This window comes from Paraburkholderia sp. 31.1 (assembly GCF_014397645.1).
Taxonomy (GTDB): domain Bacteria; phylum Pseudomonadota; class Gammaproteobacteria; order Burkholderiales; family Burkholderiaceae; genus Paraburkholderia; species Paraburkholderia tuberum.
Window position 1 is genome coordinate 1 of the sequence record NZ_VZQN01000023.1, and the last position, 56,245, is coordinate 56,245.

The following is a 56,245-nucleotide window of genomic DNA, read 5'->3' on the forward strand; positions in this document are numbered from 1 at the left end:
CTCCGGCGGCAGCAACCGCGCCACCGCTCTGTCCTTGAATGTCTTTCCGTAACGCGCCAACTTGTTCTCTCTTTATCGCCCCCAGATTCCAATTTTATCCAGGCGACAACCATTGTGACGCGGGGGGGTCGCGCACCAGCGCTTCGCGTACCCGATGCAGCGCTGAGATCGTCTGCTGCACCTCATTGCGCGGACTGACGAACCGCATGCTGGGACGTGACGCGGCCTCGCAGATCGCTTGCGCGTCGGCGAAGTCATTCTTGTTGCCTTGCACGAAAGGTTTGACGAACTGCGGGGATATCAGCTTCGGGTGGTGCCCAAGTTCCTGGAGGCGACGGGCGACCCAGTGAGCGCCGGCACAGGCTTCCATGACCACCGTGCAGCTCGGAACACGGGCAAGCAGTGTGAACATCTGGTTGCGCGTCAGCTTCTTGCGCAACACCATGTGGCCCGATGCGGACTGTGCGTGCAGGTGAAAGCAATGCTTGCCAAGATCGATTCCAATCAACGAGATGGTGTCCATGACGATCTCCCATAAGGAAACAGCCCGATCAGCGTAAGCCGATCGGGCTGTTTCGGTCAGGCTGACCATCTCATTAAAGCCGGTGAGCACTTCCCGAATTGCTGGACGAACGACGGCCAGCACCTCGAGTTTGAACGATGCGCAGAAGAACTATGAGAGCTTTGCACTCACGTCTAACGGTGGACTGCATTATGTCGATGGCAGCCTTTCGCTCAGCGCGAATTCGGCGGGCGCGCTATCGGTCAGCTCGAGTAGCACGTTTTTCACCATCGACTCCAGCATCGCTCAAAGCCCCTCCACGGGCACTCAGTCGCTGATTGCCGGGACGGCCGCGCTCTCGTCGGCGCTCAAGCTCCCCACGTTGACCAATGGACGCCAGATCGTCAATGGCGCTGTGTATGTCGGCGCAGTTCCCGCGCAGGCGCGGGTCAGCTACGTGGGACCCAACGTGCAGGAAGACTATCTGGCGGCGGACGGTAGTACCGTGATCCGCACCTTGCTCGGCACCAGCTACACCGTCGTTTCGCTGAGCGGTCTGATATCCGCGACGCCGTCCGAACTCTTCACGAATAGCGCGTTGCTCGGCAACGGTATCGACGCTGGAAAGTTTCTTTCCCTACTCCTGCACGACGGATGACAAGACCTATCAGCTATCCGCGATGGCCAGATCGTCGCGTTGCAGGGCGTTCGCGCATGGTTGGCCAACAGCGTGCTCGGGGGTAGCACGACCGACTATCGCGTGTATTACCAGAACAACGGCCGCATCTACGCGAGTTACATGATCAGGAGCGGCACGACGATGCAGATAGCACACCGCTCGGAGGCGGTACGCCGCAAGAGCACTACTGCTTCCTGAACACCGCTGCCGTGCAGTCAATCAAATCCGCGCTCGATTTCTGATCGATTCGGAGGAACGTCTGCGGCACGCAGTCGGATCGACCGCTCCGCTCACCTTGATGACGACGATCGACAAGGCTGGCGAAGAGAGGAACAGAAAAAGAAAAGCCCCGACAAGTCGGGGCTTTCGCTTTACATCAAAGACTGGAGGCGCGAGCCGGAGTCGAACCGGCCTAAACGGCTTTGCAGGCCGCTGCATAACCGCTTTGCTATCGCGCCACAAGCGGACTGGAACCTGGACACGGGTTCGCAGATTTATCTGGTGATAACCAGAAGAACCGAAGCTCTGGAAGTTCAGAACGAGCGGCCTTCCAAACAAAAAGGGAAGCGCTGCTTCCCCTGATGTATGGAGCGGGAGACGAGGCTCGAACTCGCGACCTCAACCTTGGCAAGGTTGCGCTCTACCAACTGAGCTACTCCCGCATTGAACTGCTTCACCGCGCTGCCTTTTTTACTTCGCCAAACAACGCGATGCTTCGAATACTGGAGCGGGAAACGAGGCTCGAACTCGCGACCTCAACCTTGGCAAGGTTGCGCTCTACCAACTGAGCTATTCCCGCGTTGTGCTGCATTTACTGCTACTGCTTGACTGCGTCTCCGGTGTTTCGCGTTGCGTGCATCGGAGAAACGAAATTATGGAGAATCGACTGAAACGTGTCAACCCCTTTGCCCGTCTGTGTTAAAGAAAATATTTCTCTCGTAGTAGTGCGGGGTTCGAACACACTTTTGCGCCCCCGCGCTCTTCTATTCACACCGTCACGCAATGCCGCCGCGCTCGCGAATCTGCGGCCACGCGAGCTTCATGTAGTACAGCATCGACCAGATCGTCAGGAACGCAGCCAGATAGATCAGCCACAGGCCCCACACGCGCGTGTCGACCGTCACGCCGCCACCGAGCGGCAGCGGGCCATAGAACAGCAGCATCGGAATCGCGACCATCTGGCAAGCGGTCTTGAACTTGCCGAGCGAGTTCACCGCGACGCTCTTCGACGCACCGATCTGCGCCATCCATTCGCGCAGGGCCGAGATCGCGATTTCACGTCCGACGATCACGAGCGCGATCGCGGAATCGATCCGCGTGAGTTGCACGAGCACGAGCAGCGCCGCGGTCACCATCAGCTTGTCGGCGACCGGATCGAGAAACGCGCCGAATGCCGAGGTCTGATTCCATTTGCGGGCCAGAAAGCCGTCGAACCAGTCGGTGAGTGCCGCCAGGATGAAGATCGTCGCGGCCGCGAGATTGCGGTGCGCGGGGCTCATCATCATGTCGGGCAAATAGAACACACCGACGACGAGCGGAATCAGCACGATCCGCAGCCAGGTCAGGAATATCGGGAAATTAAACGGCATGGGGCAGGCGCAGCGTCTGACGAGTGAGTTGCAATTGTGCCGTGTCACAGGGCCTGCCACAAGCAAGCGCGCCCAGGCATGGCCGCGCGGGGGCGGCAAGCGAGCCGCCCCCGGCGCGTGGTTCGCAGCCAGCGCATCCGCAGCGCGACGCCGCGGGTCCGACGAACCGTCGTTCCGATCACAGCCCCGCGTGGCCCGCCAATTCAATGCAGTTGCCGGTAGATCTGCTCGGCGAGCGCCTGCGAAATGCCTTCGACGCTCGCGAGATCCTCTACACTCGCGGCCACCACGCCGCGCAAGCCGCCAAAGCGCGCCAGCAGGCGCTGACGCCGCTTCGCCCCTACGCCTTCGAGTTCTTCGAGCCGCGAGGTCTGGCGCGTCTTGCCGCGTTTGGCGCGCATGCCAGTGATCGCGAAACGATGCGCTTCGTCGCGGATCTGCGCGACCAGCATCAGCGCGGCGCTTTCCTTGCCGAGTTCGAGCGGCGTGCGGCCGTCCGCGAAAATCAGCGTCTCGAGACCGACCTTGCGCCCCTCGCCCTTTGCGACGCCGACGAGCATGCCAGTATCGAGCCCCAACTCCGTGAACACCTGCCGCGCGATCTCCACCTGCCCCTTGCCGCCGTCGATCAGCACGATGGTCGGCAGCACGCCGCCGGCCGCGGCCGGCTCGGCGGCATCGGCGGCGAGCGCGGGATCGGCGGCCGCGTCACTTTGCGATTCGGCGGCTTCGTCGCTCGCATTCGCGGCGGCCTGCGCGACCATCTTTTCGTAGCGGCGCGTGAGCACCTGGCGCATCGCCGCGTAATCGTCACCGGGCGTGATGCCGGTGATGTTGTAGCGGCGATACTCGGACGACTGCATCTTGTGGTGGTGATAGACGACGCAGGACGCCTGCGTCGCCTCGCCCATCGTGTGACTGATGTCGAAGCATTCGATGCGCAGATGCGCGAGGTCGTCGCACTCCATGCCGAGCGTGTCGGTCAACGCGCGCGTGCGCGCCTGCTGCGAGCCCTGCTCGGAGAGCAGGCGCGCGAGCGCGAGCCGCGCGTTCTGCTCGGCCATCGCGAGCCACGCGCGCCGCTGTCCTTGCGGTTGACGCAGTACGGTCACCTTGTGGCCCGCCTGCTCGATCAGCACGTCGACGAGTTCGCGCGCCGGCGCGTGGCTGACCACCAGCACCGGCGGCACGCGATTGCCGAGGTAATGCTGCGCGATGAACGCTTCGAGCACTTCGGATTCGATGCCGCCTGGCGCGCGGCCGTTGCGGCGCTTCGCCGCGGGGCCGGACCCTGCGTTCCCGTCGGTGCCTTCGTCCGCGCCTTCGTCGCTGACGGCGTCCGGGGTCGCTTCGGCAGCCTCGTCGATCGCGTCTTCTTCACTACCATCGACGTCCTCGTCTTCCGACGGCATGTCCTGAGCGATCGCGAGCGCATCGGCCGGGGCGCTCGCCGCCGCGGCCGCTGGCGCGACCGCTCGCGCATCCGCCGATGCATCGTCCTGATCGCCGTCTTCTTCGAGCCCGCCTTCCTCCGCCGTCAACGCGCTCTCCACGTGCGTGGGAAAGTACGCCTTGTCGCCGAGATGTCGTCCGCCGCGCACCATCGCGAGATTCACGCACACGCGGCCGCCCAGCGCGACTACCGCGAGAATGTCGACGTCGCTGTCGCTGCCGACTTCGATTGCCTGCTGATGCAGCACCGTCGACAGCGAACTCATCTGGTTGCGCACCGCCGCGGCCTGCTCGAACTTCAGCTCGCTCGCGAACGCATGCATCTTCTGCTCGAGCTCCTTCATCACCTCGCCCTGACGGCCGAGCAGAAAGCGCGACGCGTTGGCGACGTCGCGCGCGTAATCCTCCTCGCTGATGTTCGCGACGCACGGCGCCGTGCAACGGCCGATCTGATGCAGCAGACACGGCCGCGTGCGGTTGTTGAACACCGAGTCTTCGCAGGTGCGCAGCTGGAACACGCGCTGCAGGATCTGAATGCTCTCGCGCACCGCCCACGCGCTCGGGAACGGGCCGAAGTACTGGTTCTTGCGATCGACCGAGCCGCGGTAATAGGCCATGCGCGGAAACTTGTGGCCGGTCAGCTTCAGATAGGGATACGACTTGTCGTCGCGAAACAGGATGTTGTAACGCGGCGTGAGCGCCTTGATCAGGTTGTTTTCGAGCAGCAGCGCCTCGGCCTCGGAACGCGTGACCGTGGTCTCGATGCGCGCGATGCGCGTGACCATCATCGCGATACGCGGCGACAGCTGCGTCTTCGTGAAGTAGCTCGATACGCGCTTCTTCAGATCGCGCGCCTTGCCGACGTAGAGCACCGCGCCACTCGTGTCGTAATAGCGGTAGACGCCGGGCAGATGCGGCAGTTGGGCGAGCACTGTTTTCGGCTCGAAGGTGTCGGGGGCGTCGCTGGCTTCGGGTTCGGTCATGCGGGATCGATTGGGGTGGGACTGTCTCGCGCTGCCTCGCCGCTTGCACCGATTGCACCGATTGCGCCGCCGGGGGCCCGGCATCGTGCGCCGGGGGTCATGTCGCGTGTCGCCGATGCGGCCCGCATGGCGGACAAAGGGCGCGCGCGATCGCGAGCGAGGCTTTAGAATCGCCAGTTTAGAACATTCCGCGTTCGTTCGAACCCGCTCCGTCCGCCGGAGTCACCGAGCCAGCCGAGCCGCCATGTCCTCCGTCGCGCCCGATTCCGGATCACCCGCCGCCCCTGCCAACCCGATCGCCTGCGATATCTTCTGCGCGGTGATCGACAACTTCGGCGACATCGGCGTGTGCTGGCGCCTTGCGCGCCAACTCGCGCGCGAGCACGGCTGGCAGGTGCGCGTGTTCGTCGACGATCTGCATGCGTTCAGGAGGCTGTGCCCGTCGCTCGAGCTGGAGCGTGCGCGGCAGACGCTCGACGGCATCGTCGTCGAGCATTGGCACGAGCCGTCCCATGTTGGCGATACGCTCGAAGTCGCCGACGTCGTGATCGAGGCGTTCGCCTGCGAACTGCCGCCCGTCTATATCGCGGCGATGGCAGAGCGAGCGTGCGTGCCGCTGTGGTTCAACCTCGAATATCTGAGCGCCGAGGACTGGATCGCCGATTTTCATCTGCGGCCGTCGCCGCATCCGCGCTACGCACTCAGCAAGACCTTCTTTTTCCCCGGACTCGGCCCCGGCACCGGTGGCGTCCTGAAGGAGCGCGATCTCGACGCGGCGCGCGCCGCGTTCGAAGCATCGCCCGCCGCGCGCACCGACTGGTGGCGCAACGTCACGGGCCACGCGCCGCCGCCCGCCGACGCGACGGTCGTGTCGCTGTTCGCCTACGAAAACCCGGCCGTCGACAGCCTGCTCGAACAATGGCGCGACAACGCAAGCCCGATCGTGCTGCTGGTGCCCGAAGGACGCATTTCCGGCGCGCTGGCGCGCTTTTTCGGCCTACCGTCGTTTGCAGCGGGCACCCATGCGACGCTCGGCAACCTCAGCGCGCATGCGCTCGCGTTCACCGAACAGCCTGGCTACGACGCACTGCTATGGGCGAGCGACGTCAATTTCGTACGCGGCGAGGACTCGTTCGTGCGCGCGCAGTGGGCCGCCAAGCCGTTCGTCTGGCACATCTACCCGCAGGCCGACGACGCCCATCTGCCAAAGCTCGACGCCGCACTTGCGCACTACACCCGCACGCTCCCAGCTGACGCGCGCGCCGCGCTCGAGCGCTTCTGGCACGCGTGGAACGGCGCTGGTCAGCCGGACTGGGCGGAATTCCAGCGCCACTATCCGGCCCTGAAACGGCGCGCCGCTGGCTGGGCGGTCGAACTCGCGCAAGTCGGCGATCTCGCCGGAAATCTGACCTCGTTCGCAAAAACTCAGTTAAAATAAGCGGTTATCCAACGGCCGACGACGCAAGCGCGGCCCGATTAGACAACTACCCCATGGTCAGCCTGTCTGACCGGTCCCCTCGAAAAACACAGCACGCGTCCCAATCTTCCGGTCGGGCACGCGAATGTCAAAAAAGGGACGTATGTTTGGGCGTGTTGCAGATCGGCGCCACTCGTGTACACGCCCGAACAGGGTAAAAATCAGGTAACGGACAGGTGGAACGCCGAGGCATCACGCCCCCGGGTTTTCACCGCGAGCCGATCCCGTTTCACGCATCCGGGCTGCGCGGCCGCTTCACGCGGCGCGCGGCAGGCGGTGGGCGAAACGCCGAAGCCGCTTGCGCCGTATGCCGTTGAGCAACAGTTAAGCTATTTATCTCGTACAGGACAGTTTTATGAAGACCGCACAGGAACTCCGCACCGGCAACGTCGTGATGATCGGCGCAGACGCAATGGTCGTGCAAAAGGCCGAATACAACAAATCGGGCCGTAACTCCGCCGTCGTCAAGATGAAGTTCAAGAACCTGCTGACCGGCGCAGGCATGGAAACCGTGTACAAGGCGGACGACAAGTTCGACGTCGTCGTGCTCGAGCGCAAGGAAGTGACGTACTCGTACTTCGCCGACCCGATGTACGTGTTCATGGACGCCGACTACAACCAGTACGAAGTCGAAGCCGAAATGATGGGCGACGCGATGCACTACCTCGAAGACGGCATGGCTTGCGAAGTCGTGTTCTACAACGAGAAGGCGATCTCGGTCGAACTGCCGACCACGCTGGTTCGCGAAATCATCTACACGGAACCGGCCGTCAAGGGCGATACGTCGTCGGGCAAGGTGCTGAAGAACGCCAAGCTGAACACCGGCTTCGAACTGCAAGTGCCGCTCTTCTGCAACATCGGCGACAAGATCGAAATCGACACGCGTACGCACGAATACCGCAGCCGCGCCTAAGCGCCCGCCTGCGTCACCCCGCCAGCGCCGGCGCCCTGCCGGCCTGCACAAAAAGCGCTCAATTTTTTGGGCGCTTTTTCTTTTCTGCCGCGCCGTGTATGGTTTAGGAAAACTTTACCGGCAAATTTCTCAAAATTACCATCGCGACATCCGGATTTCGCGTTGGGCGCGCGGCAAGGCCTCGATCGATTTCATCCACACCCTTTGGCACGATCTCTGCTAGGTGGAGAGAGTTACGCGAGTACGCTCATTTTCCACTCTTGGGGAGGCACCATGAACAACGACATCGCTGAAGGTAAATGGAGACAGATGATCGGCAAGGCGAAGACCGCATGGGGCGAACTGACGGACGACGAGTTGACCAAGGCCGAAGGCCGGGCCGACAAGCTCGCTGGTCTGATTCAGGAACGCTATGGCAAAACCCGTGAACAGGCGGAACTCGAAGTGCGCCGGTTTTTCGATAGCAACCGGGATTTCTGACAGGACCAGTGAAGGAACTACAGGCGCCGGCCCGCGCGACTCAAGGCGCAGTGCCGGCGGCTGTCGTTTTTTCACCGCCCAAGGACCGTTGGTTTAGCCCTGTCATCGAGCCCTCAGAGCCCGGAGTGCGCGCCATCAGCGTTGGCGGCGCACCGGGCATTCAACCCATTCATAAAATTGCGCTCGCCATGCCACACGCCCTGATTGTTGAAGACGATCCCAACAGCCTGTCCGGTCTGTCGGCAATCCTCGCCGCCGACGGCTTTTCAGTCGACACCGCGACCACGCTCGCCGAGGCCCGCGGCGCATTGACGCGCTTCATCCCCGACGTCGTGCTCGTCGACCTGAATCTGCCGGACGGCAGCGGCCTCGATCTGTTGCAGCATCTGCCCGCGCATCCGCCGGGCGGCGCGCTTCCGGTGATCGTGATGACCGGCAATGCGACCGTCGAGAGTGCGATCGAGGGCTTGCGGCACGGTATCTGGGACTATCTGCTGAAGCCGGTCAACATTCCGCGCCTGCGCAGCCTGCTCGCGCGCATTCCGCGGCCTTATGAGCTGACCGAGGAGGTCCAGGCGCTGCGCGCGGCGCTGCGTCAGCTTGGACGCTTCGGCTCGATGCTCGGTCGCAGCGGCGCCATTCAGCACGTGTACGACACGATCGAGCGTCTCGCGCCGACAGAAGCCGCGGTGCTGATCTCCGGCGAGGCTGGCACCGGCAAGCAGATCGCCGCGCGCACGCTGCACGACATGAGCCGCCGCCGCAAAGGCCCGTTCGTCACGTTCGATTGCCGCGGCGCGACCGCGGGCGGGCTCAATCGCTCGCTCGACAGCATGCTGCTCGGTCACGAACGCGGAGCGTTCGGCGGCGCCGAGCAGCGCGAGCCGGGCCTCTTCGAACAGGCGAGCGGCGGCACGTTGTTCATCAACGAAATCACCGAGCTGCCGCGCACGCAGCAGGAAGCGCTGTTGCGCGCGCTCGATTCGCAGACCTTCATGCGCGTGGGCGGTACCAGCCAGATCGTGACCGACTTCCGGCTCATCGCGTCGACGCGGAAGTCGCCGCGCGCGGCGGTCGCGGACGGCTCGCTGCATCAGGACCTCTCGCTGCGCCTCGAAGCCGCCGCGGTCATGCTGCCACCGCTGCGCGAGCGTGGTGAAGATCCGCTGCTGATCGCGCAGGCAGCCGTCGACGAACTGAATGTGGAAGCGACCGCGCGCGGTACGGCCGAGGTCGCGAAGCAGGCGGCGCCGAATTTCCTGCGCGAATGCCTCGCGTACGAATGGCCAGGCAACGTGCGCGAACTGCAGGAGCGCGTGCGGCGCGCTTATCAGGCATCGGGCGACGTGATCGAGTCGTTGCGCGCCGACGAAGCCAGCACGGCGAACGGCCGCGATCTGAACGGCAGTCGCGTGCAGGTGACCGTCGGTACGCCCCTCGCGGACGTCGAAGAAATGCTGATCCGCGCGACGCTCGACGCGGTCGGCGGCACGCGACATCGAGCGGCGTCGTTGCTGGGAATCAGCCCGAAGACGCTGTACAACAAGTTGCAGCGCATGCGCTTGAACTGAGCGATCGGATCGCGCGTGCTGCGGTTGTCAAGCAAAGCTTGACGGCGGCTCGCACCGTTCGAAGCTGATAAAAAATGGCGCCTTGAATTGCTTCAAGGCGCCATTTCCGTTTATGCAAACGTACTGCGCAGCAGCCTCTGCGCTTCGGCGTACCGTGGCTCGGCCATCAGCTTGCTCCACGTGAGCGCTTTACCGCGCGGCCGCATGCGCTTCAGCCGCCGCTGCGATTCCCTCGCCGGCGTGACGCGCAGCGTGTCGAGCACCTTCTCCGCTTCGTCCGGCTGGTTGCAGATCAGCACCATGTCGCAGCCGGCCTCCAGGGCCGCTTGCGCACCTTCGGTCAGCGTGCCGCCCTGGCGCGCGGCTTCCATCGACAGATCGTCGCTGAAGATCGCGCCTTCGAAGCCAAGCTTGCCGCGCAGGATGTCCTGCAACCAGATGCGCGAGAAGCCGGCCGGCTTCGCATCGACCCGCGGATAGACGACGTGCGCGGGCAACACCGCGCCAAGCGACAGACCGAGCCAGTCGTACGGCGCGACGTCGTTGCCGAGGATTTCGTCGATCGGGCGTTCGTCGACGGGCATCGCGACGTGCGAATCTGCCTGCGCGAATCCGTGCCCTGGAAAATGCTTGCCGCAATTGCTCATGCCGGCGAGCGCGAGGCCGTGGTTCAAACTCTTCGCGAGCAGCGCGACCACGCGCGCATCGCGATGGAACGCGCGATCGCCGATCACCTGCGAGTGTCCATAGTCGAGGTCGAGCACCGGCGTGAAGCTCATGTCGATACCGCACGCGCGCAGTTCCGCGGCGAGGATATAGCCGACCGCGGTCGTCACCTTGGTCGCGTGCAGCACGTCCTGGTCCCACAGCGCGCCGAGCTTACCCATCGACGGCAGCACCGTGAAGCCGTCGGTGCGAAAGCGCTGCACGCGGCCGCCTTCGTGATCGACGGCGATCAGCAGATCCGGGCGAATCGCGCGGATGGCATCGGTCAGCCCGACCAGTTGCGCGCGGCTCTCGTAGTGGCGCGCGAACAGGATCACGCCGCCGGTCATCGGGTGAGCGAGACGCCTTTTGTCATCGCGGTTCAACGTTTTGCCGACCACGTCGAGCATCACCGGTCCGGGTGTGGTTTTCATCGAATTCCGCGGGAAAACTGTGAGACAACACAAACGCGACCGCCAGTGGCCGCGCTCAACCTTTTCATTCTGTGGCGGAACGGGCGGACGAAGCCCGCGACGCCGACGCCGCCAACGAACCTTCCGTATCGCCCGGCCGCTGCGTCTCCGCGATCACGAACGACACCGCGTAGTCGCGCTCGTCGCTGATCGTCACGCGCGCCGTGATGCCGCGCGCGTCGAGCCAGTCGGCCAGCTCGCCAGAGGCGACCACCATCGGCTCGCCGCTCGGCCGGTTCAGCGTTTGCAGCGCGCGCCAGCTCATCGGCCAGTGCATGCCGAGGCCGATTGCCTTCGAGAACGCCTCTTTCGCCGAGAAGCGCGTCGCGAGAAACGCGAGACCGCGCGCCGCCGAACGGGCGTGGCGCGCGTGGTACACGCGTAGTTCGTCGGGACCGAGCACCTTCTCCGCGAAACGGCCATTGGTGCGAGTCATCACCGCTGCTACGCGGCTGACCTGAACGATGTCGGTGCCGATTCCGTAGATTGCCATGCGTGCGTCCGTCGCCAGGTTGCGTTACGCGCGCGCGCCGAGACGCGCGGCGACCATGATCGCCTTCATCTCGCGCACCGCGTTGTCCCAGCCCGCGAAGATCGCATGCGCGACGATCGCATGGCCGATGTTGAGTTCGACGATGCCGTCGATCGCCGCGATCTGCTGCACGTTCGTGTAGTGCAGGCCGTGGCCCGCGTTCACTTTGAGGCCGAGCGTCGCGCCGAATTCGACTGCTCGCACGATGCGCTCGTATTCGCGCTGCTGTTCCGCGGGATCATGAGCTTCCGCGTAACGGCCTGTGTGCAGCTCGATCACCGGCGCGCCGGCTTCGTGCGCGGCGCGAATCTGCGTCTCCTCGGGGTCGATGAAGAGCGACACGCGCGAGTTCGCGTCCGCCAGTTGCTTGCATGCGGCGCGCACCGCCTCGAACTGTCCGGCGACGTCGAGACCGCCTTCGGTCGTCAGCTCCTCGCGCTTTTCCGGCACGAGGCAGACGTCGTGCGGTTGCACTGCGCACGCGATGTCGAGCATTTCCGGCGTGACCGCGCATTCGAGATTCATGCGCGTTTTCAGCAGCGGACGCAGCTTGTGTACGTCGGCGTCGACGATATGCCGGCGGTCTTCGCGTAGATGCAGCGTGATCGCGTCGGCGCCGGCTTCTTCGGCCATCAGCGCGGCGCGGATCGGATCGGGATAGGACGTGCCACGCGCGTTGCGCAGCGTGGCGACATGGTCGATGTTCACGCCGAGGTCGATCGCGGTCGGCGAAGTCAGGAAGAAGCTCATAGGTTCTGCAGGTCGATCAGGATCTGGCGGGTAGCAAGCGGCGCGCCGCCGAGATAGGTGTTGAGCAGGAAGCGCATCAGCGTTTTGCTTTGCGCGACGGTCTGCGCTCGATGGTAATCGTCCTTTTCCATATCGAGCAAGGTTTGTCCCGTCACTACCGGCCACCGCGCGGGCCATTCGTCCGATGCCTCGCGTACCCCGCGCTCGGGATCGAACACGTAGCGGCCGTCGGCGAGCACCGCTTTGCGTGCGACCGTGCGGTCGAGCGCCATCGCATAACCGGTCTCGCGTAGCAGCACGCGTTCGAACGAGCGCAGCACCTGCACCGGCGGCTCATCGTGCGCGAGCCGCGTCAGCGTGACGACGTAGTGATGGAACAACTGAGGATGCGGGTCTTCGCGCGCGCAGAAGCGCACCAGCAGTTCGTTGACGTAGAAACCGCACAGCAGCGCGTCGCCGGTCAGCGGCAGCATGCCGCCGACCCATTCGGCGCCGGTCAGCGTGCGCATTTCGGACTTGCCCGACCACGCGAGCGACAGCGGCTGGAACGTTTGCAGCACGCCGCGCAGCGCGGAGTGCGGGCGCTTCGCGCCCTTTGCGACCAGCGCGAGACGGCCGTGATCGCGCGACAGCACGTCGATGATCAGGCTGGTCTCGCGATACGGATAGCTATGCAGCACGAACGCGGGCTGCTCGGTGATCCGATATTCGGATGTGGAGGTGCGCGGCGCGCGGCGCGCCGGCGTTTTGCGTGGCTCGCCATCGTCGGCGGGCGCGCTTTTCGCGCTTTTGGGGCTTTTTGCGTCGGCCGACGATTTCCTCGCGCTACGCGCGAGCCGAGACGGTTCGTGCTCCGGCTGATCCGAAGCCTCGTCTGAATTGAGCGTCATCCACGCGTCATTCGTACCCATACGCACGAAGCCCGGCTTCATTGTCGGCCCAGCCGCTCTTCACCTTGACGAAGGTTTCGAGGTACACCGGCCCGTCGAACAGCTTTGCCATGTCGAGGCGAGCCTCGGTGCTGATCTGCTTCAGCTTCGCGCCCTTCTGGCCGATGATCATCGCCTTGTGCATGTCGCGATCGACGAGGATCGTCGCGAAGATACGGCGCAGCCGCCCTTCGGTTTCGAACTTCTCGATCAGCACGGTGCTCGTGTACGGCAGCTCGTCGCCGGTCCAGCGGAAGACTTTCTCGCGCAGGATTTCGGCGGCAAGAAAGCGCTCGCTGCGATCGGTCAGGTCGTCCTCGCCGTAGATCGGCTCGCCTTCCGGCAGGAACGGCTTGACGGTGGCCATCAGACGTTTGATGTCGTCGGAATTTTTCGCCGACAGCGGCACGATCTCGTTGAACTCGCGCAGCGTGCTCATCTGCTGCATGAACGGGAACAGCGAGTCTTTATCCGACACGCGATCGAGCTTGTTCGCGATCAGCAGCGTCGGAACCTTCGCCGGGATCAGATCGAGTACCTTCTGGTCGTCAGGGCCGAAGCGGCCTGCTTCGATGACGAACAGGATCGCGTCGACCGAGGTCAGCGTCGACGTAACGGCGCGGTTCAGCGAGCGGTTCAGGGCGCCGCTGTGTTTGGTCTGAAAACCGGGCGTGTCGACGAAGATGTACTGGGCGTCTTCGAGCGTATTGATGCCGGTAATGCGATGGCGCGTGGTCTGCGCCTTGCGCGACGTGATGCTGACTTTCTGGCCGACCAGCGCGTTCATCAGCGTGGACTTGCCGACATTCGGGCGGCCGACGATCGCGACCATGCCGCAGCGAAAACCAGTGGGAGTGGGAGCGTTCATATTCGGACTACGGCAGGTTCAGTTCGGCGCGCGCGACGCGCACGCCGATGGCAATCAATGGCCCGCATCGGCGACGCGCGTTTGCACCGCGTCGGCGACGCCGGGTTCGTGTTCGGCAGGGGCCGGGGGCACCGAGACAACCGACGCGGGCGCGGCGCTCACGCTCGACGCAGCAGTCCCCGGCGCGGCTTCGCGGCTGCGCTGACGGTCTGCGCTGCGAGCGTGTGACGGCGTGTCGGCTTTGAGGTCGGGGGTTTTGTCCGCTGCGGGTTTTTCGGCCGGCTTGTCGACAGGTTTCTCGCCCGCGTGGATCGAAACCTTGTCGGCCCTCTCCGTCTTTTCGGACCTTTCGGCGCGCTCCGGCTTGTCCTGTCCGCTGTACTCCACATGCGCGGCACGAATTACAGCCAACGGCGCACCGGCGGCACCCAGCGCGGCACGCTCGGTCGCCGGTCTTTCAGCGGCTGATTTTTCCAAGAAAGGTTTGTCGGCGTGCGCTTCCAGCGCGACAGGCGCGCGCCCTTCACCGCGCGCGCTCTTGCGATCCGGTGTGCGCAAATCCAGTGCGGCCTGTACGCCGGTCACGCCCGGCACGATTTCCTGCTCGGCATTTTTCGCGGCACGCGCGCCCTTCGAGCGCTTCGGCTTCGCGACCACGGCAGGCGCCGCGGCCATCACTTCGTCGAGCGCCTTCTTTGCGGCCGCCTGCTCCGCCGCGCGACGGCTCGCGCCGGAGCCAGACACCTTGACGTCCAGCTTCGGCACCGTACATTCCACTTCGAACTGCTGATTGTGCGCCGCGCCATGCGTGGCGACGACCGTATAAGTAGGCAACGCGATCTTGTGGCCTTGCAGATACTCCTGCAGCAGCGTCTTCGCGTCCTTGCCAAGCGTGCGCGGGTCGATATGGTCGAGAATCGGTACGTAAAGGCGCTTGATGACCGTCTGCGCAGCCTCGAATCCGCCGTCCAGAAATATCGCACCGAGCACCGCCTCGAGCGTATCCGCGAGGATCGACGGGCGGCGGAAGCCGCCGCTGCGCAACTCGCCCTCGCCGAGGCGCAGGCCCTCCGAAATATTGAGTGCCTGAGCAATCTCGTAGAGGGACTGCTGTTTGACCAGATTGGCGCGCACGCGAGACAGGTCGCCTTCGTCGAGTTTGCCGAAACGTTGGAACAAAAGCGCAGCCACCGCGCAATTCAGAACGGAGTCGCCGAGAAATTCGAGCCGTTCGTTATGCGTGGAGCTATGACTGCGGTGTGTTAGAGCCTGGCGCAGCAATTCCGCATTGCGAAATTCGTAGCGCAAACGGCTTTCCAACGGAGATAGGGGCATGGGCAGAGTATAACGCGGGCGCCTGACCCGGCGGAAACACGGGGCGCCAGCGGAAAAAGCGTGGTGAACCGACGTTACCGCGAGTTCTTAAAGTAGCATGACAACACGCCGCGACTAAGATAACCGGGCGCCGGTTATTCGCGCGGCGTGTGAGAAGCGCTCATGAAGCGATCGATGCACGCGACTCACTGGAAAGGGCCGATGCGCCGCAGATCGCTGAAGTTCATCCAGATGAAAAATGCGCGGCCGACGATATTGCGTTCAGGCGCAAAACCCCAGTACCGGCTATCCGCGCTGTTGTCGCGGTTATCGCCCATCATGAACAAATTGCCCGGCGGCACTTTGCAGATCACGCCACGCGCGTTGTACTGGCAGTTGTCGCGATACGGATAATCTTCCGCACCGACGATGAACGGCGGCACCGCCGGATTATTCAGAATCGCGTTCTTGCGGCCGTCGATATCTTCCTGGAACTGCTTCGCATAACCGAGACGCTCTTCGTCGAGATAATCGGGCAACGGCGTTTCAGGCACCGGCTTGCCGTTGATCGTGAGTTTCTTGTCCTGATACTCGATCACGTCGCCGGGCAGACCAATGACGCGCTTGATGTAGTCGACCGATTCGTCTTTAGGATAACGGAACACCACCACGTCGCCGCGATGGACCGGACTGCCCTGCGTGATCCTCGTGTTGGTAATCGGCAAACGTAGACCATATTCGAATTTATTGACGAGGATGAAGTCGCCCACCAGCAGCGTCGGCACCATGGAGCCCGATGGGATCTTGAACGGCTCGATCACGAACGAGCGCACGGCGAACACCACCAGAATGACCGGAAAAAAGCTCGCCGTATATTCGAGCCACCACGGCTGACGCAGCTTGTCGTCGCGCAGACGCGCGCGCGTTTGCGCGGCGTTTTCATCGGCGAAACGCTCGCCGATGCGTGCCTGCTGACGATCGAATTCGGCGACTGCGGCTTCCGCCTCGCGGCGCCGTTTCGGCAGGAAAACCAGTTTGTCCGCGACCCATGCGACACCCGTCAAAACGACGAGCACAAAAAGAATCAGCGCAAAATTCATAGGGTTCCGTTATTCAACTTATTTGTCTTCGACACGCAGAATAGCGAGGAAAGCCTCTTGCGGGATTTCAACCGAGCCCACCTGCTTCATTCGCTTCTTGCCTGCCTTCTGCTTTTCAAGCAGCTTCTTCTTACGCGTGATATCACCGCCGTAGCATTTTGCCAGCACGTTCTTACGCAACGCTTTAATGTTTTCGCGCGCAATGATATTCGAACCGATCGTGGCTTGAACCGCTACGTCGTACATCTGACGCGGAATCAGCTCGCGCATTTTCGCCGCCACTTCGCGGCCGCGGTACTGGCTTTGCGAACGGTGCACGATAACCGACAGCGCATCGACCTTGTCGCCGTTGATCAGCATGTCGACCTTCACGACGTCCGACGCGCGGTATTCCTTGAACTCGTAATCCATCGACGCATAACCGCGCGAAATCGACTTCAGACGGTCGAAGAAATCGAGCACGACTTCACCCATCGGAATTTCGTACGTAAGCTGAACCTGACGACCGTGATACTGCATGTTGATCTGGTTGCCGCGCTTCTGCGTACACAACGTGATCACCGCGCCGACGTAGTCTTGCGGCATGTACAGGTTCACGGTGACGATCGGCTCGCGCACTTCCTCGATCTTCGACGGCTCCGGCATCTTGGCCGGATTCTCGACCATCAGGGTCGTGCCGTCGCGCTGCAGGACTTCATAGACCACGGTCGGCGCCGTCGTGATCAGGTCCATGTCGAACTCACGTTCGAGACGTTCCTGCACGATTTCCATGTGCAACAAACCGAGGAAGCCGCAGCGGAAACCGAAACCGAGCGCCTGCGACACTTCCGGTTCGTACTGCAGCGACGCGTCGTTCAGCTTCAGCTTTTCGAGCGAATCGCGCAGCGCGTCGTACTGATTCGCTTCGATCGGATACAGACCTGCGAACACCTGCGGCTTCACTTCCTTGAAACCCGGCAGCGGCACAGCCGCCTGCTGGTTCACGAGCGTAACCGTGTCGCCGACCTTCGCCGCCGCGAGTTCCTTGATGCCGGCGATGATGAAGCCCACCTGCCCCGCCGACAGTGATTCGAGATCCTTCGACTTCGGCGTGAACACGCCGATATGTTCAACCGGATACTGCGCGCCGGTTGCCATCAGCCGGATCTTGTCCTTCGGACGCAGCGTGCCGTTGACGATGCGCACCAGCATCACGACGCCGACGTAGTTGTCGAACCACGAGTCGATGATGAGAGCCTGTAGCGGCGCTTGCGGATCGCCCTTCGGCGGCGGCACTTTCGCGATCAGCGCTTCGAGCACGTCTTCGACGCCGAGGCCCGTTTTCGCGCTGCAATGCGTCGCGTCGGTCGCGTCGATGCCGATCACGTCCTCGATCTCGGCGATCGCGTTTTCGGGGTTCGCCGCCGGCAGATCGATCTTGTTCAACACCGGCACCACTTCGACGCCGAGTTCGATGGCCGTGTAGCAATTGGCGACGGTTTGCGCCTCCACACCCTGGCTCGCGTCGACGACGAGCAGCGCGCCTTCGCACGCGGACAGCGAGCGGCTGACTTCGTACGAGAAGTCGACGTGCCCCGGGGTGTCGATCATGTTCAGGTTGTAGAGCTGCCCATCGCGCGCGCGATACGACAACGCGGCGGTTTGCGCCTTGATGGTAATGCCGCGCTCGCGCTCGAGATCCATCGAGTCGAGCACCTGAGCTTCCATCTCGCGGTCGGACAAACCGCCACAAATCTGGATGATGCGATCGGCGAGCGTCGACTTGCCATGGTCGATGTGCGCGATGATCGAGAAGTTACGAATATGATCCATTCAGTGCCGATCAAGCGAAAAGGCGCGCCCCGGACAATAGCGGAGCACGCCTTGTAAGTAGGTGAAAATCTTATCTATTTTAGCCGAAAAGCCCATCGGCCGGCGCATCTTGCGAAGCGCGGGCCTCAAGACGGCGTAGAGGATGCGAGAAAATTACCGCGCGCATCGCAGTGAGCCGCGGCAAAAATGCGCATGGATCGCGCGAAACCAGATGCCGCGCGGGTGCGTATCAGGATGCCGCCGCGACACGCGACGCATGTGCAGCCAATGCTGCCCGCACGGCCGCTTCGTCGAGATGATAGTGGCACAGTTCGACGCCATCGCAAACCAGCACCGGCACCAACTCGTTGTAACGCGCTTCGAGCAACGGATCGCTGTCGACGTCGATCACCGCCAGCTGCGCTCCGAACTCGGCCAGCATTGGCTCGAGCGCAGCGCGCATGTCCTCGCACAGATGGCACCACGCGCGCCCATAGAGCGTGAGCGATGCCGTCTTCGTCATTTCTGCGCGCTGCGCGGACGAATCGGCACGAACTGCGTGTTGTCGCCGCGACGAACCAGCAACGCGACCATCTTCTGCGAATCGAGGTGTGAGGTCAGCTCGTCGAACTGTTTCGTGCTCGTCACATCCGTATCGCCAATCCGCAGGATGATGTCGCCCTTTTGGAGCCCGACACGCGCGGCCGGACCGTCGACCGCGTCGATCTGCACGCCGTTCTGAATCTTCAGCGCTTTCTGCTGATCGGCGGGAATGTCGCTGACCGCGATGCCGAGCGCGTTGGTCGCGCGCTGCTGCGGCGCTTGCGGCTTCTTCTGATCCGCCTTCGCGACCTTGTCCGGCTGCATTTCTGCGATCGTGACCGGCAGTTCGCGCGTTTGACCCTTGCGCCAGATCGTGATCGACGTCTTCGTGCCCGGCTTCGTATCGCCGACCATGCGCGGCAGGTCCGTCGCCGTGTCGACCGAATGACCGTTGAACTTCAGGATGATGTCGCCCGGCTGCACGCCGGCCTTATCGGCGGGTCCGCCCGGCTCCACGCTGCTCACAAGCGCGCCCTGCGCCTTCGGCAAACCGAGCGAATCGGCGACGTCCTTCGTCACTTCACCAATCGCCACCGCGATGCGGCCGCGCACCACCTTGCCCGAACTCTTCAGTTGATCGGCCACGCGCATCGCCTCGTCGATCGGAATCGCGAACGAAATGCCCATGAACCCACCGGTGCGGCTATAGATCTGCGAATTGATGCCGATCACCTCGCCCTGCATGTTGATCAGCGGACCGCCCGAATTGCCCGGATTGACGGCCACATCAGTCTGGATGAACGGCAGGTAGTCGCCGGTGTCGCGTCCCTTCGCGCTGACGATACCGGCAGTCACCGTGTTTTCGAGACCGAACGGCGAACCGATCGCGACGACCCATTCGCCGACGCGCACCTTGTTCGAGTCGCCGATCGTGATGGTCGGCAGGTTCGACGCGTTGATCTTCACGACCGCGACGTCGGTACGGTCGTCGACGCCGATCAGCTTCGCCTTGAATTCGCGCTTGTCGGTCAGCGTCACGTAGATCGTGTCCGCGTCGTCGATGACGTGCGCGTTGGTCATCACGTAGCCGTCCGCCGACAGGATGAAGCCCGAGCCTACCCCGCTGTTCTGTTCGGCGTCCGAGTTGTCCGGTGAATCCGGGCTGCCGCCACTACCGCCGCCGCCGCCCCCGTTGTCACCCCCGTGCGGCGATTGCGGTGACTGCGGCAACGGAATCCCGAAGAAGCGCCGGAAGAACTCCGACATGTCGCCGTCGTCCATACCCGGCGGCAGGCCGCCGCGGGAACTACCGTTCGACACGCGCGTTGTCGTGCGAATGTTGACGACCGCCGGGCCAACTTTGTCGACGAGGTCGGTGAAGTCGGGCAGGTTGGCAGCGGGAGCCGCCGATGCCATATGCGGCACAAGCGGCAAACACGCCGCCACCACTACGGCCGCGAGGAATTTGCGCACCGAGAAAGTCGTCATATCGTAGCAAGCCGAGGGATTTCAGGATTCGGAAGGGTTACTTCGGAGCTTTGTATTCTATGGCAGACGCGAACTGCTGCAATGTGGTTTGGGGCACTTCACCGAGCAGGGTAATCCAGAAGTCGCCCTGACGCTTGACCAGTACGTGCGTCGCGCCGCTATCGCCCGTGCCTTCCTTACGCGTATTTTTCTCGACGGGCTCGACGAACACCGAAATCGCTGCGAGGCCGTCGGAAAACACGGCCTGGTCGACCGGGATCGGAGGCTGCCCCGCCTCGCGCGACGCCATCGGACGACGCAACTGGCGGATCATATGGAAGCCCGGTACCGACGGCGTGATTTGCCAACCCTGCGCGGCCATGTCGACCGGCTCGAGTGGCGGACGCACTACCGTCCAGCCCGTGAGATTGCGGATGCCGTTGACGATGCCCGTCTTGTCGACCGGCACGCCGATGCGGACCTGCGAAAACGACAATTGCTCGAGCACCTGACCGCTCGGGTCGAGCGTCTGCGCGCGCAACAGCAGACCGGTCTTTTTGTCGGCCCACAGCTTGTACGCGAAGCGGTACGCGTCTTTCGGTTCGAGCTCCATCACGAGGCTGTCGACGCCCGCGACGCGGTCGTCGCCAAGCATCTTCGGCTCGTAGACGGACAGCACCTGCTCGCCGTTCACCGACAGCAGCGCAGGGAATGAGTCCTTGTTCTGCCGTTTTTCGAAGACCACGATACGCCGCTCCGGCAAGAACGTGTACATGTCGTCGTTGTGACGCAGCATTTTGCGCGGCTTGCCGTCGAGGCTTTCGAGCTGCTCGAACTCGCCGTCCGTACGCGTGGAGTAATGTGCGATGCGCGACGTCTGCACGAAACTGCCGCGCTGATAGACGAACGCGCCCTCGTAGTTCTGCTGCTGGGCGGCCTGATGGATGCGATCGAGCAGTTCCGCGGCCGCGCGACGGGCGACGGCAGGATCGTCTTGTGCGAAGACCCGCGGTGCAGCGGACAACAACACGGCTGCGCAGAACAGAAATGCTGGCAACCGCCCCCAGATAGTCGTTTTATTGAACCGCGGAGTCTGCATCAAACTATTGGCCCTGCGTGGAGACTGAGGCAGCGCGAATCACCGGCATCGAGCCTGCCATCGCCGGTTGTTGCGCGAATTGCTGATGAGCTTCGAGGTACTGATCGAGGCTCGCGTCGCGAATAATGTTGGAGTCTTGCGCGGGCACCGAGGCCATGGCGACACGCTGCACCGCGTCGCCGTGCGATTGGAGCGAAGCGAGCTGCGCACCCGGACCACCCGGCACGCCCTGCAACTGCGGCACGACGATCCAGGTCAACATAGCGGCCGCGGCAGCGACGGCAAGAGCCGGCACGACTCTGCGGCGCAGCCCGAGCAGGCGGCGCGCGACCGATGCAGACGCGGCGGCGGGCGCCAGCACATGCGGCTCGCTTTCAAGACGCGCGGCAAACCCGCTCAGAAAGGCACTGCTCCGTGCGGGGCTGACTGCCAGATCGTCGGAACGTAGCGCGTCGCCGATCAGGTGGTAGCTCGACCAGGCAGCGCGATCATCGCCGCCCAGCTCCGCAAGAAACTTGTCCAGATTCAGATGCTCTTCGCCGAACAACTCACCGTCGACGAAAGCGGACAGACGCTCGCCGTGCGAGCCTGCTTGCGATTGCATCGAGACTGACCCCATGATGCTCCCCATCTTCCAAATACCCCGTAGTGACACCACTAATCCAGATATTGCACCGCTGCCCCGCCAAGCCAGCTGGACGTTCGGAAACGTCTACCAACGCTTGCCTTCGGGGGTGTCAAGCAACGGTCGCAATTTTGCCGCAATGGCTTCGCGAGCGCGGAAAATTCGTGATCTGACTGTGCCAATCGGGCAACCCATCATCTCGGCGATTTCCTCGTAACTCAAACCCTCAATTTCTCGGAGAGTAATGGCGGTGCGCAATTCTTCCGGTAAAACCGCCATCGCAGCATTGACCGTCTCAGCGATCTGCTTGCTCATCAACATCGACTCAGGCGTGTTGATATCCCTTAGTTGGTCGGCATCGGAGAAAGTTTCAGCTTCTTCAGCATCCGCTTCGGTGGAGGTCGGCGCGCGCCGGCCCTGGGTGGCAAGGTAGTTCTTCGCGGTATTGACCGCAATCCGGTACAACCACGTATAAAACGCCGACTCGCCGCGAAACTGCGGCAACGCGCGATACGCCTTGATAAAAGCGTCTTGCGCGACGTCTTCGACTTCGGCGGGGTCCCGCACGAGACGCGAGATCAGCCGGAGAATCTTGCGGTGGTATTTGGAGACCAGAAGCTCGAACGCGGCCTTGTCGCCCTTCTGGACGCGCTCGACCAGCACCTGATCAATTTCTTTTTCGCTCACCTGATAAATCCGTTAACTTAACTATAAGGCGCATGGCGGGGGACCATTGTAGCGTCCCCCTGGTGAGGGCACGTTACTACGGTAACAGCGGTTACAGTCGTTACAGTCAGGCGCCGGCCGCACGCCGGCCCAGCACGGAAAGTTCGCGGAAAACAGTGGACGGCAGCGCGTCCGCGGCGAGCAGCAGGGAGCGCCTTCGACCACCCTCGGGATCGAGCTCAAGCACCAGCAAACGGCCGCTCCACTGCGCGCAACCGACCATGCGGCCCCGCGCGAGCAACTCACCCGCGTGGTTCCAGGCGGAAATCTCGCCCATCGCGACATGCAGCGCGATGGCCTGCGCCGCGTCATGCCTCGCCGCGCAGAGCATGAGCAGTGCTGCGACGGCGAGCGTCAACGGAGCGGCCTGCCAAGCGCCCACTCGCGGCGCGAGACAGGTATAAACGGCTAACGTCGCAATCAGCACGAACGCTCCCACCGCGGCACGCATTGCGATAGAGCGACGCAGCGTGATCCGCTGCGCTGCCCTACCCAACGTTGCCGGTGCGGGGGAAAGCGCCGGCGAAGCCGGCGTCGTGAACCGACGCGTCACCCGAGATCAGGCGATCCGGCGCGCTTGAACACCAGCGTGCCGTTCGTGCCGCCGAACCCGAACGAGTTCTTCAGCGCGACGTCGATCTTCATTTCCCGCGCGGTGTTCGCGCAGTAATCGAGATCACAGGCCGGGTCCTGGTTGAAAATATTGATGGTCGGAGGCGACACCTGGTGATGCACGGCGAGCACCGTGAACACCGACTCCAGACCGCCAGCGCCGCCCAGCAGGTGACCCGTCATCGACTTGGTCGAGTTGACGACCATGTTCTTCGCGTGGTCGCCGAACGCCCGCTTGATGCCGGTCGTTTCCGCCAGATCGCCGAGTGGCGTGGACGTGCCGTGCGCGTTCAGGTAGCTCACCTGATCGCCGTTGATGCCCGCGTTCTTCAGCGCTGCGAGCATGCAGCGGCGTGCGCCGTCACCGTCTTCCAGCGGCGCGGTCATGTGATACGCATCGCCGCTCATGCCGTAGCCGCCGATTTCCGCGTAGATCTTCGCGCCCCGCGCCTTCGCGTGCTCGTATTCTTCGAGCACCATTACGCCGGCGCCTTCGCCCAGCACGAAGCCGTCGCGGTCCATGTCCCACGGACGGCTCGCGGTAGCCGGATCGTCATTGCGTTGCGATAGCGCGCGCGCCGCCGCAAAGCCGCCGATACCGAGCGGCGACACGGTCGACTCCGCGCCGCCCGCGATCATCACGTCGGCGTCGCCATATTCGATCAGGCGCGAAGCCTCGCCGATGCAGTGCAGACCGGTCGTACACGCGGTAACGATCGACAGATTCGGACCCTTGATCCCGAACTTGATCGACAGGTGGCCGGAGATCATGTTGATGATCGAAGCCGGCACGAAGAATGGCGAAATGCGACGCGGGCCGCGATTGAGCAATTCGGTTTGGGTGATTTCGATCATCGGCAGACCGCCGATGCCCGAACCGACCACCACGCCAATGCGCTCCGAATTCTCGTCGGTGACTTCGAGGCCGCTGTCCCGCATCGCCTGGATGCCCGCAGCCACGCCGTAATGGATGAACGTATCCATGTGGCGCGCTTCCTTACCGGGGATGTAGTCCTCGATATTGAAGCCCTTCACCTCGCCGGCGAAACGAGTCGAGAAGTTCGACGCATCGAACTTCGTGATATTGGCAATCCCAGACTTGCCGGCGACCAGATTGGCCCAGCCATCGGCAACATTATTGCCAACAGGCGAAATCAGCCCCAGGCCTGTAACAACAACACGACGGCGGCTCACGGTAACCCCTTTTTCATAGATGACAAAAAGCAAAAGCCACAGCGGCCACAGGAATCGCCCTGTGTGCCCTGTGGCTGTTTAAGTCGGCAATCGCGCGGAAAGTTGCGCTGTCAACATCGCTGGCTCCTGCGTGGCAAGCGGCGCGACGTATGGTGTGCCAATGGACACGCCCGATAGCGTCGACCCTGCTGGCGCCGGCAAGCGGCACGGCAGGGCGTCATGCGCGGCCCGTGCAGAAACGCAGGCGCGAATGACCTTAGGCCTTGACGTTTGCGCGAGCGTAGTCGATCGCTTGCTGAACGGTGGTGATCTTCTCGGCTTCTTCATCTGGAATTTCCATGCCGAATTCGTCTTCGAGGGCCATCACGAGTTCAACGGTGTCGAGCGAGTCGGCGCCGAGATCGTTCACGAACGACGCTTCGTTCTTGATTTCCGCTTCCGCAACGCCCAGTTGTTCCGCGACGATCTTCTTGACGCGCTGTTCGATATTGTCCATTACCCCTCCAAGGGAAAAGAAGTTCAAAAATACAGGTGCGCGCATTTTATCAGGTTTGACCCGGCAAAAAAGCGGCGCATCGGGTTCCTGTCAACGCATGCGCCTCGTGCTTTCCGCAAACGCATCAAGGCGCGGATAGTAACCGAAATTGGTTACTGCATATACATGCCGCCGTTCACGTGCAGCGTCGTGCCGGTGATGTAGCCCGCTTGCGGCGACGCGAGGAACGCGACCGCGTGCGCGATGTCTTCCGGGCTGCCTAGACGGCCGAGCGGAATCTGCGTTTTCAGCGCGGTCTGCTGCTCTTCGGGCAGCGCCTTCGTCATGTCGGTATCGATGAAACCAGGTGCCACGCAATTGACCGTGATGCCGCGGCTGCCGATCTCGCGCGCGAGTGCGCGCGTCATGCCCGCGACGCCGGCCTTCGCGGCCGCGTAGTTGATCTGCCCCGGGTTGCCGGCCGAGCCGACCACCGACGTGATATTGATGATCCGACCGCCCTTCGCTTTCATCATCGGGCGCAGCACCGCACGCGACAGACGGAACACCGACTTCAGGTTGGTGTCGACCACGGCGTCCCAGTCGTCGTCCTTCATGCGCATCGCCAGTTGATCCTGCGTGATGCCGGCGTTGTTCACCAGCACGTTCAGCGCGCCGAATTCCTTGACGGTGCCGTCGATCAGCGCTTCGGCCGCGGCCGCGTCGTTGACGTCGAGCACCGCGCCGCGGCCGTTCACGCCCGCCGCCTTGAACGCTTCGGTGATCGCCGTCGCGCCGCTTTCGCTCGTCGCGGTGCCGATCACCGTCGCGCCCTGACGCGCGAGTTCCATCGCGATCGCACGGCCGATGCCGCGCGATGCGCCCGTCACGATTGCGATCTGCTTGTCGAGAGTCTTTTCCATCTGTCAGTCCGGATGCCCTTCAAATAGGGCTCATTGATTCTTGTTGATTCGTCTGTCGAGGGATGCCGCGCCAGCGCGGCATTGCGTTCGCGAATGCGCGCTCAGTCTGCCGTCACGAGCTTCAGCGTTTCTTCGAGCGACGCCGGATCGAACACCGACGCGCCGACGAGATTGCCGTCGATGCGCCTCGTCAAACCCGCAAGGACCTTGCCCGGGCCGCATTCGATCACGTGCGTGACGCCCTGCGCTGCCATTGCCTGTACGCATTCGACCCAGCGCACCGCACCAGCTGCCTGGCGCACGAGCGCGTCCTTGATTTTGGCCGGCTCGTTGACCACGGCGACGTCGACGTTGTTGATGACGGGAATCGACGGCACCTGCACGTCGATGCTCGCGAGGTATTCGCGCAATTGATCCGACGCCGGCTTGAGCAGCGACGAGTGGAACGGCGCCGACACCGGCAGCGGTAGCGCGCGCTTCGCGCCCTTCGCCTTCGCGACTTCGCAGGCTTTCTCGACTGCGGCTTTGTGGCCCGCGATCACGACTTGCGCCGGCGCATTGAAATTGACCGCTTCGACGACGCCCGCCGCCGACGCTTCCGCGCAGACCGCGCGCACCGTGTCGTCGTCGAGGCCGAGAATCGCGGCCATGCCGCCTTCGCCCACCGGTACCGCGGTTTGCATCGCCTGCGCACGGAAACGCACGAGCGGCACCGCGTCGCGGAACGCAAGCGCGCCGGCCGCGACGAGCGCCGTGTATTCGCCAAGGCTATGGCCGGCGACGAGCGCCGGCGCCGGGCCGCCCGCCTGCTGCCACGCGCGATAGATAGCGTAGGCCGCGGTCAGCATGACCGGCTGGGTATTGGTGGTGAGATTGAGATCTTCGGCGGGGCCTTCGGCGATCAGCTTGCCGAGGTCCTGGTTGAGTGCGTCGGAGGCTTCCTGAACCGTCTCACGCACGATCGCGTAATCGGCGAATGCGTTGAGCATGCCGACCGCCTGCGAACCCTGCCCAGGAAAAACGAACGCGAATTTCATATCGTCCCCAAAATCTGTTTAATCGGATGTGGCGGCCGGCCACGGCTGCCAGATGGCGCGCGGTGTTATTCCGGCCGCACGGGCGCCGCCAGCGACGCCCCGGAATGCGTCGTCCCGCTCAGTAGCGGATGACCGACGCGCCCCACGTGAAGCCGCCGCCGACGCCTTCGATCAGCACGTTATGGCCGCGCTTGATGCGGCCGTCGCGCACCGCGACGTCGAGTGCAAGCGGAATGGACGCCGCCGACGTATTGCCGTGCTCGCCCACCGTGACGACCATGCGCTCCTGCGGCAGGCCGAGCTTGCGGCAGGTGCTTTGCATGATGCGGATGTTGGCCTGATGCGGAATCAGCCAGTCGATCTGCTCGGGCTTCAGATCGGCTTTTTCCAATGCTTCGATCGCGACCTTCTCGAGCACGTTGACGGCAAGCTTGAACACCGCCTGACCGTCCATGTGCAGGAAGGCGCTGCCGGCGACCACGCCGCCATTCACGTTGCCCGGCGTGCACAGAATGTTCGAATGGCTGCCGTCCGCGTGCAGCGCGCTCGAAAGCACGCCCGGTGCGTCGGACGCCTGCAGGATCACTGCGCCGGCGCCGTCGCCGAACAGCACGCAGGTGGTGCGGTCGTTGAAATCGAGAATGCGCGAGAAAGTTTCCGCGCCGACCACGAGCGCCGTGCGATGCTGGCCGCTGCGAATCAGGGCGTCCACCGTCGCCACCGCATAGGCGAAGCCGGAGCAGACCGCCTGTATGTCGAACGCGGCACCGTGATTCTTGATCCTGAGCTTGTTCTGCAGCAGGCAGGCGGTGCTCGGGAACACGAAGTCCGGCGTGGAGGTGGCGACGACGATCAGGTCGATGGACTGCGGATCGATGTCCGCCGCTTCGATCGCTCGCTGCGAGGCGATCAACGCGAGGTCGCTGGTCGTGACGTCCGGCTCGGCGAAGTGACGCGCATGGATGCCCGTGCGCGCGACGATCCATTCGTCGCTCGTTTCAACGCCTTGCCTGGCGAGACGCTCAGCCAGATCCTGATTGGTGACGCGGTTGGGCGGCAGACAGCTGCCGGTGCCCAGCACGCGGGAGTAGATTGTGGATTGAGCCATTATGCCTTCGAGGATTGCGCAGCGTAGGGCTCGGCCGGCTGGCCTGCGATCGGGCTTGCGTGACCCGCACCGCTTGCGTCGCGCGCCGCCTGTTCGAGAGAACTCGCGTTCTCTTCCATCGCTCGCGCAAGGCGCTCCAGCACGCCGTTTTTGACGGCATCATACCCGCGTTTGATAGCCCACTCAAACGCGTAGGCATCGGCTGAACCGTGGCTTTTGATCACGAGACCGCGCAAGCCGAGCAGCGCGGCGCCGTTATATTGCCGATGATCGACGCGTTTCTTGAAGCGCATCAATACCGGCAGCGCGAGCACCGCCATCACCTTGGTCAGCCACGAACGACCGAACTCTTCCTTGATGATGTTGGACAGCATCTGCGCGAGACCTTCCGACGTCTTCAGCGCGACATTGCCGACAAAGCCATCGCAGACGATCACGTCGACGGTGCCCTTGTAGATGTCGTCGCCTTCGACATTGCCATGAAAGTTGAGTGTACTCGCACGCAGCAGTTCGCCGGCGCGCTTGATGATGTCGTTGCCCTTGATGACTTCTTCGCCGATGTTGAGCAGGCCGATGGTGGGCCGCTCTTTTCCTTCGAGCGCGGACACGAGCGCGTGCCCCATCTCGGCGAACTGCAGCAGATGCTGCGGCTCGCAGTCGACGTTGGCGCCCAGGTCGAGCATCATCGTATAGCCGGTGGGATTAGGCAGGGCAAACGCGATGGCCGGGCGTTCGATGCCCGACAGCGTTTTCAGCACATAGCGCGAGACCGCCATCAACGCGCCGGTATTGCCGGCGGAAATGCAGGCTTGCGCCTCGCCTTCCTTGACGCGGTTCAGCGCCACGCGCATCGACGAATCTTTTTTCTTGCGCAGCGCGACCTCGACCGGGTCGTCCATCGCGACGACCTCGGTAGCAGGTACGACGGTCAGCGCCGGCAGATCCTGAGCCTTGAGCTTCTTCAGCTGCGCACGAATCGCACTTTCAATGCCGACGAGCAGCAATTGCGCGTCGGGATGCGAACGAACGAAGTTGACGGCAGCGGGAACGGTCACGGACGGGCCGTGGTCGCCTCCCATGCAATCTATCGTGAGCTTTACTGTCATGGAGTGCGACGAATTTCAGACACAAAAAAGCGGCAGTTGAATGCCGCCTTTTTGCCGAACCGGGAAAATGTCAAGCGAGCCGATCGCTACGCGAAACGCCACAGGGCGCATCGCAGTCAACGATTAGTCGTTCTTCGTCTTGACGACTTTCTTGCCGCGATAGTAGCCGTTCGGGCTAATGTGGTGACGTAGATGCACTTCGCCCGTGCTCGGCTCGACGGCCATCGGCGCTGCCGTCAGGAAATCGTGCGAACGGTGCATGCCGCGCTTCGACGGCGACTTCTTGTTTTGTTGAACTGCCATGACTAAAACTCCAAAAAATTTTCCGAATTCTAACACAGCCCGACACGGACTTAACCACTGGCCGAATGGCCAATGCACCCGCATCGCGCCCCCTGCAACTGTTTAGCGCTTCTTGCCACCCGGTTCGTCGCGTTTCAGACTTTCGAGCGCCGCGAACGGATTGCGCCGCTCGCTGGACTGGTCCGGCTTGCTGGCATCGCCAGCCTCTTCCTGCGCGGCTTCGTCGCCCTCGCCTTCGCTACCGTCCGTGCCCGAGACAAGGCTCTCGTGCACTTCGGGACAGACCTCGTGTTTGGGCACGAGCGGCAAGGAAAGCAGCAACTCTTCTTCGATCAAGTCGATGAGATCGAACTGGCGCGAGCCGACGACCACCTCGACTTCATCCTCGTCCAGCGGAAACTCTTCGGCTTCCGCCTCCGTATTGACGATCCGGTAAGTTGCATCGACGTTGAACGCCTGCGAATACGGCGTCAAGCACCGCTGGCATTCGAGCCACGCGGCACCGTGAATCGCCAGCCGCAGATAAGGCTGGGAACCTTCGGTGCCATCGTCCTGCAATTCCGGCTGCATCGTCCCTTCGGCCTGCCATGTGAACGCGGTGTCGCGATCTGGCGCTTCCGCCGGGACTTCGTTTAACATGCGCGGCAGTTGCGAGACGCGCACGACACCCGCGGCCTGACGCCCGCTCCGCGCAAATTCGAACAGATCGAGTTCATGCGGGTCGGACAGACCTGCAGGTTTGCCAGGATGTTGAGTCATGTGCGCTCCTGCGTCGGCAAGCATGTTGCCGGGGTGATTCGCGAAGGATGATCAGATCCGCCGCGACGATAATCCGGTGTGCGGGCAGCCAGTGGGGCCCGCGGCCGTTGCGTTCACCTTGCCGGGCTTTCTTCAACCTTCCGACTGCCGAAAGCCGCTGAACGCGCCGAGACCCTTCAAGTGCAAGCATACCGTGAAAAGCCCAAAATCATATCCGTTTTGTCTTTTCGAGTCAAACACTTAAGCCCGTACGTACGGGAGCCTCGCGCGACCCCGTACGACCCGCCGCTCCCGTTGCCCGCAAACTATGCCTGAATCCTCCAAACGCCCGCCACGCCTGATTCTGGCGTCGAGTTCGCGGTATCGCCGCGAGTTGCTCGAACGCCTGCGCGTGCCGTTCGACGTCGTCGTGCCTGCGATCGACGAAACCCCGCTCGCCGCCGAAACGCCCGAAGCCACTGCGCTGCGGCTCGCCGAAGCCAAAGCGCGTGCGGTCGCCCAAGGCCTCGCCGCCGACGAACACGCGCTCGTGATCGGCTCCGACCAGGTCGCCACCTACGACGGCCTGCAGATCGGCAAACCCGGCACGCACGACAGGGCGCTCGCGCAATTGCAGGCGATGCGCGGCCGCGACGTGTTGTTCCACAGCGCGCTGTGTCTGTTCGACAGCGCGACGGACAGCGCGCAAACGATCGACGTGATCACCCGCGTGCGCTTTCGCGATCTGCCGGACGCGGCGCTCGACGCCTACCTGCACGCTGAAACACCGTACGACGTGGCCGGCAGCGCCAAATCCGAAGGGCTTGGCATCGCGCTGCTGGAGGCCATCCATTCCGACGACCCGACCGCGCTCGTCGGCCTGCCGCTTATCGCGCTGTCGCACATGCTGCTCGCGGCCAACTACCCGCTTTTGGGGGCCCGATGACCGGTACGCTCTATCTCATTCCCAACACGCTCGGCGAAGGCGACGCAAGCGCGCTCGATCTGGTACTGCCCGCGCCCGTACGCGCCCGCGCGGCGTTGCTGCACTATTACATTGGCGAAAACGCCAAAACCACGCGCGCGTTCCTGAAGAAAGTCGGCCCCGATCGGCCGATTCAAGAAATCGAGATTCGCGAACTGAACGTCAATACGCCGGCCGGCGAAATCGACAAGCTGCTCGCGCCGCTGCTGTCGGGCACCGATGCGGGCCTCGTCTCCGAGGCTGGCTGCCCGGCAGTCGCGGACCCGGGCGCGCTGCTGGTGCGACGCGCGCACGAGCGCGGCGTAAAGGTTGTGCCGCTGGTCGGGCCGAGTTCGATTCTGCTCGCGCTGATGGCATCGGGGCTGAACGGCCAAAGCTTCGCGTTTCACGGCTACCTGCCCGTCGACGTCACCGAGCGCGCCAAACGTCTGCGCGATCTCGAGCAGCAGTCGCGCAAGAGCAAGCAAACGCAGATCTTCATCGAAACGCCGTACCGGAATCGCGCGCTGCTCGATACCTTGCTCGCGACCTGCGCGCCGTCGACGCTGGTCTGCGTGGCGGTCGATCTGACGCTGCCGAGCGAAGTGATCGCAAGCCGGAGCGTCGCCGACTGGAAAAAGAAGGCGGAGATCGACCTGCATAAGCGGCCGGCGATTTTTCTGATTCTGGCGGCCTGAACGTAGACACCGGCCAGCCAACTGAGGGCGACCAGGGCCCGAAACTCAAAACGCAAAGTCCGCGCGATCGGCCAAAACCGACCGCGCGGGCGTCTTTTTAAAACTGTGGATTCAACGCAGATTCATTTTCGCGCCGAGCGCCATCGCCCGAACCGCGCCGGCGCCGATGGCCGCGCCGAATTTGCGGGCAACGCGATCCGTAATGCTCTCTTTCACCGTGTAATCGACGATATCCGGCGCCTTGAAGATCTCACGCGCGACGTAATCTGCATCGCCAAAACCGTCCGCGAGTCCAAGTTCGACGCTCTTCTGCCCCGTCCAGAATAGACCCGAGAACATGTCCGATGTCTCATGCAGACGCTTGCCGCGCCCTTGACGCACCGCGTCGATGAACTGCGCGTGGATCTGATCGAGCATAACCTGCGCATGTTCGTCCATCTTCGGCGTTTCGGGCGAAAACGGATCAAAAAAGCCTTTGTTCTCACCCGATGTGTGCAGTCGGCGCTGAATCCCCAACTTGTCCATCAGGCCGGTGAAACCAAAGCCGTCCATCAGCACGCCGATCGAACCGACGATACTCGCCTTGTCGACATAGATCTTCTCCGCCGCCGCGGCCGCGTAGTAGCCGCCGGACGCGCACATGTCGCCGACCACGACATACAGCGGAATAGACGGATATTTGCCGCGCAATCGCCGAATTTCGCTGTTGATAATGCCCGCTTGCACTGGACTGCCGCCCGGGCTGTTGCAATAAAGAATCACGCCGGCTGTATCGGAATCCTCAAACGCGGAATCGAGTGCAGTGTTGATATCTTGGGCGTTCGCACTCGCATCCGTCGCGATCTCGCCATCAAGCGAAACCATTGCCGTATGACGCCCAGTCGTGGCGACCCGCTCGCCCGAGAAGTTCAGCGCACCCCATACCGCCAGTGCGAGCACTGCGAGGAACAGGAAGCGGAAGAAAATCCGCCAACGTCGCGAGGCGCGTTGCTCGTTGATCGCGGCCAGCGCGATGCGCTCGAGCGCGGCCCTTTCCCAGCCGGGCTGGTCGGCGGGTGCACGGGAGCCGCCTCCCGAGGCAGGGTCTTTTTCGGGGGTCAAGTTGTCGGACATGCGGACAGTGGAAAATTGGAAGAGGAAATCAGCGCGTAACCGGCAGCAAATCGCCGTCAGGCAGCCAGAATACCGCACGGCCCTCGAACGTATCGCGTTCCTCGACCTGCACGGGACGCAATCTGCCCCCGCGACACGGACCACCGACGCATTTGCCAGTATCCGGCGCGTAAATCGCGCCATGTGTCGCGCACATCAAGTATAAGCCGGACGATTCGAAGAACTGCCCTTCCTGCCAGTCGAGCTCCATCGGCACATGAGCGCAACGGTTCAAATAGCCGTAGGCGCAGCCATCATAGCGGACGAAAAACACCACGGCATCCTGCCCGCCGAGCCGCGCGTCGCGCCGGATGCCGTCGCCACCGTCGACCAGTTCGTCGGCCGCGCAAATGCGCACTGCCTGCGCAGCCGCGGCAGTAGCAGTATCCACGCCGTCGGCGCTCATGCGTTCTCCCGCAGCCAACCGGACAGATCGCTGATGCTCGACGCTACGAACTTCGGTGACATCGCATTCAGCGAATTCGCCGGATGCGCGCCATAAGTCACGCCAATGCCCGCCACGCCGGCGTTGAGCGCCATCTGCAGATCATGTGTCGTATCGCCGATCATGACCGTGCGCGCCGTATCCTGCCCCAATTCGCGGGTGAGCTCGTGCAGCATGGCCGGATGCGGTTTTGAGAAGGTTTCGTCAGCGCAGCGCGTGCCGTCGAACAGGCTCGTCAGGCGCGCCTGGTCAAGCGCGCGATTGAGCCCGACGCGGCTCTTGCCGGTCGCGACCGCGAGCAGATAGCCAACGTCGCGCAACTCCTGGAGCATCTCGCGCACGCCGGGGAACAGCTCGGTAGTCTGGTCTTTTACAAGAAAATGAAAGCGGTAACGCTCAGAAAGCCGCGGGTAGTCGGCTGGATCGAGCGTCGGCGCGGCAATCTGCAGCGCGTCGCGCAGGCCGAGGCCGATGACGTAGCTCGCGGCTTCGTCCGCGGGAACCGGCAGGCGGAGATCGCGGCACGCCGCCTGGATGCTGCGCGTGATATGCGCGGTGGAATCCATCAGCGTGCCATCCCAGTCAAACACGATCAGATCGAATTGCTCTCTAGCCATGCAAGGTCGTCTCCGGGTTGAACCCAGTGCGTAGTTCGTTGAGTTGTTCTATAAAGCCGCGGCAGTCGGCAGGCAGCGGTGCCTCCAGCTGCAGCGGCGCGCCCGTCGCCGGATGCGTGAGCTTGAGCCGGTAAGCGTGCAGAAACATCCGCTTGATGCCGGGCTTCGCGTTGGCGCGCGCAAGCGCCTTGTTCAGCGCGAAATCGCCATATTTGGCGTCACCGACGATCGGTAGTGCCAGATGCTGCAGATGCACGCGAATCTGGTGCGTACGCCCCGTCTTCAGTTCCGCCTCAAGCAGCGCATACTCCGACCAGCGCTCGACCAGATTGAAGATCGTGTGCGAAGCGAGGCCATCGGCCTGCACGCGCACGCGGCGCTCGCCGTCGGCGGTCAGGTACTTGTGAAGTGGCTCCTTTACCGCGCGGCGGCGACCCCAGTCGCTCGCCCATTCGCCGTGCACGCACGCGTAGTAGCGCTTGTCCATCCGGTTATCGCGAATCTGCTCGTGCAGATTGACGAGCGCCGCGCGCTTCTTCGCGAGCATCAGGATGCCCGAGGTCTCTCGATCCAGCCGATGCACGAGTTCCAGGAATTTCGCCTGCGGCCGCGCCTCGCGCATCTGCTCGATCACACCGAACGCGACACCGCTGCCCCCGTGGACCGCAACGCCGGCCGGCTTGTCGATCACGAGCAGATGCTCGTCTTCGAACAGGATGTGAAAGCGCGGCGCGGGCACGGGCACGCGGGCTGCGGCCTGATTCGGCTGCGCGACGCGGATCGGCGGCACACGCACCAGATCGCCCAGTTCGAGCCGGTACTGCGCGTCGATCCGGCCCTTGTTCACGCGCACTTCACCGCTGCGCAGGATGCGATAAATATGGCTTTTCGGCACGCCCTTGCAGACGCGCAGCAGGAAATTGTCGATGCGCTGACCAGCCGAGCGGTCGTCGATTTCGATCAGCGAAACCTGGTCGCTTGAAACCGAGTCTTCGACCGCGCCTGCAACCGATCTCTGGGATGTTTTGCCTAACTCTTTCATTCTGAATATAATTTGCCCAGCAGTCCGCGACGGCCGGCGCAGTGTCCGGAATGCGGCGGATTGCGCGAGCGCAAGCGATAAACCGTTATTTTACTTGCGCCGGGGTCTGGTTGCTCGCCCTGAAAATGAGATGCAACAAGTTGCACGCACGAAGTCAGCTCCCGGCAGGGACGGCGCCCGCAGGCGCGTTCGGTCAAGGTCGGCTTCGACGGTAACGGAATTTTGGTAAAAAAGAATTTAGCTTTCAGCTTCGTGATCCGGGTGGTATGACGCCCAGCTGGACGAAGCTGCAAGTCGCGAAAATACGGCGTGCGCCCAAGGCGTCTTGTAGAAAGTACAAGACATGGCGACGTCAAAAGAAGGCGAGACACCCCCAGCAGGAAAAGACGCGCCGCCTGCGCGAACTTCCCGTTGCGGCATGACCGCGGACTTCGGCCCTTCGCTCGCGCGCCCATTTGGCGCGCCGGCTTCAGAGGGCGAAGACTTATGAAGGTCTGCTGGCTAAACGCGGCGTGTCAGGCCATGATTTGAAGCCGTGTTCGCATGTGCCCTGCGGCACCGTGCCCGTTTTTTATCGGGCTGGGCCCTCTCAGGCAATTCTCCCGCCAGCTTTCCCGCTCCAGCGTGTTTGTGAAAACACAATAAGGCGCGGCACGCCTACTCTCCCCGCTCTCGCGACTGACAACCGAGCAGCTGGGCCGGCGAGGCCGCTCTGGAGCCGTTCAATGAAACGAATGTTGTTCAATGCGACGCAGCAGGAAGAGCTGCGCGTCGCCATCGTCGATGGGCAAAAACTCATCGACATCGATATCGAAACCGCCGGTCGCGAACAGCGCAAAGGCAATATTTACAAGGGCATCATCACGCGCATCGAGCCGTCGCTCGAGGCCTGCTTCGTCAACTACGGCGAAGACCGTCACGGCTTCCTGCCGTTCAAGGAAGTCGCCCGCCAGTACTTCCGCGATGGCGTCGACATGCGTTCCGCACGCATCCAGGACGCATTGAAGGAAGGTCAGGAACTGATCGTCCAGGTCGAAAAGGAAGAACGCGGCAACAAGGGCGCAGCCCTGACCACGTTCATCTCGCTCGCCGGCCGCTATCTGGTGCTGATGCCGAACAACCCGCGCGGCGGCGGCGTGTCGCGCCGGATCGAAGGCGACGACCGTCAGGAACTGCGCGAAACCATGGCGCAGCTGCAACTGCCGGAAGGCATGAGCATCATCGCGCGCACGGCCGGCATCGGCCGCAGCGCCGAAGAGCTGCAGTGGGACCTGAACTACCTGATGCAGCTGTGGCGCGCAATCGAAGCCGCGTCGCAAAGTGGCACGGCCGGCCAGCCGATGCTGATCTATCTCGAATCGAGCCTCGTGATCCGCGCGATTCGCGACTACTTCCAGCCCGATATCGGCGAAATCCTGATCGACACGACCGAAATCCATGACCAGGCCCGCGCCTTCATGGACATCGTGATGCCGGACAACGTCGGCAAGGTAAAGCGCTACCACGACGACGTGCCGCTCTTCTCGCGCTTCCAGATCGAGCACCAGATCGAAACCGCGTACTCGCGCACCGTGCCGCTGCCGTCGGGCGGCGCGATCGTCATCGATCACACCGAAGCGCTCGTCGCGATCGACGTGAACTCGGCGCGCGCCACCAAAGGCGCGGACATCGAGGAAACGGCCGCGCGCACGAACCTCGAAGCCGCCGACGAAGTCGCTCGCCAGCTGCGTCTGCGCGACCTGGGCGGCCTGATCGTGATCGACTTCATCGACATGGAATCGGCCAAGAGCCAGCGCGAAGTCGAACAGCGCCTGAAAGACGCGCTCAAGCACGACCGCGCCCGCGTCCAGATGGGCAAGATCTCGCGCTTCGGCCTCATGGAGCTGTCGCGTCAGCGTCTGCGTCCGGCGCTGTCGGAAGGCAGCCACGTCACGTGTCCGCGCTGTAACGGCACGGGCCACATCCGCGATACCGAATCGTCCGCGCTGCAAGTGCTGCGGATCATTCAGGAAGAAGCGATGAAGGAAAACACCGCGGCGATCCACTGCCAGGTGCCGGTCGAAGTGACCGCCTTCCTGTTGAACGAGAAGCGCGCCGAAATCAACAAGATCGAGTCGCGTTTCAAGGTCAACGTCGTGCTGATCCCGAACAAGCACCTCGACACGCCGCACTACAAGCTCGAGCGTCTGCGTCACGACGACGCGCGCCTCGACGAGCCGCGTGCATCGTGGAAGATGGCCGAAGAAGCGGCCCGCGAACTCGAATCGGAAACCGGCTACAGCAAGCGCGCTGAGGAAGTGAAGCCGAAGCAGGAAGCGGCGGTCAAGGGCATCACGCCCGAGAAGCCGGCTCCGAGCGCGCCGGCCCGCCCGGCGGCCATCCCCGCTCCGGTCGCGGTGACGCCGGCCAGTGGCGGCTTCATCGGCTGGCTGAAGAATCTGTTCGGCATGCAGCCGGCTGCTCCGGCACCCGCCGCGCCGGCCACCACCGACAAGCAGGCTCGTCCGCAACGCGGCGAGCGCACCGAGCGCGGTGAGCGCACGGGCGAGCGCGGCGGCGATCGCAACCGCAATCGCCGTGGCGGCGCAGGCGGTCGCGACGCGGCAGCGCGTGGCGAAGGCGTGACCGGCGGCCGTCAGGCGCAAGGTCAGCAGCCGTCGCCGCGTCGCGAGGAACGCGAAGGCCGCGAGGCACGCGAGGGCCGCGAACCGCGCGCGCCGCGTGAGCAACGCGAACCGCGTGAGGCCCGTGAAGGCCGTGAACCGCGTGAGGCTCGCGAGCCGCGTGAAGCGCGTGAGCCGCGCGAGGCTCGCGAACGCGACACCCGCGGCGCCGAGCGCGCGGAAGCCGTCGAAGGCACGGCACGCGGTGAGCGTCGCGAGCGTGGCGAGCGCGCTGAACGCGTCGAGCGTGGCGAGCGTCGCAAGCCGCAGGCGGAAGTCGCCTCGGCGCTGACGCAAACCGACACGCAAGCTGCCGACGAACTGGCGCGCAACCGCGCCGCAGCGGGTGAAAACGGCGTGCCGGTCGATCAGGAAACAGTCGCACGTGACGGCGAAGAGCGTCGTCGTCGCCGCCGCGGCCGTCGTGGTGGTCGTCGCGAGCGCGAAGAGGACGTGAATGGCAATCTCGCGGCGGATGTCGCGGAAGCAGAAGGCGACAACGTTGCCGCCAGCGACGAAGCGCCGCTGCGCGCCCAGCAGCCGGTCGAGCACACGCCTGCAGCCAGCGAAGCGAAGGAAGTGACCCCGGTCGAAGTGGTGGTCGCCGCTGTCGCAACGGAAAGCGCCGTCGTGGCCGAACTGCATGCGGCAGCCGAAACGCCGGCTCTCGCCGCGGAAAATGCCGCGAAGACCGAAAAGGTCGTGCCGGTCGAAGAGGCCCCGGCGGCGTCCATCGAACCCGTGGCGGCGGAGCCGGCTATCGAAGCGCCAGCGCAGGCAGAGCAAGCCGCGTCGGCCGCGAGCGAACCGGTTACGCCGGCCGCTTCGGTCGAACCCGCCGCGCATGCCGTATCCCCAGCAGTCGAGCCGGCCCTGGAAGTGCAGCCGACCGTCCCGACCGAACCGCGAGCCGTCCCGGCTGCGCTCGACACCGCGGCTCCGGCCACGATCGTCGAGGCACCGGCAGCCGTGCCGGCACAGCAGGCCGAAATCGTCGAGCCGCAACCGGTCGTCGCAACGGAACCGGCCGTGGTCGAACCGGCGCCCGTCGCCGCGGCCCCGCAGCCGGCCCCCGTCCGCAGCGCAGCCCCCGCCGCCGCGTCGGCCGACGCCTTGCAGCCGATCCTCGAGCAGGCTGGCCTGATCTGGGTGAACACCGACGCCGACAAGCTGCGTGCCGCGCAGGAAGCGGCGGCGCAGACGGTCAAGCCGCCGCGCGTGATCCGTGAGCGCAAGGCGCTGCCGCCAGACGACCACGCGCCGATGCAACAGGTCGAAACGATCAAGCATCCGCAGTAAGCCGCGTCGTTGTTCGTGAAAAAGCCCGCCCTTTCCGGCGGGCTTTTTCTTTAGGCGGTCATTTGTCGCCGCGAGCCGCGCCGCGCCGCTCCCCGTATACCCCGACAACGTCCGTCGCGCATCTGCCGCCACCGGCATTTCCGATAGAATCAAATCATCCCCGTCCGTTAAAGCACCTCACGAAGCATTTCATGTCACGACGCATCATCCCTGTTGCCGATCTCAGCGCGGCGCCGGTCATCACCGGCCCAGTGCAGACACCTAGCGGCGTGCTGCACGATGCGCTCGCGCGTCCGCTGCACGATCTGCGCATCTCGGTGACGGACCGCTGCAACTTCCGCTGCGTGTATTGCATGCCGCGCGCAGTGTTCGACAAGGACTATGCTTTCCTGCCGCACAGCGCGTTGTTGAGTTTCGAGGAGATCGAGCGGCTCGCGCAGTTGTTCGTCGCGCATGGCGTCGAGAAAATTCGCCTGACCGGCGGCGAGCCGTTACTGCGCAAAAACCTCGAATTCCTGGTCGACCGGCTCGCCCGGTTGACCACGCCTGCGGGCCGTCCGCTCGATCTCACGCTGACCACCAACGGCTCGCTGCTCGCGCGCAAGGCGCGCAGCCTGAAGGACGCCGGCCTCACGCGCGTGACCGTCAGCCTCGATGCGCTCGACGACGCGCTGTTCCGCCGCATGAACGACGCCGACTTCGCGGTCGCCGACGTGCTCGATGGCATCGCCGCCGCGCACGCGGTCGGACTCGCGCCGGTCAAAGTAAATATGGTCGTCAAACGCGGTACCAACGACGGCGAAATCGTCCCCATGGCGCGTCATTTCAAAGGCACGGGCGCGGTGCTGCGCTTCATCGAGTACATGGACGTCGGCACCTCGAACGGCTGGAACATGACCGAAGTGCTGCCTTCCGCCGAGGTAGTCACGCGCATCGCCGAGCATTTCCCGCTGGTGCCGCTCGAAGCGCACAGCGCGGCCGAAACTGCGCAACGCTGGGGTTATGTCGACGGCGGCGGCGAGATCGGCGTCATTTCGAGCGTCACCCGCGCGTTCTGCGGCAATTGCACGCGCGCGCGTTTGTCGACCGAGGGCAAGTTATACCTGTGCCTGTTCGCATCGACCGGACATGACCTGCGCGCGCTGTTGCGCGGCGGTGCGAGCGATGCCGGGATCGCCACCGCCATCGCCGAAATCTGGCAGGGCCGCGGCGACCGCTACTCGCAGCTGCGCGGCAGCCAGCCGGCCGATCAGGGCGAGCCGGCCAAGCGTCGCGTCGAAATGTCCTACATCGGCGGCTGAGCGGCCGACGCATGTCCATCCCCCGCGAACAGATCACTGGCCTCGTGCTCGCGGGCGGGCGCGGCACGCGCATGGGCGGCGTCGACAAGGGGTTGCAGCCGCTGCACGGCGAACCGCTCGCCGCTCACGTGCTGCGGCGCCTCGCGCCGCAGACCGGCCCGCTGATGATCAGCGCGAACCGCCATCCCGACACCTATGCGGCGCTCGGCGCGCCATATCGCGCAACGCTCGTCGCCGACACCCTCCCCGACTTTCCCGGCCCGCTCGCCGGCATGCTCGCCGGACTGCGCGCCGCCGGCACGGCGTACCTGCTGAGCGCGCCCTGCGATTCGCCGTGGCTACCGGCCGACCTTGCCGCGCGCCTCGCGGATGCGCTCGACGCGAACCACGCCGACATCGCAACGGTCACCACCGTCGATACCGGTGGAGAAACCTCCCTGCACCCGGTATTCGCGCTGATGCGCACCGCCGTCGCGGACGACCTGGCCGCGTTTCTGGCCTCCGGCGAGCGCAAGGTCCGCGCGTGGTACGCGCGCCACAAGACGGTCGAAGTCGTCTTTGCCGACGAGCGCGCGTTCTACAATGCCAACTCGTTACAAGAACTCGCCGACCTCGAACGCAATCGGGGCCCCGGCTGACATCCGCTCCGGCCGCACGGCAACAGCCGCACCCGTCACCGGTCGCGACGCCCAGCCATTCATGACCACGCTCAACGACTTTTCCCGCTGCGTCGCGCAGTACGATCCTCATGCGCTACCCGTCCCGGCCGCTCAGGCGATCGTCCGGCAGTGGGCGACGCCGGTCGCGGCCGTCGAGCGCCTGGCGTTGCGCGATGCACTCGACCGCGTGCTAGCCGCCGACATCGTGTCGCCGATCGACGTGCCCGCGCACGACAACTCCGCGATGGACGGCTACGCGTTCAATCACGCGGCGCTCGCGGCCGCTATGCGAGGCGGCGCGGACAGCGTCGAGCTGACGGTCGCCGGCAAGGCGCTCGCCGGTCATCCGTTCGCGGGCCGCGTCGCGGCGAACCAGTGCGTGCGCGTGATGACGGGCGCCTGCATGCCTGCCGGTTGCGACACCGTCGTGCCGCAGGAACAGGTGGAGCGCGACGGTGCGGATTCCACGTCGATCCGCTTCGCCGCCAGCGCGGCGGCGGCGGGTGCGAACCGCCGCCGCGCCGGCGAAGATCTCGCGCGCGGCCACGTCGCGCTGCATGCCGGCCGCATCGTGCGCGCGTCGGACCTCGGCCTGCTCGCGTCGCTCGGCATTGGCGAAGTCAGCGTGCGGCGGCGTTTGCGCGTCGCGTTCTTTTCGACCGGCGACGAACTGCGCTCGCTCGGCGAGCCGCTCGACGCGGGCTCGGTTTACGACAGCAACCGCTACACGCTGTTTGCGATGCTGCGGCACCTGAACATCGACGCGCTCGATCTCGGCGTCGTGCGTGACGAGCCGGCCGCGCTCGAAGCCGCGCTGCGCAGTGCCGCGGCCAACGCCGACGTGGTGCTGACTTCGGGCGGCGTGTCGGTGGGCGAAGCGGACTTCACGAAGCAGCTGCTACAGACCTTCGGCGACGTCGCCTTCTGGAGTCTCGCGATGCGCCCCGGCCGGCCGCTCGCGTTCGGCCGCCTGTGGTCCGGCGCACATCCCGGGCTCGGCAAACCTGCGCTATTCTTCGGCCTGCCCGGCAATCCGGTCGCCGTGATGGTGACGTTCTATCAGATCGTGCGCGAAGCGCTGCTGCTGATGGCCGGCGCGACGCCGCGGCCGCTGCCGGTGATTCACGCGACGAGCCGCGTGGCGGTGGGCAAGCGCGCGGGCCGCACCGAATTCCAGCGCGGCATCGCCGAACAGGACGCGCACGGACACTGGCATGTGAGCCCGACCGGGTCGCAAAGCTCAGGCGTGCTGAGCTCGATGAGCGAAGCGAACTGCTTCATCGTGCTCGGCCACGACGAGGGCGACATCGACGTCGGCGATCGCGTGTCGATCATGCTGTTCGACGGTCTCATCTGACGTTCCAGGCGGCGCATCGATCGCACGACATCGGCACCACAGCAGCACTTCATCGACACGCCACCCACTATCACTACTACGACACACGGGTTTGACTTACATGAAAAAACAGATCTCGTTCATCGCACCGGGACAGACGGCCAAAGCGCTGATTCTCGTGTATCTGACGTTCTCGGTGCCGATCGTGCTGCTCGGCGTGGTGGTCGCGTTCGTGCGCTATGGCTCGGTCGAGCTGAGCACGGTGTTCAGCGCGCTGCTGCTGAACGCGATCCTCGGCTTCGTGCTGTTGTGGATCGCGTGCCACGCCTACAACTGGGTCGCGTCGCGCTTCGGTGGTATCGAAATCCATCTGGCCGACGCACCGGAAGAAGCGTAATGCCCGCGACGATCCGCGCCGCCAAGCCCGCGGATACCGGCGCGAATCAGCCGGCGATCAGCTTCTATCAGAAGATGGGGGCGACGGTGTTGCCGGACTGGCGCGTCGTGCGCGTGACGGGCGATGCGCTGGTGCGGCTGGCTGCAAGGGCGTGAATTCCAGCGCCTCGCCCCTCATTGCTCATCAGGCTCCACATTCGACAGCGCATCGCCGAGCAACCCGCTCGCCTCGTCGCCCGGTAACGCCTCGACGTCGCGCAGCTTGCGGTTCATCATGCGCGTGCGCGTTTCCGCGGCCTCGATCGAACGTGTGACGGTTTCGAGCTGCGCCTTGGTCTTCGCGAGCACGTCGCCGAATTTGCCGAACTCCGTCTTCACCGCGCCGAGTACCTGCCACACCTCGCTCGAACGCTTTTCGATCGCGAGCGTGCGGAAACCCATCTGCAGACTATTGAGCAACGCGGTCAGCGTGGTCGGCCCCGCAATCGTCACGCGATAGTCCCGCTGCAGCAGATCCGTGAGTCCCGGTCGGCGCAGCACTTCCGCGTACAGGCCTTCGGTCGGCAGGAACAGCAGCGCGAAGTCGGTCGTATGCGGCGGCGCCACGTACTTCTCCGCGATCGTGCGCGCCTCCGCGCGAATTCGCACTTCGAGCGCGCGCGATGCTTCCTCGACCGCGACCGGATCGGCGCGCTCCTGCGCTTCGATCAGCCGCTCGTAGTCCTCGCGCGGGAATTTGGCGTCGATCGGCAGCCATACCGGCGTATTCGCGCCGCCGGGCTCCGGCCGCCCCGGCAGACGAATCGCGAACTCCACGCGATCGGCGCTCTTCGGCACCGTCGCGACGTTCTTCGCGTATTGATCGACGGTCAGCACTTGTTCGAGCAAGGCTTCGAGCTGCACTTCGCCCCACGTGCCGCGCGTCTTCACGTTGGTCAGCACGCGCTTCAGATCGCCGACGCCGGCCGCCAGCGTCTGCATTTCACCGAGGCCGCGATGCACCTGTTCGAGCCGGTCGGACACGAGCTTGAACGACTCGCCGAGACGCTGCTCAAGCGTTGCGTGCAGTTTTTCGTCCACGGTGCGGCGCATTTCCTCGAGCCGCGTCGCGTTGTTCGCCTCGATGTCCTTCAGACGCTGCTCGATCGTCGCGCGCACTTCGGCGAAGCGCCGGTCGTTCGCCTCGGTTAGTTGCCCGAGTTGCAGGCTCAGCGTGTCGCCGAACTGCTTCAGCGAGCGGCCCTGCTCGTCGCGCGCCTGCTGCGCCTGTGCCTGCAGGCTGTGACGCACGGCGTCGAGCTGTTGCGCGAAGCCGTCGATCTTGCCGCCCTGCACCGTCGTCATGCTGCTGAACTGCGCGGCGAGCGTCTGCTGAAAATGCGCGAAGCCGCTGCTTTGCTCGGTGCGCGACACGCGCGCGGTCTCGGCGATGTCGTTGCGCAGTTGCCGCTCGAGCCGCTCGGCGGTATGCGCCTGCGCGTCGACGACGGCATCGACGCGTTCGTTCAGCATCTCGAACTGTTCGCGCTGCTCCGGGCGGTCGTGACCGCGTAGCAGCAAGGCCAGTGCGATCACGAGGGCAACCGCCAGCACCGCGACGGCCGCCACCAGAATCATTGTCATGAACGCGCCTTGCCGATCACGTCGGGGTTGATCGGATTCGGCGGCTGACCGGCGCGCGGTCCTGCGCCGAGGCCGGCGATCAGGTTGTCCGCGGCGAGATTGGCCATGGCGCGGCGCGTGGTTTCGGTCGCGCTCGCGATGTGCGGCGTCAGCACGACGTTCGGCACGTTCAGCAGCGCCGGGTGCAGCTGCGGCTCGCCTTCGAACACATCCAGACCGGCCGCCGCGATGCGCCTGTCACGCAGCGCGTCGGCCAACGCCGCATCGTCGACGATGCCGCCGCGCGCGATGTTGGTGAGCGTCGCGCTCGGCTTCATCAGCGCCAGTTCGGCCGCGCCGATCGTGTGGTGGTTGCCTTTGTTGTACGGCAGCACCAGCACGACGTGGTCGGCGCGCCGCAGCAGATCCTCTTTCGACACGTACTCCGCGTTCAGCTCGGCCTCGATTTGCGGCGCGACGCGCGAGCGATTGTGATAGATGACCCGCATGTTGAAGCCCTGCGCGCGCCGCGCGAGCGCCTGGCCGATGCGGCCCATGCCGATCACGCCGAGCGTCGAACCGTATAGGTCGCTGCCGAGGAAGCCATCGTAGCTCCACTTCTGCCAATGTCCGGCGCGCAGCCAGTGCTCCGATTCGGCGATGCGGCGCGCGGCGGCCATCATCAGCGCCCAGCCGAAATCGGCGGTCGATTCGTTCAGCACGTCCGGCGTGTTGGTGCCGAGTACGTTCGCCGCGTTGAACGCGGCCATGTCGAAGTTGTTGTAGCCGACCGCCATGTTCGACACGACGCGCAGACGCGGCGCCGCGGCGAGCACGCCCGCGTCGATCATCTCGCCGGCCGTCAGCGCGCCGTCCTTGTCCGCGAGACGGCGCTTCAGTTCGTCGGCGGGCAACACGTCGCCCTCGTTCCAGTCGACGTCGAAGTACTGCTTGAGCCGGTCGATCACGTCGGGAAAGATCGAACGGGCAACGAGGATTTTCTGCAATGCAAGTCTCCGTATCGCACGTCGAGGGATTGTCTCGGCGTTGCAGAGTCAGCGTTCAAAAAAGAGCCAGCCGGTCAGCGCGAACAACGGCAGCAGCACCGCGCCGGACCAGCCCAGATACGCAAAAAAGCTCGGCATGCGCACGCCGCGCGATTGCGCGATCGCCTTCACCATGAAGTTCGGCGCGTTGCCGATGTAGGTGTTCGCGCCCATGAACACGGCGCCGGCCGAAATCGCCGCGAGCGTGGTCGCGCCGGTGGTCATCAAGGTCTGCGCATCGCCGCCGGCCAGGTTGAAGAACACGAGGTAGGTCGGCGCGTTGTCGAGAAACGAAGATAGCAGGCCGGTCGCCCAGAAGTACATGATGTCGCGCGGCTCGCCTGACGGATCATTGACCAGATGGACGATGCCCGCGAACGCGCCGGCTTCTCCCGCGCGCAGGATCATGATGACCGGCACGATCGTCACGAAGATGCCGGCGAACAGTTTGGCGACTTCCTCGATCGGCGCCCAGTTGAAGTCGTTGCCCGCGCGGGCCGCGCGCGGTGTCCACGCGAGCGATAGCAGCGTGACGACGATCAGCGCGGCGTCGCGCACGATGTTTTGCAACGCGACGTGCGTGCCGAGCACGTCGAATGTGATTTGCGGGCGCCACAGTCCGCTCATCAGCACGAACGCGATCAGCGCGGCGAGCAGCACGAAATTGATCTTGCCGTCGATGCCGAGCGGCGCGCCGTCGGGCGTCGGATCGAGGAAAGCTGAACGCACCTCCTCGCGCTGGTGAAAGTAGTACGAGTCGAGCGCATAGAACGCGGCGAGCAGCATGCCGCTCACGAACAGCATCGGCCGCGCGAGATGCGTGGTGGTCCAGAAAAAGCTCACGCCTTCGAGAAAACCGAGGAACAGCGGCGGGTCGCCGAGCGGCGACAGCGCGCCACCGACGTTCGCGACGAGGAAGATGAAGAACACGACCACGTGGGTCACGTGGCGGCGATTGTCGTTTGCGCGCAGCAACGGGCGGATCAGCAGCATCGCCGCGCCGGTCGTACCCATCACGCTCGCGAGCAAGGTGCCGAGCGCGAGAATCGCGGTGTTCAGACGCGGTGTGCCATGCAGGTTGCCGCGCACGCAGATGCCGCCCGCGACGGTATAGAGCGCGGTCAGCAGGATGATGAACGGGATGTACTCGTCGAGCATGGCATGCGCGAGCGCGCCGAGCGCCGCGCTCGCGCCGAAGCTCACGGCAAGCGGCACGATGAACGCGAGCGCCCACGCCGCGGCGATCTTGCCGAAGTGGTGATGCCAGAGGGCTGGCGCGATCAGCGGAAGGATCGCGATCGACAGCAGCACACCCGCGAAGGGCAAGCCCCACAACGCCGACAAGCGCGCGCCGTCGAGGAGCGTCTCAGCCTGCACGGACGGCGAGCACAGCGCAAGCATCGACGCAACGGCGAGCCACCGGCCCGCGCGGCCGGCCTGCGAATTCATGCCGATACAGGCCGCGCGACGGCTTGCAACCGCACGCACGACAGATAACGCGTGTGTCGCGTATGCGCTGGCACGCCGCCGCGCGACGCGTTCAAGCATCCTGCACGACGATCGCATGCACCCGGTAGGGGCCGTGCGCGCCCAGCACGATGGTCTGCTCGATGTCGCCGGTGCGCGATGGTCCCGACACGAAATTGACCGCGCGCGGCAGCTCGCCGCGTTCCTTGCGGATCAGGTCGAACGCCTCTTCATGACCCGCGACGATCCGCGAGCCCGGCACGATCGCGATGTGCGTCTCCGGCAGCAGCCCGGCCGACGCATACGTCTCGGGACCGGACAGCAACACGAGCGTGCCGGTCTCCGCGGTCGCGCAGAAACAGCCGGTGAGACCGACCACGTCATTGTCTTGCGGTTTGCGATATTCGACGGCGAGGCCGGCTGCGGCCCACGGCAGATCGCGCAGCGTTTGCCACGCGATGGCCTGCAACGGCAAACCGTGTTGCGTCAGATAGCGATGCGCGGCGGCGGGTACATCGGCGAAGGTCTGAACGGTGTCGACAGTACTCGCCATTTTCTGCGCTTCCTCGATGAAGCGCGCGCGCAGATCGGTGGGCATGTCCGGACGCGGGCCGGCCGGATGACGCGCGAGATAGTCCGCCGCGGCTTCGCGCTCGGCGGCGCTCGGTTCGGGCTCGCGCCCTTGCGCGGCGCGGACGCGCGCTAGGATGTTGCGGCGGGCAATCGATGTGTCCATGGGCGAAATCCTCGTGTCGACGGCCGTGCGATATGGCGAGGATTATACCGGCCGCGCTCCGCGCGAACACCCTGGCCGAACGACATATTGCCGCCAGTCGATAGCGCGGCGACACTGTTCGCCGTGCCCCGAACGCGAGCAGATCATGGTCAGGCGATGAACCGAAAAGCAGTCCGCAAAGCGCGCTACCTGGCCGCCTCTTCTTCCGGCTGCGCGATGCCGAACACCTGGCGCAGATACGCGAGATACGCCTTGTCCTCGCACATGTTCTTGCCCGGCGAGTCCGACAATTTCGCGACCGGCTGACCGTTGCAACGAACCATCTTGATCACGATCTGCAGCGGGTTGTAGCCGAGGTCGTTGGTCAGATTGGTGCCCACGCCGAACGCGAGCTTGCAGCGGCCGCGGAAGCGCTCGTATAGCTGCAGCACCTTCGGGATGTCGAGCGCGTCGGAGAACACGAGGACCTTGGTGCGCGGGTCGCAACGATTCGCCTCGTAGTGTTTGAGCAGGCGCTCGCCCCAGTCGAATGGGTCGCCGGAATCGTGGCGAGCGCCGTCGAACAGCTTGCAGAAGTACATGTCGAAGTCGCGCAGGAACGCCTGCATGCCGTACACGTCGGAGAGCGCGATCCCGAGGTCGCCGCGATATTCCTTCGCCCACATCTCGAAGCCGAAGATCTGCGAGTCGCGCAACCGCGGACCGAGCGCCTGGCAAGCCTGCAGGTACTCGTGCGCCATCGTGCCGAGCGGTGTCAGGCTGTGCTTCATCGCGTAGAAGACGTTGCTCGTGCCGGCGAACTGCTCGCCGAGACCGTCCTTCAGCGTGAGGATCACTTCCTCGTGCCACTGCTTCGAGAAGCGGCGGCGCGTGCCGTAATCGGCGATCTTGCAGTCGGCGAACTCCGGACGAGCGCCGAGCAGTTGAATCTTGTCGAGCAGACGGCCACGGCCTACGTGATAGTCGGGCGTTTGCTGGGTGTTGCGGAAATAGACTTCGTTGACGATCGCGAGCACCGGAATTTCGAAGAGGATCGTATGCAGCCACGGCCCCTTGATGTCGATGTCGATTTCGCCATTGCCCTTCGGCGACGGCGTGATCGAAATGTACTTCTCGTTCAGATGGAACAACGCGAGGAACTCGATGAAGTCGCCCTTGATGAAGCGCATGCGGCGCAGGTAGTCGAGTTCGTCGTCGGTGAAACGCAGTTCGCAGAGCTTGCGCACTTCGTCGCGAATCTCGTCGACGTACGGCACCAGATCGACGTTCGGCGTGCGGCAGCGGAAGCGGTACTCCACGTTGGCGGCGGGGAAGTGATGCAACACCACCTGCATCATCGTGAACTTGTACAGATCGGTATCGAGCAGCGAAGTAATAATCATGATGGTACGAACTGGACCGCTGAAAAAACGAAAAGGGCTCACTGCACCCTTGCAACGGACGCGCTGAGCCGAGCGGCGCGCCAACCTGATGCATGTTACCCGAATGCGTCTGCATCCAGCGTGCCACCGGGCCTTCGCCGCCATTGCGCGGCCGCTCGCGGCACCCCATAAACTAATCACAAAAACATATAAGACGCACGGCCCGATGCTTTATGCGCCTGTTGACGTTACGTTACAATAGTGCTTTTGGCGTCCGCGCCCTCCCCGATTCCGCATGCAGGAGCTGCCTGAATGACTCACGTTGTGACCGAAAGCTGCATCAAGTGCCGCTATACCGACTGCGTCGATGTGTGCCCGGTGGACTGCTTTCGCGAAGGTCCCAACTTCCTCGCGATCGACCCCGATGAATGCATCGACTGCGCCGTGTGCGTGGCCGAGTGCCCGGTGAACGCCATCTATGCCGAAGAAGACGTGCCGGGCGACCAGCAGGACTTCATCGCGCTGAACGCCGACCTGGCGAAAGCGTGGCCGAGCATCACGAAGACCAAGGCACCGCTGCCGGAAGCCGAGGAATTCAAGGATGTGAAGGAAAAGCTCGCGCTGCTCGCGCGCTGAGCGCGAGCCGCCTGTCACCTGCCTTGGCCGTTCAGATTCAGTATCAGGATGAACGCCGAGGTATTGACAGACGTTTCAGCTGCCTCTAAAATTTCGTTTCTCTGCTGTTGTTGTTCTGTTCCTCGATAGCTCAGTCGGTAGAGCGCCGGACTGTTAATCCGTAGGTCCCTGGTTCGAGCCCAGGTCGAGGAGCCAAGAATTGCAAAAGCCCGTTAATCAGACGGGTTTTTTTATGTAGATCAAGTTGTACTGCTGTTCCTCGATAGCTCAGTCGGTAGAGCGCCGGACTGTTAATCCGTAGGTCCCTGGTTCGAGCCCAGGTCGAGGAGCCAAAAATTTTGAAAGGCCCGCATCCATGCGGGCCTTTTTGTTTTTGTGCCACGATGGACAGCCTCACGCGCGCCGCGCGCCGTTATACGATGGCGACTTCACGGCGCACGTTTCGCCCCGCTCTGGCGCTGGCCCACTCCAGACACTCAACCGGCACGCTCATGAAATCCACCTCGCTACGCATCGCGCTCGCGGCCGTCGGCGCCCTGCTGCTTTCTTCGGCGCGCGGCGAAGAAATCGCCAGCGTCAATACGAATTTTCACATTACCGGCTCCGACCGCGTGGTCGTGGAGGCCTATGACGATCCCATCGTGCAAGGCGTCACCTGCTACGTGTCGCGGGCGCGCACGGGCGGCGTCAAAGGCACGCTCGGCATCGCCGAAGATCCGACCGAGGCGTCGATCGCGTGCCGCCAGGTCGGGGAGTTGCATTTCACCGGCCCCGTCAAGCAGAAGGACGACGTGTTCTCGGTCAGCATGTCGCTGATCTTCAAGTCGCTGCACGTGGTGCGCGTGGTCGACACGAAGCGCAACGCCCTGGTCTATCTGACCTACAGCGACCGCGTCGTCAGCGGCAGCGCGAAAAACAGCGTGAGCGCCGTGCCGATGCCCACTGGCACGACGATTCCGGTCAAGTAAGGGCAAGTCAGGACAAGTACCGGCAATCGACGGCACCAGCGGCACGCGGCGCGGCGCTGCACACCCGCCGCCGTCCCCGACAACGACGCGTTAAACTGACCGGTCCAGCTAGTCTTTCGTCATGACCGCCACCCCTCGTTTCCGCGATTCCGCCCGCTACTGGCGCACGCCGCTACTGCCCGGCGCGGATCTGCTCACCGCCGAATATCACGATCACGAGTTCGCGCCGCATTGGCACGACGCCTACACGATCCCGGTGATCGTCGCGGGTGCGGAATGCTATCGGTATAGCGGCGAGCACCATGTCGCCGAAGCGGGCAGCGTGCCGGTCATCAACCCGGGCGAGTTGCATACGGGGTCGAAGGCGGTCGAGGCGGGCTGGCGGTATCGCGTGATGTATGCGCCGGTCGGGTTCCTCTGCGCGCTGGCCGACGAAGTCGCCGGCAAGCCGCAGGCCTTACCGTGGTTCGCGCCCGGCGTGATCCGCGATTCCGATCTCGCGACGCGGCTCGCGCACGCCCACCGTCTGCTCGAAGCCGGCGACGACGCGCTCGCCGCCGAAACCGCGATGCTCGACGCGCTGTCCACGTTGCTGGTCCGCTATGCGCGGACGCGCCCCGCCACCGCTCGCGTCGCCACCGACGACACTCGCGTCGCACTGATGCAGGAGCATCTGACCGGCGACCTCGTCGAACCGGTGACGCTCGCCGAGGTCGCGAAGGCAGCGGGTCTGTCGCCGTTCCACGCGGCGCGGCTATTCACCCAATCGACCGGCCTGCCGCCCCACGCGTGGCGCAATCAGGTGCGCCTGCAGCGCGCGCTCGCGCCGTTGCGCGCCGGCGTCCCGGTGACCGACGTCGCCGCCGCGAGCGGCTTCACCGATCAGAGCCATTTCACGCGGCATTTCCGGCGCATGTTCGGCGTGCCGCCGGGCCAATGGCAAGGAACGCAGCGCGGTTCGTAACGCGATGCGGCACCGCCGGCGCCTGCACCGCGCGCCGTGAGCGTGCCGCCGCAATCCGTCAGCCCGTCATCAGCCATCCCCCCGCTACACCGTAGCACCCCATCCGCAACCCGCCGCAAGAACGTACAAGTCCGAACGCCGGTCAGCCGCTATGCTTCCGACATCAAGGAGGCTTAGATTGACCGATTCCACCCAAGGCCAGCCCACCCGGGGCGGCCATCTCAAAGAATTCGCCGCCGGCGCGCGCGACATCATCCCGATGATGGTCGGCGCCGCGCCGTTCGGCGTCATTTTCGGCACGCTCGTGACCTCCAGCCCGCTGCATCTGTGGCACGGCCAGTTGATGTCGCTCGTCGTTTTCGCGGGCTCCGCGCAGTTCATCGCGCTCGGCCTGATCGCCGGGCATGCGAGCTTCGCCGTGATCTGGGCGACCACGCTCGTCGTCAATCTGCGTCACGTGCTGTATAGCGCGACGCTCGCACCGCACGTCGCGCATCTGCCGAAGCGCTGGCGTTGGGCGCTCGGCGCGCTGCTCACCGACGAAGTCTTCGCGGTCGCGTGGGAGCACTACCGGCATCGCGAGCCGGGCACGGTCGGCCCGTACTACTTCTTCGGCGCCGGCGTCGCGATGTATCTGAACTGGCAGTTGTGGACCGTCGCCGGCCTGCTGTTCGGCGCGGCCTTCCCCGGCCTGCAGTCGCTCGGTCTCGACTTTGCGATGGTGGCGACGTTCATTGCGATCGTCGTGCCGCAACTGGTCGCGCTGCGCTATATCGCGGCGGCCGTCACCGCCGGCACGCTGGCGTTTTTCTGGCAGGCGTGGCCGTACAAGCTCGGCCTGCTCGGCGCGGTGTTCGCGGGAGTCGCGGTCGGCGTACTGCTGTCGATGTCGCGTCTGAACCTGCGTGGCGCGCGCCGTCCCGTGGAGGCCACGCGATGAACTACGTCGTTCTGATCGTCGGCATGGCGGCGATTACATGGTTGATCCGCGCGGCCGTGTTCGTGCTCGGCGACCGGCTCGTGTTCCCGCCGCTTCTGCGCACCGCGCTTAGCTTCGTGCCGGTCACCGTGCTGACCGCGATCATCGTCCCGATGGCCGTGTCGCCGCACGGCAACAACGCCGAGCTGAACTGGCGCAATCCGCAGCTGGTCGGCGCGCTCGCCGCGATCGTCGTTAGCGCGCTGACGCGCCGGCCGCTGCTGACGATCGCAGTCGGTCTAGGCGTGTTCTTCGTCTGGCAGTGCGTGGTGCTGAAGTAAGCGCGCCCTGTCTCTACGCTCATCGACTCATCAGCGGTCCCGTCGACACCTCGCCGCGTCGCGGGCCGCGCACTCCCGTTCAAGCGACTCCCAAGCGGGCCATTGCCCGAAGCTTCCCTCCGAAGCGCCCGCGCGTCGCCGGGCCGCCCTCAAGTTTCCCGCCACCCCGCCGATATGCAGTCGAGGTCCGCTCATCGGGAGTCGTCCCGCTGGTTACGCGGCAACAGGCTGGAATCAAGCGCGTCGGCAACCGGCGTCGCATCGCCTCGGTCCGCGCGCGGCCGGGCGATCTTGCGACGGCGCGCCGCGCGCGGCCGCATTAAACGGGATAACACATGGGTCAAATCACCCTGAAGCTCAAGGACGAGACCGTCGCGTCGCTGCGCAAGGACTTCGAGGCCTTTTTACGGGTCTCGCTGAAGCTCGATCCGCAGTTCGCGACACCGTCGTTCGAGGATTTCTTACGCGCCAAGCTGCTCGACAACATGGTGCCGCTCACCGAGCACGCGGTACAGCGGATGCTGCAAGGCGGCCAGTACGCGTGGGCCAAACGCACGCTCGACAAGGAATTCCCGGACGTCGTGTCGATCCTGATGCGGCAGGCGGGCGAGTTCGGCTTCGGTTTCGCGGCGCGCTCGGAATGGACGCCCGAGGAGCTCACCAAGCAATGCCGCGACTGGGCCGCCGCAATCGTCAAGGAAGCGGAAGGCGACGCGACGCTGGTCGACCCCCTCGCCTCGCAGATCAAGAGCACCGTGCAGGACATTCAGGCACTCGAGGAAGTGATGCAGACGCCGGCATGGCGGCTCGTCGAATCGCTGCGTCAGCGCGTCTACGAGGCGAAGGTCGCGTGCGAGATGAGCGTGGGCAGCACCGCGCGCGAGAAGCTCGGCGAACTGCGTGGGCTGTTGCGGCTAGGCATTTCGCACGGCACGTTCCAGAAGCAGGAAGCGCAGCAGATCATGGAGTATCTGCGGCTCTTGAAGCCGGAGATTTTCGTCGAGGAGCCGTACGACGTGTTCTCGCGGCTCGCGGCATGGCTGCGCAATTTCTTCGTGCCGCCGCCTCCGGTCGCGCAGCAACAGCAGCGGCAGTCGCGCTGAGCTTCCACTGACCCGCGCGGCGCACGTCCCTTCGTCGGATCAACGCGCCCCCTGCCCGCGCGTCGATCCCAACGCGCGGTGCTAACCGCTCAATCCCACATCTTCCTGAGCTTCGCCGCGATCTCGATCTTCGCCTGCGCGGCCGCGGCGAGCCCAGCCGCGCTCGGCGCGCTCGCCACCGCAATGCGCGGCCATGCATAGGCGTCGAACAGCGGCAGCATCGGCGTGGCGATGAAGCGCGTGCGCGACGCCCACACATGGCGGTCGCCCAGATGCGTCTGGTTGTGCACGTAAAAGCGCTGCGGCACGACGATGTGCAGGTCTTCCTTCGCGCGCGTCATCGCCACGTAAAGCAGGCGCCGCTCCTCGTCGATTTCCTCGTCGCTGCCGGTGCCGAGATCGGAAGGAATGCAGCCGTCGACGCCGTTCAGCACGAACACGTTGCGCCACTCCTGACCCTTCGCCGAATGGATCGTCGACAGGATCAGGTAGTCCTCGTCGATCAGCGGCACGCCGGATTCATCGCTGGTCGCGTCGGGCGGATCGAGCGTCAATTCGGTCAGGAAGCGTTCGCGCGACGGATACGTACCCGCGATGCTTTCCATCTGCAGCAGGTCCGCGTGACGGATCGCGGCGTCCTCGTGGTTGCGCTCCAGATGCGGCTCGTACCAGCGCCGCACCATCTCGAACTCGGCGGGCCACGGCGTTTGCCGGCCGTACACGCTCGACATCAGCTTGACGAACGGATGCCAGTCTTCCTGCGTGCGCGCGGGCGCCGCAAACGCGGCCAGCACACCGCCCGCGGTCGCGACCGGATCGCCGCCGTCCGCGCGCGCGACGATGTCGTCGAGCACCTTCGCCGCGGTGGCCGGGCCGACGCCCGGCAGCAGCTGCACGACGCGAAAGCCGGCGACGCGATCGCGCGGATTCTCGGCCCAGCGCAGCACCGCGAGCACGTCCTTCACATGCACCGAGTCGAGAAATTTGAGCCCGCCGAACTTGACGAATGGAATGTTGCGGCGCGTGAGCTCGATCTCGAGCGCGGCGCTGTGATGCGCGGCGCGAAACAAAACCGCCTGCGACTTCAGCTTCACGCCCTGCTCGCGCGCCTCGAGCACCTGCTCGACGACGTAGCGAGCTTGCGCGGCATCGTCGGCGACCGTGACGAGGCGCGGGCGCCGCGCCGACGCCTTGTCGGTCCACAGATTCTTGGTGTAGCGCTCGCTCGCGAGTTCGATCACCGCGTTCGACGCGGCGAGAATCGGCTCGGTCGAGCGATAGTTGCGCTCGAGCGTGACCTGCCTGGCGGGCGGCTCGAACTGCGTGGGAAAGTCGAGGATATTGCGCACCGTCGCGCCGCGAAACGAATAGATCGATTGCGCGTCGTCGCCGACCACGGTCAGGCCACGGCCGTCCGGCTTCATTGCGAGCAGGATCGACGCCTGCAGGCGGTTGGTGTCCTGGTATTCGTCGACCAGAACATGATCGAAACGCGCCGACAGATCGGCCGCGATGCTGGGCTCGGCGGCCATGTGCGACCAGTAGAGCAGCAGATCGTCGTAGTCGAGCACGCTCTGCTTCTGTTTCGCGTCGACGTATGCGGCGAACAGCCGGCGCAGATCGTCCTCCCACTCGCGACACCACGGAAACGCGCGGTCCAATACCTGGCCGAGCGATGCGCCGGTGTTGACGACACGCGAGTAGATCGCGAAGCAGGTGCCCTTCGCCGGAAAGCGCCGCTCCTTCGCTGACAGTCCAAGCTCGTGGCGCACGAGGTTCATCAGGTCGGCGGAGTCTTCGCGGTCGTTGATCGTGAACGCGGGCGCGAGGCCGATCAGAGCCGCGTATTCGCGCAACAGCCGCGCGCCGACACTATGGAAGGTACCCGCCCACGTGAGCCCTTGCGCGAGCGCGGCGCGTGGGCCGACGGTAGCGGCCGCGGCGCCCGCGATGCGGGTCACGCGGCGGGTCATTTCGAGCGCCGCGCGGCGCGAGAAGGTCAACAGCAGGATGCGCTGCGGATCGGCGCCCTTCACCACCAGATTGGCGACGCGGTGCGCGAGCGTGCTGGTCTTGCCGGAGCCGGCGCCCGCGATCACGAGCAGCGCGCCGGGCAGCGCGTCCGGCGTGTCGGTCCCGTATTCGACGGCTTCGCGTTGGGCGTCGTTGAGCTTCGCTAGCCAGGCGGCGGTATCGAACGACGGAGCGGATTCGGCGACGGTGGACACTGATCGGTTTCGCGGGTTGGATGGATTTTCAGGATGCGACGCACACTGTATATCCATACAAACTCATGCGACAAGCGCCCCTTTTTTCGGGCGCCTATCCGTCTGCGCGAACACCGCCGACGACAGACAACCCGCCACCAGCGCGGCGTAAATGCGGTTTCGGGTGGAACGGTTGATGTTCATCTGAAATCTCCCGGAAGCACGTCCTGCCAAGCGACAAACGCCCGCGGCGCGCGAG

The 56,245-nt window shown here is 64.3% G+C and carries 53 protein-coding genes, 5 tRNA genes and 2 pseudogenes; 22 read left to right on the forward strand and 38 right to left on the reverse strand.

The window, feature by feature from the left end:
- Positions 1–127 precede the first annotated feature (127 nt).
- Positions 128–523, reverse strand: a pseudogene (locus F6X37_RS18775) (transposase); the annotation flags it as partial.
- A gap of 130 nt (positions 524–653) precedes the next feature.
- On the opposite strand from F6X37_RS18775, the gene F6X37_RS18780 reads away from it, so the two are divergent.
- Together F6X37_RS18780 and F6X37_RS18785 are read left to right on the forward strand one after the other, a co-directional pair.
- Positions 654–1,160 carry a hypothetical protein gene (locus tag F6X37_RS18780; protein WP_187612362.1) on the forward strand — a complete coding sequence of 169 codons (507 nt, stop codon included), beginning with the start codon at positions 654–656 and terminating at the stop codon, positions 1,158–1,160.
- Between the two features lie 60 nt (positions 1,161–1,220).
- Positions 1,221–1,379, forward strand: a complete 159-nt coding sequence (locus F6X37_RS18785; protein ID WP_187612363.1) for a hypothetical protein — start codon at positions 1,221–1,223, stop codon at positions 1,377–1,379.
- A gap of 186 nt (positions 1,380–1,565) precedes the next feature.
- Here the strand turns inward: F6X37_RS18785 and F6X37_RS18790 are convergent.
- The 5 genes from F6X37_RS18790 to uvrC form a co-directional block, all read right to left on the reverse strand.
- Positions 1,566–1,639 (reverse strand) — tRNA-Cys (locus F6X37_RS18790).
- Between the two features lie 128 nt (positions 1,640–1,767).
- Positions 1,768–1,843, reverse strand: a tRNA-Gly gene (locus F6X37_RS18795).
- Between the two features lie 61 nt (positions 1,844–1,904).
- Positions 1,905–1,980 (reverse strand) — tRNA-Gly (locus F6X37_RS18800).
- Positions 1,981–2,176: 196 nt separating this feature from the next.
- Positions 2,177–2,770 carry a CDP-diacylglycerol--glycerol-3-phosphate 3-phosphatidyltransferase gene (gene pgsA, locus F6X37_RS18805; protein ID WP_062127799.1) on the reverse strand — a complete coding sequence of 198 codons (594 nt, stop codon included), beginning with the start codon at positions 2,768–2,770 and terminating at the stop codon, positions 2,177–2,179.
- Positions 2,771–2,973: 203 nt separating this feature from the next.
- Complete coding sequence (uvrC, locus tag F6X37_RS18810; RefSeq protein WP_187612364.1) at positions 2,974–5,205, reverse strand: excinuclease ABC subunit UvrC; 2,232 nt, start codon at positions 5,203–5,205, stop codon at positions 2,974–2,976.
- Between the two features lie 244 nt (positions 5,206–5,449).
- On the opposite strand from uvrC, the gene earP reads away from it, so the two are divergent.
- From earP to F6X37_RS18830, 4 genes are all read left to right on the forward strand, one after another.
- A complete protein-coding gene (gene earP, locus F6X37_RS18815; protein WP_187612365.1) occupies positions 5,450–6,643 on the forward strand; it encodes an elongation factor P maturation arginine rhamnosyltransferase EarP in 1,194 nt (397 codons plus the stop codon).
- Between the two features lie 394 nt (positions 6,644–7,037).
- Positions 7,038–7,595, forward strand: coding sequence for an elongation factor P (gene efp / locus F6X37_RS18820; protein WP_008919334.1), 558 nt, complete (start codon positions 7,038–7,040; stop codon positions 7,593–7,595).
- Between the two features lie 273 nt (positions 7,596–7,868).
- Positions 7,869–8,075, forward strand: coding sequence for a CsbD family protein (locus F6X37_RS18825; protein WP_090801149.1), 207 nt, complete (start codon positions 7,869–7,871; stop codon positions 8,073–8,075).
- 188 nt (positions 8,076–8,263) lie between these two features.
- Positions 8,264–9,646, forward strand: coding sequence for a sigma-54-dependent transcriptional regulator (locus F6X37_RS18830; RefSeq protein WP_187612366.1), 1,383 nt, complete (start codon positions 8,264–8,266; stop codon positions 9,644–9,646).
- 110 nt (positions 9,647–9,756) lie between these two features.
- Here F6X37_RS18830 and nagZ read toward each other — a convergent pair whose 3' ends face one another.
- The 22 genes from nagZ to F6X37_RS18940 all read right to left on the reverse strand — a co-directional run bounded on the left by nagZ (position 9,757) and on the right by F6X37_RS18940 (position 30,085).
- On the reverse strand, positions 9,757–10,785 hold the full coding sequence (gene nagZ / locus F6X37_RS18835) for a beta-N-acetylhexosaminidase (protein ID WP_187612367.1): 1,029 nt from the start codon (positions 10,783–10,785) through the stop codon (positions 9,757–9,759).
- 64 nt (positions 10,786–10,849) lie between these two features.
- Complete coding sequence (gene acpS / locus F6X37_RS18840) at positions 10,850–11,317, reverse strand: holo-ACP synthase (RefSeq protein WP_187612368.1); 468 nt, start codon at positions 11,315–11,317, stop codon at positions 10,850–10,852.
- 24 nt (positions 11,318–11,341) lie between these two features.
- Positions 11,342–12,106 carry a pyridoxine 5'-phosphate synthase gene (gene pdxJ, locus F6X37_RS18845; RefSeq protein ID WP_187612369.1) on the reverse strand — a complete coding sequence of 255 codons (765 nt, stop codon included), beginning with the start codon at positions 12,104–12,106 and terminating at the stop codon, positions 11,342–11,344.
- Entirely contained in the window at positions 12,103–13,017 is a 915-nt protein-coding gene (gene recO, locus F6X37_RS18850; RefSeq protein ID WP_187612370.1) for a DNA repair protein RecO, read from the reverse strand. The genes pdxJ and recO overlap by 4 nt, the downstream gene beginning before the upstream one ends.
- The gene (era, locus tag F6X37_RS18855) at positions 13,004–13,903 is read right to left on the reverse strand and encodes a GTPase Era (RefSeq protein WP_026225953.1); all 900 of its coding nucleotides are present in this window, start codon (positions 13,901–13,903) and stop codon (positions 13,004–13,006) included. The genes recO and era overlap by 14 nt, the downstream gene beginning before the upstream one ends.
- A 54-nt stretch (positions 13,904–13,957) precedes the next feature.
- Entirely contained in the window at positions 13,958–15,238 is a 1,281-nt protein-coding gene (gene rnc / locus F6X37_RS18860; RefSeq protein ID WP_187612371.1) for a ribonuclease III, read from the reverse strand.
- A gap of 185 nt (positions 15,239–15,423) precedes the next feature.
- Complete coding sequence (gene lepB / locus F6X37_RS18865) at positions 15,424–16,317, reverse strand: signal peptidase I (RefSeq protein WP_184061413.1); 894 nt, start codon at positions 16,315–16,317, stop codon at positions 15,424–15,426.
- Between the two features lie 18 nt (positions 16,318–16,335).
- Entirely contained in the window at positions 16,336–18,129 is a 1,794-nt protein-coding gene (gene lepA, locus F6X37_RS18870; protein ID WP_187612372.1) for a translation elongation factor 4, read from the reverse strand.
- Positions 18,130–18,358: 229 nt separating this feature from the next.
- Positions 18,359–18,631 carry a glutaredoxin family protein gene (locus tag F6X37_RS18875; protein ID WP_187612373.1) on the reverse strand — a complete coding sequence of 91 codons (273 nt, stop codon included), beginning with the start codon at positions 18,629–18,631 and terminating at the stop codon, positions 18,359–18,361.
- Complete coding sequence (locus tag F6X37_RS18880) at positions 18,628–20,139, reverse strand: DegQ family serine endoprotease (RefSeq protein WP_187612374.1); 1,512 nt, start codon at positions 20,137–20,139, stop codon at positions 18,628–18,630. Before F6X37_RS18880 ends, F6X37_RS18875 begins: the two co-directional genes overlap by 4 nt.
- 37 nt (positions 20,140–20,176) lie before the next feature.
- Complete coding sequence (locus tag F6X37_RS18885; protein ID WP_184061409.1) at positions 20,177–21,217, reverse strand: MucB/RseB C-terminal domain-containing protein; 1,041 nt, start codon at positions 21,215–21,217, stop codon at positions 20,177–20,179.
- 4 nt (positions 21,218–21,221) lie between these two features.
- A complete protein-coding gene (locus F6X37_RS18890) occupies positions 21,222–21,836 on the reverse strand; it encodes a sigma-E factor negative regulatory protein (protein ID WP_187612375.1) in 615 nt (204 codons plus the stop codon).
- A gap of 93 nt (positions 21,837–21,929) precedes the next feature.
- Positions 21,930–22,529, reverse strand: coding sequence for an RNA polymerase sigma factor RpoE (gene rpoE, locus F6X37_RS18895; RefSeq protein ID WP_006051939.1), 600 nt, complete (start codon positions 22,527–22,529; stop codon positions 21,930–21,932).
- A 106-nt stretch (positions 22,530–22,635) separates the two neighbouring features.
- Positions 22,636–22,995 (reverse strand): protein YgfX, encoded by a 360-nt coding sequence (locus F6X37_RS18900; protein ID WP_410451382.1) that lies wholly within the window; start codon positions 22,993–22,995, stop codon positions 22,636–22,638.
- Positions 22,996–23,117: 122 nt separating this feature from the next.
- A complete protein-coding gene (fabF, locus tag F6X37_RS18905; protein WP_184061406.1) occupies positions 23,118–24,374 on the reverse strand; it encodes a beta-ketoacyl-ACP synthase II in 1,257 nt (418 codons plus the stop codon).
- Between the two features lie 256 nt (positions 24,375–24,630).
- Positions 24,631–24,870 (reverse strand): acyl carrier protein, encoded by a 240-nt coding sequence (gene acpP, locus F6X37_RS18910; RefSeq protein ID WP_004197638.1) that lies wholly within the window; start codon positions 24,868–24,870, stop codon positions 24,631–24,633.
- Between the two features lie 152 nt (positions 24,871–25,022).
- Positions 25,023–25,772: a 3-oxoacyl-ACP reductase FabG gene (gene fabG, locus F6X37_RS18915; RefSeq protein ID WP_090801174.1), complete on the reverse strand. Its 750-nt coding sequence runs from the start codon at positions 25,770–25,772 to the stop codon at positions 25,023–25,025.
- 101 nt (positions 25,773–25,873) lie between these two features.
- Positions 25,874–26,809 carry an ACP S-malonyltransferase gene (gene fabD, locus F6X37_RS18920; protein WP_184061405.1) on the reverse strand — a complete coding sequence of 312 codons (936 nt, stop codon included), beginning with the start codon at positions 26,807–26,809 and terminating at the stop codon, positions 25,874–25,876.
- A gap of 118 nt (positions 26,810–26,927) precedes the next feature.
- Positions 26,928–27,917, reverse strand: a complete 990-nt coding sequence (locus F6X37_RS18925) for a beta-ketoacyl-ACP synthase III (protein WP_184028002.1) — start codon at positions 27,915–27,917, stop codon at positions 26,928–26,930.
- Complete coding sequence (gene plsX / locus F6X37_RS18930) at positions 27,917–29,023, reverse strand: phosphate acyltransferase PlsX (protein ID WP_090801179.1); 1,107 nt, start codon at positions 29,021–29,023, stop codon at positions 27,917–27,919. The genes F6X37_RS18925 and plsX overlap by 1 nt, the downstream gene beginning before the upstream one ends.
- 123 nt (positions 29,024–29,146) lie before the next feature.
- A complete protein-coding gene (rpmF, locus tag F6X37_RS18935) occupies positions 29,147–29,326 on the reverse strand; it encodes a 50S ribosomal protein L32 (protein WP_027198353.1) in 180 nt (59 codons plus the stop codon).
- Between the two features lie 102 nt (positions 29,327–29,428).
- A complete protein-coding gene (locus tag F6X37_RS18940) occupies positions 29,429–30,085 on the reverse strand; it encodes a DUF177 domain-containing protein (protein WP_187612377.1) in 657 nt (218 codons plus the stop codon).
- Positions 30,086–30,392: 307 nt separating this feature from the next.
- Here F6X37_RS18940 and F6X37_RS18945 point away from each other — a divergent pair, with 307 nt between their 5' ends.
- Both F6X37_RS18945 and F6X37_RS18950 read left to right on the forward strand, forming a co-directional pair.
- Positions 30,393–31,010, forward strand: a complete 618-nt coding sequence (locus F6X37_RS18945; RefSeq protein WP_184027985.1) for a Maf-like protein — start codon at positions 30,393–30,395, stop codon at positions 31,008–31,010.
- Positions 31,007–31,726, forward strand: a complete 720-nt coding sequence (locus F6X37_RS18950) for an SAM-dependent methyltransferase (RefSeq protein WP_184027982.1) — start codon at positions 31,007–31,009, stop codon at positions 31,724–31,726. Before F6X37_RS18945 ends, F6X37_RS18950 begins: the two co-directional genes overlap by 4 nt.
- 111 nt (positions 31,727–31,837) lie before the next feature.
- Here the strand turns inward: F6X37_RS18950 and F6X37_RS18955 are convergent, their stop codons facing one another.
- From F6X37_RS18955 to F6X37_RS18970, 4 genes are read right to left on the reverse strand one after another with little or no spacing between them, the layout of a single operon-like run.
- Positions 31,838–32,839: a S49 family peptidase gene (locus tag F6X37_RS18955; protein WP_187612432.1), complete on the reverse strand. Its 1,002-nt coding sequence runs from the start codon at positions 32,837–32,839 to the stop codon at positions 31,838–31,840.
- A 28-nt stretch (positions 32,840–32,867) separates the two neighbouring features.
- Positions 32,868–33,284 (reverse strand): Rieske (2Fe-2S) protein, encoded by a 417-nt coding sequence (locus tag F6X37_RS18960; RefSeq protein ID WP_187612378.1) that lies wholly within the window; start codon positions 33,282–33,284, stop codon positions 32,868–32,870.
- On the reverse strand, positions 33,281–33,940 hold the full coding sequence (locus tag F6X37_RS18965; protein ID WP_184027976.1) for an HAD-IA family hydrolase: 660 nt from the start codon (positions 33,938–33,940) through the stop codon (positions 33,281–33,283). Before F6X37_RS18965 ends, F6X37_RS18960 begins: the two co-directional genes overlap by 4 nt.
- Positions 33,933–34,982, reverse strand: a complete 1,050-nt coding sequence (locus tag F6X37_RS18970) for an RluA family pseudouridine synthase (protein ID WP_187612379.1) — start codon at positions 34,980–34,982, stop codon at positions 33,933–33,935. The genes F6X37_RS18965 and F6X37_RS18970 overlap by 8 nt, the downstream gene beginning before the upstream one ends.
- Before the next feature lie 725 nt (positions 34,983–35,707).
- On the opposite strand from F6X37_RS18970, the gene F6X37_RS18975 reads away from it, so the two are divergent.
- The 6 genes and pseudogenes from F6X37_RS18975 to F6X37_RS19000 form a co-directional block, all read left to right on the forward strand.
- Positions 35,708–38,944, forward strand: a complete 3,237-nt coding sequence (locus F6X37_RS18975; protein ID WP_187612380.1) for a ribonuclease E/G — start codon at positions 35,708–35,710, stop codon at positions 38,942–38,944.
- Between the two features lie 191 nt (positions 38,945–39,135).
- On the forward strand, positions 39,136–40,245 hold the full coding sequence (gene moaA / locus F6X37_RS18980) for a GTP 3',8-cyclase MoaA (RefSeq protein ID WP_090801193.1): 1,110 nt from the start codon (positions 39,136–39,138) through the stop codon (positions 40,243–40,245).
- Positions 40,246–40,256: 11 nt separating this feature from the next.
- Entirely contained in the window at positions 40,257–40,883 is a 627-nt protein-coding gene (gene mobA, locus F6X37_RS18985; RefSeq protein WP_090801195.1) for a molybdenum cofactor guanylyltransferase MobA, read from the forward strand.
- Between the two features lie 61 nt (positions 40,884–40,944).
- Positions 40,945–42,261: a gephyrin-like molybdotransferase Glp gene (gene glp, locus F6X37_RS18990; RefSeq protein ID WP_187612381.1), complete on the forward strand. Its 1,317-nt coding sequence runs from the start codon at positions 40,945–40,947 to the stop codon at positions 42,259–42,261.
- A gap of 100 nt (positions 42,262–42,361) precedes the next feature.
- A complete protein-coding gene (locus F6X37_RS18995; RefSeq protein ID WP_008923126.1) occupies positions 42,362–42,637 on the forward strand; it encodes a hypothetical protein in 276 nt (91 codons plus the stop codon).
- A gap of 44 nt (positions 42,638–42,681) precedes the next feature.
- A pseudogene (locus tag F6X37_RS19000) lies at positions 42,682–42,792 on the forward strand (GNAT family N-acetyltransferase); the annotation flags it as partial.
- 18 nt (positions 42,793–42,810) lie between these two features.
- On the opposite strand, the gene F6X37_RS19005 reads toward F6X37_RS19000, so the two are convergent.
- The 5 genes from F6X37_RS19005 to pncB form a co-directional block, all read right to left on the reverse strand.
- Positions 42,811–44,259 carry a DNA recombination protein RmuC gene (locus tag F6X37_RS19005; protein ID WP_187612382.1) on the reverse strand — a complete coding sequence of 483 codons (1,449 nt, stop codon included), beginning with the start codon at positions 44,257–44,259 and terminating at the stop codon, positions 42,811–42,813.
- A complete protein-coding gene (locus F6X37_RS19010) occupies positions 44,256–45,245 on the reverse strand; it encodes a 2-hydroxyacid dehydrogenase (RefSeq protein WP_090801203.1) in 990 nt (329 codons plus the stop codon). Before F6X37_RS19010 ends, F6X37_RS19005 begins: the two co-directional genes overlap by 4 nt.
- A gap of 48 nt (positions 45,246–45,293) precedes the next feature.
- Positions 45,294–46,685: a sodium:proton antiporter gene (locus tag F6X37_RS19015; protein ID WP_262419969.1), complete on the reverse strand. Its 1,392-nt coding sequence runs from the start codon at positions 46,683–46,685 to the stop codon at positions 45,294–45,296.
- A gap of 139 nt (positions 46,686–46,824) precedes the next feature.
- Entirely contained in the window at positions 46,825–47,487 is a 663-nt protein-coding gene (locus tag F6X37_RS19020) for a lactate utilization protein C (RefSeq protein WP_187612384.1), read from the reverse strand.
- 185 nt (positions 47,488–47,672) lie between these two features.
- On the reverse strand, positions 47,673–48,869 hold the full coding sequence (pncB, locus tag F6X37_RS19025) for a nicotinate phosphoribosyltransferase (protein WP_187612385.1): 1,197 nt from the start codon (positions 48,867–48,869) through the stop codon (positions 47,673–47,675).
- Positions 48,870–49,160: 291 nt separating this feature from the next.
- Between pncB and fdxA the strand changes: the two genes are divergently transcribed.
- The 8 genes from fdxA to F6X37_RS19065 all read left to right on the forward strand — a co-directional run bounded on the left by fdxA (position 49,161) and on the right by F6X37_RS19065 (position 53,779).
- Positions 49,161–49,484, forward strand: a complete 324-nt coding sequence (fdxA, locus tag F6X37_RS19030) for a ferredoxin FdxA (protein WP_090801209.1) — start codon at positions 49,161–49,163, stop codon at positions 49,482–49,484.
- Between the two features lie 119 nt (positions 49,485–49,603).
- Positions 49,604–49,679, forward strand: a tRNA-Asn gene (locus tag F6X37_RS19035).
- A 61-nt stretch (positions 49,680–49,740) separates the two neighbouring features.
- A tRNA-Asn gene (locus F6X37_RS19040) sits at positions 49,741–49,816 on the forward strand.
- 159 nt (positions 49,817–49,975) lie between these two features.
- Positions 49,976–50,452: a CreA family protein gene (locus F6X37_RS19045; RefSeq protein WP_187612386.1), complete on the forward strand. Its 477-nt coding sequence runs from the start codon at positions 49,976–49,978 to the stop codon at positions 50,450–50,452.
- A 121-nt stretch (positions 50,453–50,573) separates the two neighbouring features.
- Entirely contained in the window at positions 50,574–51,416 is an 843-nt protein-coding gene (locus F6X37_RS19050; RefSeq protein WP_187612387.1) for a helix-turn-helix transcriptional regulator, read from the forward strand.
- A gap of 178 nt (positions 51,417–51,594) precedes the next feature.
- On the forward strand, positions 51,595–52,356 hold the full coding sequence (locus F6X37_RS19055) for an AzlC family ABC transporter permease (RefSeq protein ID WP_187612388.1): 762 nt from the start codon (positions 51,595–51,597) through the stop codon (positions 52,354–52,356).
- On the forward strand, positions 52,353–52,676 hold the full coding sequence (locus F6X37_RS19060; RefSeq protein ID WP_187612389.1) for an AzlD domain-containing protein: 324 nt from the start codon (positions 52,353–52,355) through the stop codon (positions 52,674–52,676). Before F6X37_RS19055 ends, F6X37_RS19060 begins: the two co-directional genes overlap by 4 nt.
- Before the next feature lie 335 nt (positions 52,677–53,011).
- Positions 53,012–53,779 carry a DUF4088 family protein gene (locus tag F6X37_RS19065; RefSeq protein ID WP_187612390.1) on the forward strand — a complete coding sequence of 256 codons (768 nt, stop codon included), beginning with the start codon at positions 53,012–53,014 and terminating at the stop codon, positions 53,777–53,779.
- An 89-nt stretch (positions 53,780–53,868) separates the two neighbouring features.
- Here the strand turns inward: F6X37_RS19065 and F6X37_RS19070 are convergent, their stop codons facing one another.
- Positions 53,869–56,064 carry an ATP-dependent helicase gene (locus F6X37_RS19070; protein WP_187612391.1) on the reverse strand — a complete coding sequence of 732 codons (2,196 nt, stop codon included), beginning with the start codon at positions 56,062–56,064 and terminating at the stop codon, positions 53,869–53,871.
- Positions 56,065–56,245 lie beyond the last annotated feature (181 nt).

Bases quoted from the DNA above. Each gene is read 5' to 3' on its own strand.
- acpP (WP_004197638.1), bottom strand. From the start codon at position 24,870: ATGGACAATATCGAACAGCGCGTCAAGAAGATCGTCGCGGAACAACTG.
- F6X37_RS18880 (WP_187612374.1), bottom strand. From the start codon at position 20,139: ATGACGACTTTCTCGGTGCGCAAATTCCTCGCGGCCGTAGTGGTGGCG.
- F6X37_RS18995 (WP_008923126.1), top strand. From the start codon at position 42,362: ATGAAAAAACAGATCTCGTTCATCGCACCGGGACAGACGGCCAAAGCG.
- lepB (WP_184061413.1), bottom strand. From the start codon at position 16,317: ATGAATTTTGCGCTGATTCTTTTTGTGCTCGTCGTTTTGACGGGTGTC.
- lepA (WP_187612372.1), bottom strand. From the start codon at position 18,129: ATGGATCATATTCGTAACTTCTCGATCATCGCGCACATCGACCATGGC.
- glp (WP_187612381.1), top strand. From the start codon at position 40,945: ATGACCACGCTCAACGACTTTTCCCGCTGCGTCGCGCAGTACGATCCT.
- F6X37_RS18825 (WP_090801149.1), top strand. From the start codon at position 7,869: ATGAACAACGACATCGCTGAAGGTAAATGGAGACAGATGATCGGCAAG.
- F6X37_RS19070 (WP_187612391.1), bottom strand. From the start codon at position 56,064: ATGGATATACAGTGTGCGTCGCATCCTGAAAATCCATCCAACCCGCGA.
- F6X37_RS18890 (WP_187612375.1), bottom strand. From the start codon at position 21,836: ATGGGGTCAGTCTCGATGCAATCGCAAGCAGGCTCGCACGGCGAGCGT.
- F6X37_RS19050 (WP_187612387.1), top strand. From the start codon at position 50,574: ATGACCGCCACCCCTCGTTTCCGCGATTCCGCCCGCTACTGGCGCACG.
- F6X37_RS18975 (WP_187612380.1), top strand. From the start codon at position 35,708: ATGAAACGAATGTTGTTCAATGCGACGCAGCAGGAAGAGCTGCGCGTC.
- fabG (WP_090801174.1), bottom strand. From the start codon at position 25,772: ATGGAAAAGACTCTCGACAAGCAGATCGCAATCGTGACGGGCGCATCG.
- fabD (WP_184061405.1), bottom strand. From the start codon at position 26,809: ATGAAATTCGCGTTCGTTTTTCCTGGGCAGGGTTCGCAGGCGGTCGGC.
- rnc (WP_187612371.1), bottom strand. From the start codon at position 15,238: ATGCCCCTATCTCCGTTGGAAAGCCGTTTGCGCTACGAATTTCGCAAT.
- uvrC (WP_187612364.1), bottom strand. From the start codon at position 5,205: ATGACCGAACCCGAAGCCAGCGACGCCCCCGACACCTTCGAGCCGAAA.
- recO (WP_187612370.1), bottom strand. From the start codon at position 13,017: ATGGGTACGAATGACGCGTGGATGACGCTCAATTCAGACGAGGCTTCG.
- fdxA (WP_090801209.1), top strand. From the start codon at position 49,161: ATGACTCACGTTGTGACCGAAAGCTGCATCAAGTGCCGCTATACCGAC.
- F6X37_RS18950 (WP_184027982.1), top strand. From the start codon at position 31,007: ATGACCGGTACGCTCTATCTCATTCCCAACACGCTCGGCGAAGGCGAC.
- era (WP_026225953.1), bottom strand. From the start codon at position 13,903: ATGAACGCTCCCACTCCCACTGGTTTTCGCTGCGGCATGGTCGCGATC.
- F6X37_RS18970 (WP_187612379.1), bottom strand. From the start codon at position 34,982: ATGAAAGAGTTAGGCAAAACATCCCAGAGATCGGTTGCAGGCGCGGTC.
- F6X37_RS19005 (WP_187612382.1), bottom strand. From the start codon at position 44,259: ATGACAATGATTCTGGTGGCGGCCGTCGCGGTGCTGGCGGTTGCCCTC.
- rpmF (WP_027198353.1), bottom strand. From the start codon at position 29,326: ATGGCAGTTCAACAAAACAAGAAGTCGCCGTCGAAGCGCGGCATGCAC.
- F6X37_RS19045 (WP_187612386.1), top strand. From the start codon at position 49,976: ATGAAATCCACCTCGCTACGCATCGCGCTCGCGGCCGTCGGCGCCCTG.
- F6X37_RS18960 (WP_187612378.1), bottom strand. From the start codon at position 33,284: ATGAGCGCCGACGGCGTGGATACTGCTACTGCCGCGGCTGCGCAGGCA.
- F6X37_RS18945 (WP_184027985.1), top strand. From the start codon at position 30,393: ATGCCTGAATCCTCCAAACGCCCGCCACGCCTGATTCTGGCGTCGAGT.
- F6X37_RS18830 (WP_187612366.1), top strand. From the start codon at position 8,264: ATGCCACACGCCCTGATTGTTGAAGACGATCCCAACAGCCTGTCCGGT.
- plsX (WP_090801179.1), bottom strand. From the start codon at position 29,023: ATGACAGTAAAGCTCACGATAGATTGCATGGGAGGCGACCACGGCCCG.
- pgsA (WP_062127799.1), bottom strand. From the start codon at position 2,770: ATGCCGTTTAATTTCCCGATATTCCTGACCTGGCTGCGGATCGTGCTG.
- F6X37_RS18885 (WP_184061409.1), bottom strand. From the start codon at position 21,217: ATGCAGACTCCGCGGTTCAATAAAACGACTATCTGGGGGCGGTTGCCA.
- F6X37_RS18925 (WP_184028002.1), bottom strand. From the start codon at position 27,917: ATGGCTCAATCCACAATCTACTCCCGCGTGCTGGGCACCGGCAGCTGT.
- F6X37_RS18940 (WP_187612377.1), bottom strand. From the start codon at position 30,085: ATGACTCAACATCCTGGCAAACCTGCAGGTCTGTCCGACCCGCATGAA.
- mobA (WP_090801195.1), top strand. From the start codon at position 40,257: ATGTCCATCCCCCGCGAACAGATCACTGGCCTCGTGCTCGCGGGCGGG.
- F6X37_RS18965 (WP_184027976.1), bottom strand. From the start codon at position 33,940: ATGGCTAGAGAGCAATTCGATCTGATCGTGTTTGACTGGGATGGCACG.
- nagZ (WP_187612367.1), bottom strand. From the start codon at position 10,785: ATGAAAACCACACCCGGACCGGTGATGCTCGACGTGGTCGGCAAAACG.
- F6X37_RS19065 (WP_187612390.1), top strand. From the start codon at position 53,012: ATGGGTCAAATCACCCTGAAGCTCAAGGACGAGACCGTCGCGTCGCTG.
- acpS (WP_187612368.1), bottom strand. From the start codon at position 11,317: ATGGCAATCTACGGAATCGGCACCGACATCGTTCAGGTCAGCCGCGTA.
- F6X37_RS18955 (WP_187612432.1), bottom strand. From the start codon at position 32,839: ATGTCCGACAACTTGACCCCCGAAAAAGACCCTGCCTCGGGAGGCGGC.
- F6X37_RS18875 (WP_187612373.1), bottom strand. From the start codon at position 18,631: ATGACGAAGACGGCATCGCTCACGCTCTATGGGCGCGCGTGGTGCCAT.
- F6X37_RS19020 (WP_187612384.1), bottom strand. From the start codon at position 47,487: ATGGACACATCGATTGCCCGCCGCAACATCCTAGCGCGCGTCCGCGCC.
- moaA (WP_090801193.1), top strand. From the start codon at position 39,136: ATGTCACGACGCATCATCCCTGTTGCCGATCTCAGCGCGGCGCCGGTC.
- efp (WP_008919334.1), top strand. From the start codon at position 7,038: ATGAAGACCGCACAGGAACTCCGCACCGGCAACGTCGTGATGATCGGC.
- earP (WP_187612365.1), top strand. From the start codon at position 5,450: ATGTCCTCCGTCGCGCCCGATTCCGGATCACCCGCCGCCCCTGCCAAC.
- pncB (WP_187612385.1), bottom strand. From the start codon at position 48,869: ATGATTATTACTTCGCTGCTCGATACCGATCTGTACAAGTTCACGATG.
- F6X37_RS19015 (WP_262419969.1), bottom strand. From the start codon at position 46,685: ATGCTTGCGCTGTGCTCGCCGTCCGTGCAGGCTGAGACGCTCCTCGAC.
- pdxJ (WP_187612369.1), bottom strand. From the start codon at position 12,106: ATGAGCTTCTTCCTGACTTCGCCGACCGCGATCGACCTCGGCGTGAAC.
- F6X37_RS19060 (WP_187612389.1), top strand. From the start codon at position 52,353: ATGAACTACGTCGTTCTGATCGTCGGCATGGCGGCGATTACATGGTTG.